Origin of the sequence: Blautia ammoniilytica (assembly GCF_025566965.1) — a bacterium.
Classification (GTDB): domain Bacteria; phylum Bacillota; class Clostridia; order Lachnospirales; family Lachnospiraceae; genus Blautia_A; species Blautia_A ammoniilytica.
The window spans coordinates 115,344-164,444 of the sequence record NZ_JAOQJL010000004.1; the positions used below are offsets into that span (position 1 = coordinate 115,344).

At 42.5% G+C, this 49,101-nt stretch carries 50 protein-coding genes and 1 tRNA gene (1 of these 51 cut by a window edge); 48 read left to right on the forward strand and 3 right to left on the reverse strand.

Annotated elements, in window-relative coordinates:
* The 14 genes from ispF to OCV61_RS03265 all read left to right on the forward strand — a co-directional run.
* Positions 1-140, forward strand: the final stretch of a protein-coding gene (ispF, locus tag OCV61_RS03200; protein WP_158420644.1) for a 2-C-methyl-D-erythritol 2,4-cyclodiphosphate synthase. Its footprint begins 352 nt before the window's first position; only the last 140 of its 492 coding nucleotides appear in the window; its start codon lies off the left edge, out of view; the stop codon is at positions 138-140.
* Positions 137-1,546, forward strand: coding sequence for a cysteine--tRNA ligase (gene cysS / locus OCV61_RS03205; RefSeq protein WP_158420645.1), 1,410 nt, complete (start codon positions 137-139; stop codon positions 1,544-1,546). The genes ispF and cysS overlap by 4 nt, the downstream gene beginning before the upstream one ends.
* On the forward strand, positions 1,531-1,953 hold the full coding sequence (locus OCV61_RS03210; protein WP_158420646.1) for a Mini-ribonuclease 3: 423 nt from the start codon (positions 1,531-1,533) through the stop codon (positions 1,951-1,953). Before cysS ends, OCV61_RS03210 begins: the two co-directional genes overlap by 16 nt.
* Positions 1,954-1,970: 17 nt before the next feature.
* Positions 1,971-2,702, forward strand: a complete 732-nt coding sequence (gene rlmB / locus OCV61_RS03215; RefSeq protein WP_158420647.1) for a 23S rRNA (guanosine(2251)-2'-O)-methyltransferase RlmB — start codon at positions 1,971-1,973, stop codon at positions 2,700-2,702.
* A gap of 26 nt (positions 2,703-2,728) precedes the next feature.
* Complete coding sequence (gene sigH, locus OCV61_RS03220) at positions 2,729-3,325, forward strand: RNA polymerase sporulation sigma factor SigH (protein WP_158420648.1); 597 nt, start codon at positions 2,729-2,731, stop codon at positions 3,323-3,325.
* A gap of 410 nt (positions 3,326-3,735) precedes the next feature.
* On the forward strand, positions 3,736-4,239 hold the full coding sequence (locus tag OCV61_RS03225) for a hypothetical protein (protein ID WP_262582643.1): 504 nt from the start codon (positions 3,736-3,738) through the stop codon (positions 4,237-4,239).
* Positions 4,236-4,931: a hypothetical protein gene (locus OCV61_RS03230; protein WP_158420650.1), complete on the forward strand. Its 696-nt coding sequence runs from the start codon at positions 4,236-4,238 to the stop codon at positions 4,929-4,931. Before OCV61_RS03225 ends, OCV61_RS03230 begins: the two co-directional genes overlap by 4 nt.
* 116 nt (positions 4,932-5,047) lie before the next feature.
* The gene (locus tag OCV61_RS03235; RefSeq protein WP_158420651.1) at positions 5,048-5,725 is read left to right on the forward strand and encodes a hypothetical protein; all 678 of its coding nucleotides are present in this window, start codon (positions 5,048-5,050) and stop codon (positions 5,723-5,725) included.
* Entirely contained in the window at positions 5,709-6,983 is a 1,275-nt protein-coding gene (locus OCV61_RS03240; protein WP_158420652.1) for a hypothetical protein, read from the forward strand. The genes OCV61_RS03235 and OCV61_RS03240 overlap by 17 nt, the downstream gene beginning before the upstream one ends.
* On the forward strand, positions 6,980-7,471 hold the full coding sequence (locus tag OCV61_RS03245; RefSeq protein WP_158420653.1) for a signal peptidase I: 492 nt from the start codon (positions 6,980-6,982) through the stop codon (positions 7,469-7,471). Before OCV61_RS03240 ends, OCV61_RS03245 begins: the two co-directional genes overlap by 4 nt.
* Entirely contained in the window at positions 7,465-8,109 is a 645-nt protein-coding gene (locus OCV61_RS03250; RefSeq protein WP_262582645.1) for a hypothetical protein, read from the forward strand. The genes OCV61_RS03245 and OCV61_RS03250 overlap by 7 nt, the downstream gene beginning before the upstream one ends.
* Complete coding sequence (locus OCV61_RS03255; RefSeq protein ID WP_158420655.1) at positions 8,102-11,167, forward strand: MSCRAMM family protein; 3,066 nt, start codon at positions 8,102-8,104, stop codon at positions 11,165-11,167. The genes OCV61_RS03250 and OCV61_RS03255 overlap by 8 nt, the downstream gene beginning before the upstream one ends.
* A gap of 153 nt (positions 11,168-11,320) precedes the next feature.
* Positions 11,321-11,393: transfer RNA gene (locus tag OCV61_RS03260), tRNA-Thr, on the forward strand.
* Between the two features lie 91 nt (positions 11,394-11,484).
* The gene (locus OCV61_RS03265; protein ID WP_158420656.1) at positions 11,485-13,152 is read left to right on the forward strand and encodes a glutamine--tRNA ligase/YqeY domain fusion protein; all 1,668 of its coding nucleotides are present in this window, start codon (positions 11,485-11,487) and stop codon (positions 13,150-13,152) included.
* Between the two features lie 55 nt (positions 13,153-13,207).
* Here the strand turns inward: OCV61_RS03265 and OCV61_RS03270 are convergent, their stop codons facing one another.
* Entirely contained in the window at positions 13,208-13,585 is a 378-nt protein-coding gene (locus OCV61_RS03270; protein ID WP_262582647.1) for a hypothetical protein, read from the reverse strand.
* A 185-nt stretch (positions 13,586-13,770) separates the two neighbouring features.
* Between OCV61_RS03270 and OCV61_RS03275 the strand changes: the two genes are divergently transcribed.
* From OCV61_RS03275 to OCV61_RS03305, 7 genes are all read left to right on the forward strand, one after another.
* Positions 13,771-14,361 carry a Maf family protein gene (locus OCV61_RS03275; RefSeq protein ID WP_158420695.1) on the forward strand — a complete coding sequence of 197 codons (591 nt, stop codon included), beginning with the start codon at positions 13,771-13,773 and terminating at the stop codon, positions 14,359-14,361.
* A 4-nt stretch (positions 14,362-14,365) separates the two neighbouring features.
* Positions 14,366-15,031 (forward strand): HAD family hydrolase, encoded by a 666-nt coding sequence (locus tag OCV61_RS03280; protein ID WP_158420657.1) that lies wholly within the window; start codon positions 14,366-14,368, stop codon positions 15,029-15,031.
* Positions 15,024-15,845 carry an HAD family hydrolase gene (locus OCV61_RS03285; protein WP_158420658.1) on the forward strand — a complete coding sequence of 274 codons (822 nt, stop codon included), beginning with the start codon at positions 15,024-15,026 and terminating at the stop codon, positions 15,843-15,845. Before OCV61_RS03280 ends, OCV61_RS03285 begins: the two co-directional genes overlap by 8 nt.
* Before the next feature lie 92 nt (positions 15,846-15,937).
* The gene (locus OCV61_RS03290) at positions 15,938-16,195 is read left to right on the forward strand and encodes a glyoxalase (protein ID WP_158420659.1); all 258 of its coding nucleotides are present in this window, start codon (positions 15,938-15,940) and stop codon (positions 16,193-16,195) included.
* 136 nt (positions 16,196-16,331) lie between these two features.
* Positions 16,332-19,253, forward strand: a complete 2,922-nt coding sequence (locus tag OCV61_RS03295) for a COG1470 family protein (protein WP_158420660.1) — start codon at positions 16,332-16,334, stop codon at positions 19,251-19,253.
* 192 nt (positions 19,254-19,445) lie between these two features.
* Entirely contained in the window at positions 19,446-21,515 is a 2,070-nt protein-coding gene (htpG, locus tag OCV61_RS03300; protein WP_158420661.1) for a molecular chaperone HtpG, read from the forward strand.
* 313 nt (positions 21,516-21,828) lie between these two features.
* Positions 21,829-22,152 carry a sporulation initiation factor Spo0A C-terminal domain-containing protein gene (locus OCV61_RS03305; RefSeq protein WP_158420662.1) on the forward strand — a complete coding sequence of 108 codons (324 nt, stop codon included), beginning with the start codon at positions 21,829-21,831 and terminating at the stop codon, positions 22,150-22,152.
* A 77-nt stretch (positions 22,153-22,229) separates the two neighbouring features.
* Here the strand turns inward: OCV61_RS03305 and OCV61_RS03310 are convergent, their stop codons facing one another.
* Positions 22,230-22,733 carry a DUF5721 family protein gene (locus OCV61_RS03310; RefSeq protein WP_158420663.1) on the reverse strand — a complete coding sequence of 168 codons (504 nt, stop codon included), beginning with the start codon at positions 22,731-22,733 and terminating at the stop codon, positions 22,230-22,232.
* A gap of 168 nt (positions 22,734-22,901) precedes the next feature.
* On the opposite strand from OCV61_RS03310, the gene OCV61_RS03315 reads away from it, so the two are divergent.
* Together OCV61_RS03315 and OCV61_RS03320 are read left to right on the forward strand one after the other, a co-directional pair.
* The gene (locus tag OCV61_RS03315) at positions 22,902-23,741 is read left to right on the forward strand and encodes a DegV family protein (RefSeq protein WP_158420664.1); all 840 of its coding nucleotides are present in this window, start codon (positions 22,902-22,904) and stop codon (positions 23,739-23,741) included.
* 84 nt (positions 23,742-23,825) lie between these two features.
* Positions 23,826-24,086, forward strand: coding sequence for a hypothetical protein (locus tag OCV61_RS03320; protein WP_158420665.1), 261 nt, complete (start codon positions 23,826-23,828; stop codon positions 24,084-24,086).
* A 296-nt stretch (positions 24,087-24,382) separates the two neighbouring features.
* Here OCV61_RS03320 and OCV61_RS03325 read toward each other — a convergent pair whose 3' ends face one another.
* Positions 24,383-24,583: a cold-shock protein gene (locus OCV61_RS03325; RefSeq protein WP_008705499.1), complete on the reverse strand. Its 201-nt coding sequence runs from the start codon at positions 24,581-24,583 to the stop codon at positions 24,383-24,385.
* 288 nt (positions 24,584-24,871) lie between these two features.
* On the opposite strand from OCV61_RS03325, the gene OCV61_RS03330 reads away from it, so the two are divergent.
* The 25 genes from OCV61_RS03330 (at position 24,872) to OCV61_RS03450 (ending at position 48,894) form a co-directional block, all read left to right on the forward strand.
* Entirely contained in the window at positions 24,872-26,167 is a 1,296-nt protein-coding gene (locus tag OCV61_RS03330) for a dihydroorotase (RefSeq protein ID WP_158420666.1), read from the forward strand.
* Positions 26,160-27,089 carry an orotidine-5'-phosphate decarboxylase gene (gene pyrF / locus OCV61_RS03335; protein WP_158420667.1) on the forward strand — a complete coding sequence of 310 codons (930 nt, stop codon included), beginning with the start codon at positions 26,160-26,162 and terminating at the stop codon, positions 27,087-27,089. Before OCV61_RS03330 ends, pyrF begins: the two co-directional genes overlap by 8 nt.
* 10 nt (positions 27,090-27,099) lie before the next feature.
* A complete protein-coding gene (locus OCV61_RS03340; protein WP_158420668.1) occupies positions 27,100-27,882 on the forward strand; it encodes a dihydroorotate dehydrogenase electron transfer subunit in 783 nt (260 codons plus the stop codon).
* A complete protein-coding gene (locus tag OCV61_RS03345; protein ID WP_158420669.1) occupies positions 27,879-28,784 on the forward strand; it encodes a dihydroorotate dehydrogenase in 906 nt (301 codons plus the stop codon). Before OCV61_RS03340 ends, OCV61_RS03345 begins: the two co-directional genes overlap by 4 nt.
* Positions 28,785-28,804: 20 nt before the next feature.
* Complete coding sequence (gene pyrE, locus OCV61_RS03350) at positions 28,805-29,479, forward strand: orotate phosphoribosyltransferase (RefSeq protein WP_158420670.1); 675 nt, start codon at positions 28,805-28,807, stop codon at positions 29,477-29,479.
* A gap of 15 nt (positions 29,480-29,494) precedes the next feature.
* Positions 29,495-29,647: a hypothetical protein gene (locus OCV61_RS03355; RefSeq protein ID WP_262582651.1), complete on the forward strand. Its 153-nt coding sequence runs from the start codon at positions 29,495-29,497 to the stop codon at positions 29,645-29,647.
* A 38-nt stretch (positions 29,648-29,685) separates the two neighbouring features.
* On the forward strand, positions 29,686-30,159 hold the full coding sequence (locus tag OCV61_RS03360; RefSeq protein ID WP_262582652.1) for a VanZ family protein: 474 nt from the start codon (positions 29,686-29,688) through the stop codon (positions 30,157-30,159).
* The gene (locus OCV61_RS03365) at positions 30,143-30,457 is read left to right on the forward strand and encodes a hypothetical protein (protein WP_158420672.1); all 315 of its coding nucleotides are present in this window, start codon (positions 30,143-30,145) and stop codon (positions 30,455-30,457) included. The genes OCV61_RS03360 and OCV61_RS03365 overlap by 17 nt, the downstream gene beginning before the upstream one ends.
* A complete protein-coding gene (locus tag OCV61_RS03370; RefSeq protein WP_158420673.1) occupies positions 30,457-31,062 on the forward strand; it encodes an HD domain-containing protein in 606 nt (201 codons plus the stop codon). Before OCV61_RS03365 ends, OCV61_RS03370 begins: the two co-directional genes overlap by 1 nt.
* Before the next feature lie 15 nt (positions 31,063-31,077).
* Positions 31,078-33,096: an aminopeptidase gene (locus OCV61_RS03375; protein WP_158420696.1), complete on the forward strand. Its 2,019-nt coding sequence runs from the start codon at positions 31,078-31,080 to the stop codon at positions 33,094-33,096.
* Positions 33,097-33,182: 86 nt separating this feature from the next.
* Positions 33,183-33,683: a 5-(carboxyamino)imidazole ribonucleotide mutase gene (purE, locus tag OCV61_RS03380; RefSeq protein ID WP_158420674.1), complete on the forward strand. Its 501-nt coding sequence runs from the start codon at positions 33,183-33,185 to the stop codon at positions 33,681-33,683.
* A gap of 18 nt (positions 33,684-33,701) precedes the next feature.
* Positions 33,702-34,727 carry a phosphoribosylformylglycinamidine cyclo-ligase gene (gene purM / locus OCV61_RS03385; protein WP_158420675.1) on the forward strand — a complete coding sequence of 342 codons (1,026 nt, stop codon included), beginning with the start codon at positions 33,702-33,704 and terminating at the stop codon, positions 34,725-34,727.
* Entirely contained in the window at positions 34,721-35,347 is a 627-nt protein-coding gene (gene purN, locus OCV61_RS03390; protein ID WP_158420676.1) for a phosphoribosylglycinamide formyltransferase, read from the forward strand. The genes purM and purN overlap by 7 nt, the downstream gene beginning before the upstream one ends.
* 48 nt (positions 35,348-35,395) lie before the next feature.
* Positions 35,396-36,670: a phosphoribosylamine--glycine ligase gene (gene purD, locus OCV61_RS03395; RefSeq protein WP_158420677.1), complete on the forward strand. Its 1,275-nt coding sequence runs from the start codon at positions 35,396-35,398 to the stop codon at positions 36,668-36,670.
* Positions 36,671-36,684: 14 nt separating this feature from the next.
* On the forward strand, positions 36,685-37,878 hold the full coding sequence (locus tag OCV61_RS03400) for an FprA family A-type flavoprotein (protein WP_158420678.1): 1,194 nt from the start codon (positions 36,685-36,687) through the stop codon (positions 37,876-37,878).
* A gap of 34 nt (positions 37,879-37,912) precedes the next feature.
* Positions 37,913-38,677: an SseB family protein gene (locus OCV61_RS03405; RefSeq protein WP_158420679.1), complete on the forward strand. Its 765-nt coding sequence runs from the start codon at positions 37,913-37,915 to the stop codon at positions 38,675-38,677.
* A 115-nt stretch (positions 38,678-38,792) separates the two neighbouring features.
* A complete protein-coding gene (locus OCV61_RS03410) occupies positions 38,793-39,161 on the forward strand; it encodes a GntR family transcriptional regulator (protein ID WP_158420680.1) in 369 nt (122 codons plus the stop codon).
* 16 nt (positions 39,162-39,177) lie between these two features.
* Entirely contained in the window at positions 39,178-41,640 is a 2,463-nt protein-coding gene (locus OCV61_RS03415; RefSeq protein WP_158420681.1) for an ATP-dependent Clp protease ATP-binding subunit, read from the forward strand.
* A gap of 118 nt (positions 41,641-41,758) precedes the next feature.
* On the forward strand, positions 41,759-42,172 hold the full coding sequence (locus OCV61_RS03420) for an endosialidase (RefSeq protein ID WP_158420682.1): 414 nt from the start codon (positions 41,759-41,761) through the stop codon (positions 42,170-42,172).
* A gap of 67 nt (positions 42,173-42,239) precedes the next feature.
* Complete coding sequence (gene radA, locus OCV61_RS03425) at positions 42,240-43,610, forward strand: DNA repair protein RadA (protein WP_158420683.1); 1,371 nt, start codon at positions 42,240-42,242, stop codon at positions 43,608-43,610.
* 240 nt (positions 43,611-43,850) lie between these two features.
* Positions 43,851-44,915 (forward strand): Gfo/Idh/MocA family protein, encoded by a 1,065-nt coding sequence (locus tag OCV61_RS03430; protein WP_158420684.1) that lies wholly within the window; start codon positions 43,851-43,853, stop codon positions 44,913-44,915.
* 27 nt (positions 44,916-44,942) lie between these two features.
* Positions 44,943-45,734: a ThuA domain-containing protein gene (locus OCV61_RS03435; protein WP_158420685.1), complete on the forward strand. Its 792-nt coding sequence runs from the start codon at positions 44,943-44,945 to the stop codon at positions 45,732-45,734.
* Between the two features lie 23 nt (positions 45,735-45,757).
* On the forward strand, positions 45,758-47,044 hold the full coding sequence (locus tag OCV61_RS03440) for an ABC transporter substrate-binding protein (RefSeq protein WP_262582654.1): 1,287 nt from the start codon (positions 45,758-45,760) through the stop codon (positions 47,042-47,044).
* 96 nt (positions 47,045-47,140) lie between these two features.
* Positions 47,141-48,037, forward strand: coding sequence for a carbohydrate ABC transporter permease (locus OCV61_RS03445; protein WP_262582655.1), 897 nt, complete (start codon positions 47,141-47,143; stop codon positions 48,035-48,037).
* Between the two features lie 2 nt (positions 48,038-48,039).
* Positions 48,040-48,894, forward strand: a complete 855-nt coding sequence (locus tag OCV61_RS03450) for a carbohydrate ABC transporter permease (protein WP_262582656.1) — start codon at positions 48,040-48,042, stop codon at positions 48,892-48,894.
* The last annotated feature ends 207 nt before the right edge of the window (positions 48,895-49,101 follow it).

A 49,101-nucleotide genomic window follows, 5' to 3' on the forward strand; every position in this document is an offset into this window, starting at 1 on the left:
AAACATTGGAAATACCTGTGTCCTGTGTGAATATTAAGGCTACGACAGAAGAAGGCCTTGGATTTACAGGAAGGGGAGAAGGAATCGCTGCCCAGGCAGTGTGCCTTCTGAATAATAAGATGGAGGAAAGAGAATCATGAAGCTTTATAATACACTGACCCGCAGGAAAGAGGAATTTGTTCCTCTGGAAGAGGGTAAAGTAAAAATGTATGTCTGCGGTCCTACCGTATATAATCTGATCCACATTGGAAATGCCAGACCTATGATTATTTTTGATACTGTCCGCAGATACTTTGAATATAGAGGGTATCAGGTAGAATATGTGTCAAACTTTACAGATGTGGATGATAAGATCATCAAAAAGGCACTGGAAGAAGGTGTAAGTGCACAGGAGATTTCCGAACGCTATATTGCAGAATGTAAAAAGGATATGGCAGGAATGAATGTAAAGCCTGCTACTGTTCATCCACAGGCTACTCAGGAAATCGACGGGATGATCAGTATGATCCAGACCTTAATGGATAAAGGCTATGCATATGCAGCAGACGATGGTACTGTATATTTCAGGGTAAAGAAATTTAAAGAGTACGGAAAGCTGTCCCATAAGAATCTGGATGACCTCCAATCTGGTTTCCGTGCACTTCAGGTATCTGGTGAAGACCAGAAAGAAGATCCCCTGGATTTTGTGCTTTGGAAACCAAAAAAAGAAGGCGAACCTTACTGGGAATCTCCATGGTGCAAAGGACGTCCGGGCTGGCATATAGAGTGCTCTGTAATGTCTAAGAAATATCTTGGTGAAGAGATCGACATTCATGCAGGTGGGGAAGATCTTATTTTCCCACATCATGAGAATGAGATTGCCCAGAGCGAGTGCTGCAATGACAAGATTTTTGCACGTTACTGGATGCATAATGCATTCCTTAATATTGATAACCGTAAAATGTCCAAATCATTGGGTAATTTCCGTACAGTCCGTGAGATCAGCCAGCAGTATGATCTTCAGGTACTGCGTTTCTTCATGCTGAATGCACACTACAGAAGTCCGCTGAATTTCAGCGCAGATCTGATGGAGGCATCAAAAAATGCCCTGGAGCGTATTGTGGAGGCAGCTGGAAAGCTTGCGGACCAGAAAGACCATGCAGCAGTCAGAGAAGCTTCTCAGGAAGAAAAAGAACTTATCAAAGAATCTGAAAGCTTTGTTACAAAATTTGAAGATGCCATGGATGATGATTTTAATACAGCAGATGCTCTGGCAGCAGTTTTTGAATTGGTTAAATTTTCCAATACAAATGTAACAGGAGAAAGCTCAGCAGAGTTTGCAGGGCAGTTGTTCACTACAATGAAGGATCTGTGTGAAGTTCTGGGACTGAACGTGGAGAAAAAAGACGAAATTCTTGATAAAGAGATTGAAGATCTGATCCAGGAGCGCCAGGAAGCAAGAAAGTCCAAGAACTTTGCAAGGGCTGATGAGATCAGAGATGAACTTCTTGCAAAGGGGATTCAGCTTAAAGATACACGCGAAGGTGTAAAATGGAAAAGAATTTAGATAATCTTAAACAGCAGTTTCAATTGGAGGATAGGGACCTTAGGACCTATTCTCCCTTAACACTGGCATATATTGGAGATGGTGTTTATGAACTGATCATACGGACCATTTTGGTTAAGCGTGGAAACTGTCCGGTGAACCAGCTTCACAAAAAAGCCAGCAGCCTTGTAAAGGCGTCTGCCCAATCTGCAATGATCGAGAAGATCGAGCCTGTACTTACAGAGGAAGAGCATGGGGTTTATAAAAGAGGCAGGAATGCCCATTCAGGTACAATGGCCAAGCATGCCACAATGTCTGATTACAGAAGGGCCACTGGGTTTGAAGCGCTTGTAGGGTATCTTTATTTAAAAGAGGATTTTTCAAGGATCCTTGAACTGGTAAAGCTGGGATTACCCCAGGAATATTAAGGTGAAAGAGGAATAATATGAGTGAGCAGATAGAGGGACGCAATGCAGTAATGGAAGCATTTCGTTCAGGACAGGTGATCGACAAGCTTTTTATTTTGGATGGGTGTCAGGATGGTCCGGTAAGAAGTATTGCTCGTGAAGCCAGAAAAAAAGACACGATTATCAATTACGTGCCAAAGGAGCGGCTGGATCAATTAAGCCAGACAGGCTCCCATCAGGGAGTGATCGCCCAGATTGCTGCCTATGAGTATTCTACCGTAGAGGATATACTGGAAAAAGCAAGAGAAAAGGGCGAGCCGCCATTTATTTTCCTGCTTGATAATATTGAGGATCCGCATAATCTGGGAGCAATCATCCGGACTGCAAATCTGGCAGGGGCGCATGGAGTGATCATTCCCAAAAGAAGGGCAGTGGGCCTTACAGCTACCGTTGCCAAAACATCTGCAGGTGCATTGAATTATACACCGGTGGCAAAAGTAACAAATCTTGGAAAGACAATTGATGAACTGAAAGAGGCCGGTATCTGGTTTGTATGTGCAGATATGGATGGTGATAGGATGTATGACCTGAACCTGAAAGGTCCTATCGGTATGGTGATCGGTAATGAAGGAGAAGGAGTCAGCCGTCTGATCAGAGAAAAATGTGACTTTACAGCAGCGATTCCTATGAAAGGGGATATTGATTCTCTGAATGCTTCAGTTGCTGCAGGTATACTTGCATACGAGATCGTTCGTCAGCGACTTTCCTGAAACGCCTGTAAAGGGCAGGAGGAATTATGGAACAGTACAGTAAATATAGTGATGAAGAGCTGATTCAAAGACTGCGTGCCGGTGAAACGGGAATTGCGGATTATCTGATCGAAAAATATAAATATCTTGTACGGCGGAAAGCCAGAGCAATGTTCCTTATAGGCGGTGATACAGATGACCTGATTCAGGAGGGGATGATTGGGCTTTTTAAAGCTGTCAGGGATTATCATCCGGGAAAGGAAGCTTCTTTTGTTACCTTTGCACAGATGTGTATTGATCGTCAGATTTACAGTGCTGTTCAAAGTTCCAACAGACAGAAACATATGCCATTAAATACCTATATTTCGCTAAGCCAGGAGGATGAAGAAAGCCCCCTGGCGCAAGCATGGGTTGAAACACCAGAAGAGATCATCATAGACAGGGAGAATACCCGTGCCTTGGAAGATGAAATCAAATCTGCTTTAAGCCCAATGGAAAATACAGTGTTAAATTATTATTTAGAAGGAAAAAGCTATGCAGATATCGGGATGCTGATGTACAAGAATCCTAAGTCTGTAGACAATGCTTTACGAAGGATCCGCACAAAGATCCGTAATTATCTGGAAAAGAAATATGTTCTGTAACATTGTTTTTTCAGGTGTGAAAAGTTTTAGGCTTTTTTTATAGATCTTTATAGTTCTTTCATTGACTTTTTTTCTCTATTTGGTAAGATATAGCCATCTTATAAATATTTCAGCGTTACATTTCATAAATCTAATTTCTTTTGATCTTAATCTGATCATTTTTTCATTTTTGTATCTTTTTAAATTGAAAATTTGTACTATTTATTTTTGCACATGCCGGAGCATGTACATGTCTTTTTTCATTTCTGGAGGTGATTCCCTTGTGCTGATTCAGTAATTCTATGATTACAGTGTCAAAAGGTTTGATCCCACCTGTGTTTGCATAAGGGTGGGAGAATGACTTTTACTTCTGAAAAAAATGAACTTGAAAGGAGCTAAATAAAATCTATCAGAAAATGAAAAGAAAAATCATGATCTTATTTGCATTGGGGTGTATGACAGTTCTGGGAGCCGGGGCAGTTACCTATACCTATCTGACTGATGATGATGTGAAACAAAATGAAATAAGGGCAGCAGAAAATAAAGTACACATAGAAGAAGAATTTAAGCCACCGGAGGATCCGCAACCAGGCGATGTGATCGTCAAAAAGCCCTGGGTAGTCAATGACAGTAAAATTCCTGTCTATGTACGGATCAGAGTGCATTTTTCGGATTCGCGTGGGGAGTTACAGTGTGAACCTTTGCAGATTCACAGAAAATGGAACCGGCAAGAGGATGGCTACTATTATTATGATAATGCATTGGCAGCAGGTGAAAAGACAGAGCCCTTATTTGAAAGAATTCAGTTAAAGCCGGATTTGATAAAAGAAGAAATCTGTCCATTCGATCTGATTGTTTATACTGAATCTGTCCAGGCTTACGGATTTACAAATGCAGAGACTGCATTTGCAGCGCTTGATGGAGGGAAAGAATGAGGAAAAATATAAAAGCTATAGGGCTGCTTCTGGCGATTGCCTGCATTTCAGGGGCACTTTATCAGGGAACAGGTGCTTATCTGACAGATGAAAGAAAGGTTGTGAATCATCTGGATTTTGCAGGAGCGAAAGGGATGCAGGCAGTTCTTACAGAGCCGGCATGGGAACCGGAAAAAGGCCTGTTGGTGATTCCGGGAATAAAGCTTTTAAAGGATCCACAGGTTACGAATACATCGTCTATTGATATGGATGAACTGGTAGCTTTGAAAGTGGAATTTGTTTATACCAGGGATTCTGATGAAAGAAAAAAAGGAGAACAGCTGACAAAGGAAGACATGAAGCTAGTTAGCCAGGTATTCGAGATTGATTACAATTCAGATGATCCAAAGAAGGCAGATTGGGTCCGGTTTAAAGGAGAAAGCAGGGAAGATGTCAGGCAGTGCTTTTATTATAAAAAAGTTCTTGAACGTCAGCTTCCGGAGAAGGGAGAAACAACGGTGCCATTATTTACACAGGTACAAGTAAGGAAAGAAGTAAACAATCTGATGGCTGAAAAGATCAGGCAGATAGGCGGTGTGGAAATCAGAGTTTCAGGAAGGGTGCTTCAGCAGATGGAAGGGGAAAGGTATTTTGGACTAAACAGTCCAGAAGAGGCTTATCAGGCAGGATTGTTCCAGGAACTGGAATTGTAGAATGAAATATGTGGAAGGATTGTTGCAGGATGAAGAAAAATAATTTTTTACTGAGGGCAGGGAAAATAGTGATTTGTATATGCCTGTGTACAGCTGCGTTATGGAAAGGTGACACAATGTCTTTTTTTACAGATAAAGATGAAAAGATCAACTGTTTTACCACAGGCAACCTGACGGTAGGATTGAAAGAACCGGAGTGGGACCCCAAAAAGGATAATGATGGTAAAAATCTATATCCGGGGTGTACCTTATATAAAAATCCTACAGTTAAGAATATTACAGATAGCAGTCATGGGGAAGAACCCTGTTATGTACGGATGAAGGTGGAAATCCTGGACAAACAGGGAGAACCGATTTCTGACATGGAAAAACTAAATCTGATTTATAAAACAATATATTATGATCCGGAATTTAAAGGAAGCTATACCAATACAGGAGAATCAATTAAGCTTGTACAGAACCGGAAACCAGGATATTCCCTGAAGGAGATGACTTCTTATTCTATGATAAACCCATTGTGGGAAAAGGATACATACAGATCCGGGAAAGCAAGTCTTGTTTTTAATTATAAGGGAAAAGACGGAACCGGAATTTTGAATAATGGAGAAGAGTCTATGCTTTTTACCACGATTGTGATACCAACTGATTGGGATAACCGTCAGATTCAATTGGTGGATGGCTACAGGCTGGATATTTCTGTACAGGCAGTTCAGGCACAGGGAATCACTGCACCAAAGGAGGCCTGGGCTGTTATGGATCAGTTAACAGGAGGTGCAGATGAAAAAGATATTTAAAAAAATAATGATTACAGCGTCTGGAGTTCTTTTGCTTACCTGTACGGCAGCAGGAGCGTGGAAAATCTCCGGAAGATCCAGAAATGTTCTTATCACAGCTTCTTTTTCCAATCGGATTATTGAGGAATATCAGATACCGGATCATGTGAATCCAGGCCAGAAGATTTCTAAAATCGTGAATGTGAAAAATACCGGAACACGGGATAGCTTTATAAGACTTCGCATTACCGGAGTTCTGGGGAAAAGGAATACAGAAGATCAGCTGGTACCGGATCCATCCTTAGATCCGGCTATGATACAAATGGAGTTTAATACGGAAAAATGGAAGAATCTGGGGGATGGTTACTGGTATTATACAGATATTCTGGAACCGGGAAAGACGACAAAGGAGCCGCTTTTAAAAGGCTTTTGGCTTCGTAAGGAAGCAGACAACCAGTATAAGGGGAAGGATGGGGAAATCCTTGTTGAATTAGAAAGCATACAGGCTTCAAGCACAGCACTGGAAGATCTGTGGAAGGTAAAGAAAGAAGTTCTGGGGGTATCAGAAAGCAAATGCAGAGCCTGCGATACGGTAACAAAGGTTACTGTGAAGAAAGATTCTAAGATTGTGATCAATGAAGGAGATGCAGATCTGTTTGCAAATTTTAAAAACCTTCTTCCAGGATGCGCAAGGACACAGAGCATAAAAATAAATAATCAAAGTGGAAACAGTATGGATCTGTATCTGAAAGCAGAGGATAATTCCGGGAAATCGCAGACAGGCGTGATGAAGAAAAAGATAGAGACCTTTCTTGGAAAATATGCATTTATACAGGTAAAGGAAGGAAATAAAGTGCTTTACCAGGGTGCTGTGAATGGAAAAACAAAAGGATCAGGACAACCTTTGACAAAAGGGATTTTGCTTGGGAGGTTTTTGGGAAAAACAAAAAAGGAACTGGTTGTGAAGCTTTGGGTGAATGCGGAAATGGGAAATGAATACCAGAATCTTACCGGAAAAGTAGACTGGGTTTTTTATGGTGAAGAAACTGATCCGAACAATAAAACAGCAGACGATGCAGGAAAGAATGATCAGGCAGCGAATCCTTCATCATATGGCAATGCTGGCACCAAAATGGGTATGTCAGCCAGGATCAGCCCTAAAACAGATGATAGTTCAAAAATATCAGCCAATTTATGTCTTCTGGTAATTGGAATCAGTATGATAGCAATATACAAAAAGAAAGCAGCTGAATTTAAGAAAGGAAATTCGGAAAAATGAAAGACATTCGATCCTGGTTGGTGAGAATGACGGAAGGGGTGTTCTGTCTAGGCATGTTTATGATGGCTGTTCCTGTGGTTTTAGGAATGCAATGTTATACGGTGATTTCCGAAAGTATGGAACCTGAAATTCCAAAAGGCGCTGTGATTTATGTGAGAAAAATATCCTTTTCCAGGATCAGACCAAAGGATGTGATCACATACCGGATAGGGCAGAAGGAAGGTACGGTCACCCACCGGGTGGTAAGGATTGACGAAAAAAGGAAGGTGCTGTTTACAAAAGGGGACAGAAATGAAATTCAGGATGCATGCCCGGTGAAAGAAGAGCAGATCCAGGGAATCGTCAAAGGGTGTATACCTGTAGTGGGATATGGAATTTTGTTTTTTAAGACAAAATGCGGGATGGTGACACTGATAATTCTTCTGGTATTGGCAGAAGGGATCTGTCTGTTTATGAAAAGAAAGGAGAAGCAGAAACATAAATGCTGAAGGTGAACAGAAAAAAATATAAGATTTTGGCAGCAGTGGGGATGGGAACCTGTCTTATCGCAGGAGGCACATCAGCAGCTTATTTAAAAGATGCGGTTGGAGAGGTGCAAAATGTGATCACTGTAGGAAACATAAAAGCTGTATTAGAGGAACCCCACTGGAATCCGGAAAAGAAAATGTATTTACATCCTGGTGAGAGTACCCAAAAGGATCCGGTTGTGAAAAATACAGGGTTAAATGAGGAATATGCGTTTTTGGAAGTCCGTATACCGAAAAGAGAGATAGCTGTTGTTAATGACGATACAAAGATGAAAATGAACAAGGAATCAAGAGCGGTATTTACCTTTGAAGCAGAAAAAGGCTGGGAACTGGTGAGGCAGGAAGAACAGGAAGATCAGCAGGTCTATGTTTATGGATATCCGGAAATCTTAAAACCAGGAGAAAAGACGGAGCCTTTATTTAGAAATATTCGTGCGGTGAATTATCTGGAAGGAGATCTGAAAGGAGATGAGCTGCTAAAGGTTCAGGTAAAAGCGCAGGTGATCCAGACAAATGTGGAGGGAAAAAGCCTGTCGTTGATTTATCAGGAATTTTTGAAACAGGAGCAGACAGACCAGAAAGGGGAATCGTATGTATAATAAGAAAAAGAAAGGCAGGATACGCCTGCTTGCAGGTATGGTGGCTGTCTTGCTTTTGGCAGGAAGTGGTCTTGGATATGTACAGGCGGAAAATACCGAAAGCCGGAATGGGCAAAGCAGCCAGGAACTGGAAGAAACTTATCAGAATTGGGAAATCAAGGATGTTGATGAAAGTCTGTCCGAGAATAGTGGGGATGATTTAGCATCTGATCTTGAAGCTGCTGCTGAAATATCTGAAATACCTGAAGAAATTGAAGACGTGGAAGAGGTTATGGAAGAAACGGATTTACTCAACCAACAGGAAGCAGATGAAGAGTTTTCTGATGAGAATGGAGAAATCCATGAGCATATAGAGGATGAACTTGCTGATCCGGATTTGAAAAATGAAATAACTGCAGTAACAGAAGGTAAAGCCATCATTTCATCCGGATCTGAATACAGGCTTGTAACTGCCGGCAGTGAAGTTTATAAGGGAAACTATAATCTTCTGGGAGACTCTAATAACAGAAAGAAATTCGTATTTGTTCCTTTTAACAATGCAGGAAATGATGTTGCATATCTGGAAGTGGGAGGTGTGATCTATTTTGTCCCCAGGAACATGAATGCGGCGGGAAAGTATGGATTTCTTGTGCAGAATGTAGGGTTTAACAGTGAAATGAACTGCGGATTGGATATGCGTTTTACAGTTACAGGATATAAGGATTATGTGCTGGATGATAATGGAAATGGAGTATCGGGAATATATCCTGCTTTTGGATTCTGGAAAAAATATGGTTTATGTTTTGCATTTGGCGGAGCTGATCAGAATATCCGGATAGAGATTCTGAAACATGGAACAAGCATACCGGTAAAGGGGGATTATAGTTTTCGCTGGCTGGATATTGATGCAGGCCAGAGATTCGGGATCCGTCTCCTGGATGGTACCTTGGCAGGACGATATGCAATGAAAAGCTGTTCTGCTTACTATCAGAATGATTTTCCCCGGTTTAATCAGACCTACCAGATGGTGAATGCTGCTCAGAATACAGATTATCACGGAAAAACAGGAAAATGGATGGATGGTACTGTATATTGGGAATTGAAGGATTGCTCAAAATTGAATCTGTTGATCGCAACAGCTGGTAACTCTAAACAGGGACGCAGACCGGCAGAATCCAGTAGGGAGAAATATGCACAATACAGCACCGGAAAATTTCCTGAGGATACAGGAGTAGATATGGGGCTGCTTGCCTGGGATGGGGAATCTTATGGCGCAAGAGAGAATCCTCAGAAGATTTACAAATATGTAAGCAATACGGAGGTAAGCCTGGCAGAACTGGCTGGAAAAACGGAAAATCTGGTTGGAGCAGCAGGCGATTCATTTTATTACTATTTGACAAACCATGTTCCCGTAGAGGCGCCTGCATACTATTATAACCAATATACTATTGCGGATATGCTTCCGGTGGGAGCTGCTTATGATGGATCAGTACAGGTAATCAAAGGAGAGACCGGGGAAGATGTTACCGGATGGTTCCAGATTTCTACAGAAGGTCAGGGCATCACCTTTCAGTCGGTACACTTATCCAATAGCGACTTTTATGGTTCCACATATATTTTTAAAATACGGGTCAGGATGGATACAAGTCAGCTTCAACCTACAGCAGAAGGTAATTATCTGGTTTACCGGATTTCCAATAGTGCATCAGTCACAAGTTGTCATAAAACAGATACACAGGCGAAGACAGCTGTTTCGCAGCCGGTGTACACTATATTAAAAGAACTGGGAAAAGGAAAAATCTGTATCCGTAAAACGGATGCCGCCGGGAAAGAACTTCCTGGAGCCCTGTTTGAGATCCGGTCTGCTGAAAATATTTATTCTCCGGCAGGAGCTTTACTTCTGGAGGAAGGGACGATAGTGCAGCAGCTTACTCTGACATCCGGGAAAGGGATTTCAGACCCATTATATGCCGGAAAATATACGGTGTCTGAGATAAACCCACCAGCAGGTTACTGTGCAGATCCGATTCCCCAGACTGTAGAAGTGAAAAGCACCGGATATGAAAATCAGCCGTCAGAAGCTGTATTTATTAATAGTCCGACCACAGTATATCTGAAAAAAATATCTGAGCGTCTGGATGGGGAAAATGAGTATACACCATTACAGGGCGTAGGTTTTATGGTCTGGAATAAAGATAGTGGAAAGGAAACAGGACAGAAACTTTTTACAGATTCACAGGGGCTTATACTTTTAAGTGGATATATTCCTGGCACCTATTGTTATCAGGAAACCAACATACCGGAAGGCTATGCCGGAGACCTGATATCCGGAGAATTTGTGATTGATGAAAAAGGGCTGTGCCAGGGGGAGAAGGAGCATGTGATCCTGGTAGAAAATTCCTGTATTAAAGCGGAATTCTTAAAAGTTGATAAAAGTACCGGACAGCCGATTTCAGGTGCAAAACTTCAACTGACAGACGACAAAGGAAAAGTAGTTGAAACATGGGTTTCCGGTGAAAAACCATACAGGATCTACCGGATACCGAAAGGCCTTTACACATTGACAGAATTGGAAGCACCCGCAGGGTATAAAAAAGGAAAACCAGTAACCTGTCAGATAGAAGCAAGTGATCAGCTTCAGTCCTTCAGGATTATGAATGTAAAGTATGTAACTATAAAACTGCAAAAGACCATTCATAGTGAGGAAATCGTAAAGGCGCATGGAACGCCATGTTTCTTTCTGGGAGTCGCAGGCCAGGATCTGGATGGAGAATCATATACTCTGTTCAAAGAAGTACGTTTTCCTGAGGTTGGGATCCAGGAGAAAAAAGAGTATTCTGTGATGATAAGTTTTCAGGTGCCAGCCGGGCAGTATCAGGCTTTTGAAGAAAAAACAGCCAGATATATGCTGGAAGAAATACGAAATGTGAAAAATGGAAGTATAACTGCAGATGGCTGTGTAGACTTTCAACTGTCTGGGAATCAGGACGGAGAAGCGGAATTTGTGAATAAAAAAGTAACGGATGAATACTTAAGTCACACGGATTTTGTAAGAAATGTGATCATTCCGGCCAAGTGAAAAAATAAGTGGTGCCAGACAAAAATTAATGTGCCAGGTAAAAATATGCGTGCCAGACAAAAAATATGTGTGTCAGGCAAAAATAAGTGTTGACAATTAACCGGTTCTCTGCTAATATAATTGACTGTGAGCGGCAAAAAGCTTGCAGTCAGTGCTGCTGTGGCTCAGTCGGTAGAGCGTCGCCTTGGTAAGGCGGAGGTCACGGGTCCGATTCCCGTCAGCAGCTTTAAAGTCCTTGATTTTCAAGGACTTTTTTTCTAAATAAAAATGCTTACAAGCGGGAAAAAGTAAGACCATTAGCAATAGGAGGGGAAAAGATGGAAAACGAAACCATTTCCAAGAATTTTATTGAGAATATTATTGATAAAGATCTGGCAGAGGGAGTTTATGACACTGTTCATACCCGTTTTCCGCCGGAGCCAAATGGTTATCTGCATATTGGCCATGCAAAGTCTATTCTTTTGAATTATGGTCTTGCTAAAGAATACAATGGTAAATTTAATATGCGTTTTGATGATACAAACCCGACCAAAGAAAAATCAGAGTTTGTAGATTCTATTAAAGAAGATATCCATTGGCTGGGAGCAGATTGGGAAGACAGACTGTTTTTTGCGTCTGATTATTTTCCACAGATGTATGAGGCTGCTGTAAAGCTGATCAAAAAAGGTAAAGCTTATGTTTGTGATCTGACTGCTGAACAGATCCGTGAGTATAGGGGAACCCTGACAGAGCCGGGAAAGGAAAGCCCTTACCGCAACCGTTCTGTAGAAGAAAACCTGAATTTATTTGAAGAGATGAAGGAAGGCAAATATGGTGATGGAGAGAAAGTACTGAGAGCCAAAATTGATATGGCATCTCCAAACATGAATATGCGTGATCCTGTTATTTACAGAGTTGCTCATCGTACCCATCACAGAACAGGAGACACCTGGTGTATTTATCCAATGTATGATTTCGCACACCCCATTGAGGATGCTATTGAAGGGATCACCCATTCTATCTGCACCTTGGAGTTTGAGGATCACAGACCGCTTTATAACTGGGTGGTAGAGGAACTAGAGTATCCCCATCCGCCAAAACAGATCGAGTTTGCAAAGCTGTATCTTACCAATGTGGTAACTGGTAAACGTTATATCAAAAAGCTTGTAGAAGATGGTATTGTAGATGGTTGGGATGATCCGCATCTTGTATCTATTGCAGGTCTTCGCAGGAGAGGATATACACCTGAATCTATTAAGAAATTTGTAGAGCTTTGCGGTGTTTCCAAGGCAGACAGTTCTGTCGATTATGCAGCACTGGAATACTGCATCAGAGAAGATCTTAAGTTAAAAAGACCGCGTATGATGGCTGTTCTGGATCCTATCAAACTGGTGATTGATAATTATCCGGAAGATCAGATTGAATATCTGGATGCTCCTAACAATATGGAGAATGAAGCTCTGGGCAATCGGAAGATACCATTTGGAAAAGAATTGTATATCGAAAGAGAAGATTTCATGATCGAACCTCCTAAGAAATACAAAAGACTTTTCCTAGGAACAGAGGTACGCCTGATGAATGCATACTTTGTCACATGCACCGGATTTGAAGCGGATGATGATGGTACTGTACGGGTAGTGCATTGTACCTATGATCCGGCTACCAAGGGAGGTAATGCACCGGATGGACGTAAAGTAAAAGGGACGATCCATTGGGTAGAAGCAACCCATGCAGGAAAAGTCCAGGTTCGTCTGTATGAGAACATTGTAGATGAGGAAAAGGGTGTATACAATAAAGAAGATGGTTCCCTGAACCTGAATCCGAATTCTCTGGTTAAAGCAGAGGCCTATGTGGAACCTGCACTGTTGGAAGCAAAGGGATATGACAGCTATCAGTTTGTGCGGAATGGTTTCTTCTGTGCGGATATTCATGATTCAAAAGAAGGGCAGCCTGTCTTTAACAGGATCGTATCATTGAAGAGCAGCTTTAAACTTCCAAAAGCATAAAGATAAATAGAAAGGGGATGCAGCCTGTATTAAAGGCCTGCATCCCCTGAATTATTTATTCCACAGGAATTTCGGTTGTAGTTTCATCAGCTGCATCTTCCTGGGGAGCATCAGTAGTCTTATCAGTTTCATTCTTTGCTTCCGGTTGGGAGTTGTCAGCAGTTGTGGTTTCGTCAGCTGTATCTTCCTGGGAAGCGGCTGTAACGTCATTTTCAGTTTCATCGTTTGGAGATGGTTCCCAGGACTGGAATGCTTCTTTAGATTCCTTTGCAGGCTTTTCTTCAGATTCGTCCTGATCAAAGTCTTCATCATCAAAATCAAAATCCTCAAGATCCGTGCGATTTTTCAAAAAAGCTGCAGCAATAGCACCAGCAGCAGCGGCTGTCAGAGCGCCAACAGCGACAAATCCCCAGTATTTATTAATTTTTGCCATGGTGATATACTCCTTTCATATTATGAGTAAAACCAAGTGATTAGATTACTCATTTCTAATGTGTCCATTGTAATACTTTTGCCTGAAAAAGAAAAGAAAAATATAAAAGAAGTTGCATGGCAGTAAGGGAGAGGGTATACTATAGCATGTTAAAAATCGAAGAAAAAGAATTTGCAGGAGGAATTATGGATAATATTATTCTGGCATCTGCATCTCCGCGCAGGAAAGAACTTCTGCAGCTGGCAGGAGTAAGTTTTACAGTACTTCCTGCAACAGGAGAAGAACAGATCAGTACAGATATCCCATGGGAAGCGGTGGAACAGTTATCCTTCCAGAAAGCACAGATGGTGGCTGAAAGCCATTTTTGGGAAGAGGGAACTCTGGTTATAGGAGCAGATACCATCGTTGTTTATCAGGAAAAGATACTTGGAAAGCCAAAAGATGCAAAAGACGCAGTACAAACACTGCTTTGCCTTCAAGGGAATACTCATCAGGTATACACAGGTGTGACAGTTTTCAAAAAACAGGCTGGCCAGTGGCTTACCAATACGTTCTGGGAATGTACAGATGTTACGTTCTACCCGGTGTCTTTGGAAGAAATCCAAGCATATGTAAAAACAGGCGAGCCAATGGATAAGGCTGGAAGCTATGGGATCCAGGGGGCTTTCGGGATTTATGTAAAAGAGATTAAGGGAGATTACAATAATGTGATCGGCCTTCCTGTTGGACGGCTTTTATACGAAACGAAAAAAATGGGGATAAATCTGAAAGGATGAGATTATGAGAAAAGCGTGTATTTTCGATCTGGATGGAACACTGGCATTTACACTGGATTCAATGGCGACTGTGGCTAATCAGGTGCTTACAGAATTGGGACTTAGAGAACTTCCTACTGAAAAATTTAAATATTATTGTGGGGACGGGGCAGATATGCTGGTTCGCAGATGTCTGGAAGATGCAGGAGATCCCCAGCTGGACCATTATGAAGAGGCAAGAAAAATGTACAGAGAAAGGTTTGACCAGGATCCACTTTATAAGGTTTCTGTATATCCGCATATGATGGAAGCTTTAAATGCGTTAAAAGAAACTGGGGTCAAAATTGCTGTTTGTTCTAACAAGCCCCATATTGCTTCTGTAAAAGTGGTAGAGGAACTGTTTGGGGATCTTTTTGATGTGGTGATCGGACAAAGCTCCCAGATTCGCAGGAAACCTGCACCGGATGAACCTTTAAAGGCAGCACAGATCATGAATGTAAAGCCAGAAGAATGTATGTATTTTGGAGATACTGGCACAGACATGCAGACAGGAAAAGCGGCTGGCATGCTGACTGTGGGTGTGCTTTGGGGATATCGCACAAAAGACGAATTGATTGCAAACGGTGCAGATCTTCTGCTTGAAACACCGAAAGATATATGGAAAATTTACAGGGAGAAAAAAGATGATTAAATTGATCGCAAGTGATCTGGACGGAACTTTGCTGCTAAACGGAGCGCAGGATCTGCCAGAGGAAATGTTTGATCTGATTCCAAGACTGAAAAAAGCGGGGATTCTTTTTGCTGCTGCCAGCGGAAGACAGTATGCGAATATGAGACGTCTGTTTGCCCCGGTAGTATCAGACATGGCATTTATATGTGAAAACGGTGCATTAGTGGTAAAAGACGATAAGATCCTATATCAGGAAATCTTTGACTCAGACCTGATGAAAGATATCATCCAGGCAGTAAATGAAAAGGAAGGTGCAGAATATTCTTGCTCTACAAAAGATTTTTACTATATTCAGCCGAAAACAGAGGAATATTACAATCTGCTCAAGAATGTGGTGAAATGTGACTGTAAGGTGATCAAAGGTGTGGAGGAGATCACGCTTCCTTGTTTGAAAATGGCAGTATATGAGCCGGCAGGAGTTACAGATGAATGTATAAAATACTGGCAGAACCGGTTCAGTGATCGTTGTAAGGTTGTGACGTCAGGAACGGTATGGATTGATTTTATACCTTTTCAGACAAATAAAGCCATTGGTCTGCGAACTTTACAGGATATGTATGGTATTGCAGCAGATGAGTGTATAGCCTTTGGGGATGAATACAATGATATTGAAATGCTTCAGGCAGTAAAATACAGCTTTGCCATGACACATTCCAAGCCGGGGGTACGTGCTTCGGCAGATTTTGAGGCAGAAAGAGAAGAGCCGGTGTTGGAGGCTATTCTTCAGTCGGAGGGAAATATAGAGAAAATTCCCCTTACTCCGGCGAGAAGATAATTCCATGCAAGCAGGAGACACCACTAAATAGAAAACACAACTAAATAGGAAACACAACTAAATAGGAAACTGAACAGCAGGAGGAAAATAATATGTATACAGAAGAATGCATTAACATATTTCTGAAAAAACAGGGACAGCTTTTTGATGAACCAGTAGCAGAGAATCCGGAAGAGGCAGAGGCTTTTCTGGAAGACTGCATGGCGGTTGTGGTAGATTCCATCAAGGATGTAAAAGTATATCTGTCCGGAATGGGCGCAGATGTAGATGGACTTTCAGATGAAGAACTGGAAGAAGAAAGTGAAGTTTTTCCTCTTCCTGATGGAACATATTTGATCGTAGAAGGGTGAAACTGTCAGGTAAATCCATTTTACATGAAGGAAAAAAAGTCTGCTATAATACATATAGAAAATAAAACAGCAGATATATCCGGATCAGAATTAGTGATATGATTTGCCGGACATAAAATGTAAAGGAGGATGGCATATGAAACCCAAAAAGATTTTATCTGTTCTAATGGCAATGCTTATGGCTCTTTCGTTACTTCCGTCACTTGTATTTGCATCGGAAGCACAGGCTGTGAAGCTTGATGGAAAGCTGAAGATCAAAGGAACAGCTTCTGTGGGAAGTGTGCTCAGAGCAGAGTATAAAAAGGTAATTCCTGAAGGGATTACAGACGAGGATGTTACATTCCAGTGGTCAAGAAAGACTGGAGATGAACTGACTGAGGTGGGTAAAGAGAAAACGTACACCCTGGTACAGGAAGATATGGGCAACAGGATCCAGCTTAAGATTACAGGAAATGAAGAACTTGGTTTTACAGGTGAATTAAAGGCACTTAGTGTGGAGGTTGTGGCAGAGGGTGAGACTCCTGCTCCGGATGAGGATAATGAAGATGACCTTACACAGCAGGATGTACAGATTCCGGAGGCTGCAGGCGAGGGTGCTTCAGACGCAGACGTAGATGTTCAGGGTGATACCCAGGATACAGACATTCCGGAGGCTGGGGATGATACCCAGGATACAAACATTCCGGAGGCTGGGGATGATACCCAGGATGCAAACATCCCGGAGGCTGGAGGAGATACCCAGGATACAAACATTCCAGAGGCTTCTGATGACGGCACTACGGGAGCTGCCCAGGATATTCCGGCAGATACAGACAACAGTGCGATCCAGATCAATAATGAAGAGACTCTTAATATTCCGGAGACTACAGATGCAGATGCTCCGGAACTGACATACAGTGCAGAAGTATCTATGGATAACAGCACTGGTGTACTTGATTTTGGCAGTGCAGAGGCAGGATATACACAGCTTCCTGGTGAGCAGTATGTGACTATTACTAACACAGGCACAGGCGATTTGAATTTCACCAGTGTTTCACCAGAGCACTTTATGGTACAGGATATTACAGAGCCTCTGAAAGCAGGGGAATCTGTAAATGTATGGGTTCAGCCAAGAGAGGGTATACCGGCTGGTATTTATAAGGACACGATCACCTATACTACCGAGGAAGGGGCACAGGCTTCCTTTGAAGCAGATTTTACAGTGAATGAAGCAGCTCAGGTAACAGATGGAAATGGTGAGGATACAAATGCACCGCAGGATCAGCAGAAAACTGATCCGGCACCTTCTGTGACACCAGACGTGGCTGCAGGAACAGCCCTTACATTTGATCCTGTTACAGCAGGATATACAGAACTTCCAGCAGGGAAGACTGTAAGCTTCAGCAATCAGGCAGGCACAGCAGAGGCACAGCTTAAGGCAGTGCTTGACGCAGGTGCACAGGCAGCTTTTACAGCAGCATTTTCAGCAGATACCTTAGCAGCAGGCGCAACGGAATCTTCAGTATTGACGGTTCAGCCAGTAGCTGGTCTTACAGCAGGTACTTATTCCGGTAATGTGACTGTACAGGTTAATGGAGTGGATTTTGCTACCTATCCTGTATCCCTTACAGTGAATGCACCGGCAGCAGCGAGTCTGGCAGCAGATCCGGCAAGCGGAAGTACTCTTGCATTTGATTCTGTAAAAGAAGGATATGCAGCAGCACCAGATGCAAAGTCTGTTACAGTAAGCAATTCAGGAAATGCAGCAGCGAATCTGACAGCTGTTCTTGATGAGGCAGGACAGAATGCATTTACTGCAGCTCTTTCACAGGCTTCTATAGCAGGTGGGGAGTCTGCTATTCTGGCAGTTCAGCCGAAGATGGGACTGAAAGCCGGTACTTATACAGGACAGGTATCTGTATTGAATGATGGAAATATTGTATTCACATATACATTTTCTTTGACTGTGGCACCGGCAGATGTATTTGGATTATCTGTAAATCCCAGCATAGTTGATTTTGGTACTGTGAAAGCCGGTTATACAGAAGCACCACAGGCTGGCACAGTTACTGTAAAGAATGAAGGTAATACAACCATCAATCTGAAGCAGCCAATCGGCGGTGATTTTGAGGTGGGCGCTCTTTCTGCAGTGACACTTGCACCAGGTGAGAGTGCAACCTTTACTGTAAGACCTAAGACAGGTCTTGCAGAAGGACTGTTTGATCAGGATATTGTAGTAGCAAGCGATAATTCCCAGACAAGTGTAAAGGCAATCCTTACAGTTGCAAAAGCAGAGGTTAAATTGACAGGGATCACCAAACCTTCTCAAATTACAGGGCTTGCCAATGGTACGAAGAAATCCGCAACGGCTCTGAAGCTTCCTGAGACTGTTGTCATCAGTACTACAAATGGAAAGATGAAAGCATCCGTTAAATGGGATGTAAATGGCAGCTCTTATGATCCAGACAGCACAGATGCACAGACATTTACCGTAAAGGGAACAGTGACATTACCTAGTGGTGTGACCAATCCTGATCAGATCAGCACTATTGTTTCTGCAAAAGTAAGTGTGAATGGACGTTCTGCAGTGGTTGCAGACCCATCCGGAAATACTATTGCAGGGATTGATCCTAACGCAGCTTATACTACAGCGACCAAGATCACCGTCACAGCAAATGGTGCAGGTATGAATAATACCGATCCTGGAACCGGAGATACCAGATATATTCCGGCAAGCTGGAAGGTTCTTGAAGAAAGAAAGTGGGAGCAGGCTCCTTATTCAGCTACATTCAGAATGGCTAAGGCAGGCAGCTATACTATGACAGTTGTATTCAATCAGCAGAAATACGATGGAAGTAACTGGGTAAATACAGGTGCACAGGATGCTAAGCAGGTCAACTTCAATGTTTCACAGGCAGATGGCCAGGATCTTACCCCGGTAGCGAACCGTACAGATGCTAACCAGAAAAATGCAGTACGTACCGGTGATAACACACCGATCATGACATTTGTGATTATTCTGGTGGTTGCAGTGATCTGCATCATTGGTGTAGTTGTTTACAGAAAAAAGAAAAAATGATTTCATAATATAGTGATGTTGTCAGCAGGCTTTTTAGGGAAGCTTATTATTCCCTAAAAAGCCTGCTGTTTTATGAAATAAAGCCAACTGTTAGCACTCAACTTACATGAGTGCTAAATTTTTCTTGACTTTTGAAAAGAAGAGTATTAGTATATATTGCATAAGAGTAAAAATCAAAGGAGAGTGATCTACATGGCTGAAAAGCATGGTAGTTTATCAATTAACAGTGACAATATTTTTCCAATTATAAAGAAATGGTTATATTCTGATCATGATATTTTTGTCAGGGAACTGGTTTCCAATGGTTGCGATGCAGTGACGAAGCTGAAGAAACTGGATGTAATGGGCGAGTATACATTGCCGGATGATTACAAGCCGGAGATCCATATTATTGTAGATCCGGAAAAGAAGACCCTGAAGTTTATTGATAATGGTCTTGGTATGACTGCAGATGAAGTAGAAGAGTATATTACACAGATAGCCTTTTCAGGCGCTACTCAGTTCCTGGAGCAGTATAAGGATAAGACTACAGATGATCAGATTATCGGTCATTTTGGACTGGGATTTTATTCTGCATTTATGGTTGCAGATGAGGTTCATATTGATACTCTTTCTTATAAAGAGGGCGCCACGGCTGTACATTGGACATGTGATGGCGGTACAGAGTATGATATGCAGGATGGGGATAAGACAACAGTTGGTACAGAGATCACACTGTTCCTGAATGAAGAGAGCGTAGAATTTGCCAATGAATATCGTATGCGTGAAGTACTTCAGAAATATTGTTCCTTCATGCCGGTAAATATTTATCTTGCTAAGGAAAATCAGGAGCAGGAGTACGAAACCATTGATGAGTCAGAGCTTCGTGAGGATGATGTAGTTGTTGAGCATATTCATGAAGATGCTAAGACTGAAGAGAAAGAAAATGATAAAGGAGAGAAAGAGGTTGTCGAAGTTTCTCCTGCAAAGAATAAGGTAAAGATTAACAAACGTCCAGTATCCTTAAGCAATCCCCATCCACTGTGGATGAAGCATCCAAATGAATGCACAGAGGAAGAATACAAAGAGTTTTATAGGACTGTATTTATGGACTACAAGGAGCCATTGTTCTGGATCCACCTGAATATGGATTATCCCTTTAACTTAAAAGGTATCCTGTATTTCCCGAAGATCAATACAGAGTATGATTCTATCGAAGGAACCATCAAGCTTTATAATAATCAGGTATTTATAGCTGATAATATTAAAGAAGTGATTCCAGAGTTCCTGCTTTTACTGAAAGGTGTGATCGATTGTCCGGATCTGCCTCTGAATGTATCCAGATCAGCACTTCAGAATGATGGATTTGTACAGAAAATTTCTGAATATATTACCAAAAAGGTTGCAGACAAATTGACCGGTATGTGTAAGACCGACAGAGAATCCTATGAGAAATACTGGGATGATATCAGTCCATTTATTAAATTTGGCTGCATTAAGGATAATAAATTTGCAGATAAAATGCATGATTACATTCTGTTCAAGAATATTGACGGAAAATATCTTACATTGAAGGACTGCATTGAAGAAAATAAAAAAGATCAGAGTGTAGAAGAGAAGGTTGAAGACACAAAAGAAGCAGAAGAGAAGAAAGAAGAATCCTCTGATGATAAGAAAGAGCCGGAAAAGACAACCATATTCTATGTGACAGATGAGATCCAGCAGAGCCAGTATATCAATATGTTCCGTGAAGCAGGCAAAGATGCTGTGATCATGAAACATAATATTGATGCTCCGTTTATTACTCATCTGGAGCAGAAAGATGAGCATGTACAGTTTAAGAGAATTGATGCAGACCTTTCTGAAGAAATGAAAGAAGATGCTGCCATTGACGAAGATACAGTAAAGAAGCTGACAGATATCTTCCGTACAAGCCTTAAGAAAGATAAATTGGAAGTAAAGGTTGAAAAGCTGAAAAATGCGGGTGTTGCAGCAATGGTTACTTTGTCTGAGGAAAGCCGCCGTATGCAGGATATGATGAAAATGTATAATATGTATGGCATGGATCCGTCCATGTTTGGCGGTCAGGAAACCCTAATCCTGAATGCAAACCATCCGCTGGTACAGTATGTGGCAGAGCATACAGATGGGGAGAATACATCCATGATCTGTGAACAACTGTATGATCTGGCAATGATGAGCCATAAACAGCTTTCACCAGAAGAAATGACAAAATTTGTTAAGAGAAGCAATGATATTCTGCTGAAACTGGCAGAAGCTTAATAAAGCCGGAAGAAGGTCGCTGTCTGGTACAAGATATATTATATCTGTACCAGAGACAGCGATTTTTTTTTATCTCAGTCGAGAAGACTCCCGCTTCTTTCAGGTGGTGAGTAACAGCAAGCTCGACTTGAAAAAAATCATAAAAAATATATATATTTTTCTGAAGTTGTTGTGTATAATATTAATGGGTTATTGTTGTAATTCAGATGATTCTTTCAGATAGAATCCAGAAAAGTGTAAGAAAAGCCGTATTGTATCACTGTGTGAACCAAGATAAGAAGTAAAGGAAACATTGTTTTACAGGAGGAGAGTTATGAGAAAGGTTTACGGCTTGATTAGAACACTTGGAGCTACTTCAAAGTATAAAGGTTATTATTTTGTTGCAGAAGCAGTGAAATTGTCAATGGGATTCGCAGAAAAGCCTGTACGGATCACGAAAGATGTATATCCCTGTCTGGCACGGAAATTTAAGTCCACACCTGTAAATGTGGAGCATGATATACGTACCGTTATTAATATATGTTGGGAGAACAACCGTGAAAAGATACAGGAAATTGCAGGTTACACTTTAGAGTATAAACCTACAAACAGTGAGTTTGTCGATATGTTGGCATATTATCTGAAAGAGCAGATCTGACAAAGCACATGTGAAAGATGACAAAGGATGAAGAAGAGCTGAAACAGGAGTCGGAATGGCGAAACTGACTCCGGAGATTACATCTCTTCAAATATGATTTGATGCTGGGAAAAAAAGTCCAGTACCATACCGTCCCATAACTGTTCCAGACGTTTGTCTGGAATAAATGTGTTGAAAGCTGTCCCTGTTGTACATAGCAGGATTTTGTTTTTGAACTGAAGATTCAGATAAAGTCCACTGATGGCAGAAGGGGCAGCAGAAAGGCTGGCCTGAGCCGCAAGAGCCTGTGTCTGAGTTTTAGACAGCTGAAGAACGATCTTGAAAGAAAGAGGCGTGCGTTTGCCACGGATCACGGACCAGCAGAAAGGTCTCGTTTCTTTCCAAAGGGAGTAGGTGCGCCCACTTTTCTGGAGTGTCTGAAGCTGGTCACTGTCCAGAAAATCTGTATGCAGTTTCCCATCAATAGAAAATGTATTATAAGTTGTAATCTCAGCCTGGTTCAACCAGAATGAATCAAATACTTCTCTTATAAATAGTTTGTTCGTAAAATCTCGAAGATCTGTTATTTTTAAAGCAATCATTGAAAATCCTCTGTTTCATAATATGTAAGATACCTATTCCCACATCATTATAAACGAAAATAAAAAAAAAGGATAGAGTTTTCTAAAAAGACTTTTCAAATACAATATGATATGCTAATATAGATGTGGTATTCAATACTACATATTATGGAAAAGAGGACGATATAATTGAGCTATAAGATTGTGATAGATAGTTGCGGAGAACTTTTAGATGAATGGAAGCAGGATACCAGATTTGAATCTGTCCCTCTTACTTTGACTGTTGGAAATGAGAATATCATAGATGATAGTACTTTTGACCAGGCGGATTTTCTGAAAAAGGTGGCTGATTGTCCGGAATGTCCAAAGTCAGCCTGCCCATCACCGGAACGATACAGGAAGGCTTTCGACTGTGATGCGGATCATGTGTATTGCGTTACTTTATCAGCTGAGCTGAGCGGATCCTATAACAGTGCAATGCTGGGAAGAAGTCTGGTGGAAGAAAAACATCCAGGCAAGAAGATTCATATATTTAATTCTTGTTCTGCATCGGTTGGAGAAACCCTGATCGCATTAAAGATCCAGGAATGTGAAGAAAAGGGGATGGACTATAAGCAAACGATCGATACGGTAGAACATTATATTTCACAGCAGAATACTTTTTTTGTACTTGAGAATCTTGAAACTCTTCGTAAGAACGGGCGTCTTAGCAGGGTGAAGGCATTGGTTGCATCAGCACTGAAGATCAAACCTGTGATGGGTGCTACTCAGGAAGGTACCATATGTCAGCTTGACCAGGCAAGAGGTATGAATAAGGCTCTTGTGAAGATGGTAGAACACATTCAGGAAGTAACCACAGACAGTGTAAATCGAACATTGGCTATTTCTCATTGCAACTGTGCACAGCGTGCCCAGATGCTGAAGGAGGCTCTTGAGGAAAAAATGAACCTTAAGAAGATCCTGGTTCTGGATACTGCGGGAGTCAGCAGTATGTATGCCAATGATGGCGGGATTATTGTTGTTGTATAAGGTTTGAGGCTTTTCTTTTCTTTAAGAATGTGCTATAATATGCAGAAATAATATTTTGCAGTGAGCATATAAAGGAGATAGATTATGAGCCAGAAAAAAGTGGATGCTTACAAAGCTGAAAAAGCGAACCGTGAAAAAATCATGAAAAAAGAAAAAAGGGTTCTTCGCCTTGAGAAGCTGATTGCCCTTGCGTTTTGTATAGTTGCAGTTGTATGGATCGGATTTTCTGTATACAGCAAGGTAAATGAAGGCAAAGAAGAAGTAGTGGTAAATACTGAGATGGATACTTCCGCTCTGGATGATTACCTTTCCGGGATCGCTACTGACGCTGCTGATGCAGAATGATAATTGCCTGCTGATCGGATAGCAGCAATACCAGCAGAGCTTTGATACAGGCTGTAATGCGAATAAAGTTTTAATTGTGAAAGTACTGAACAATTACGAAATTATAAAGGATAGTGGATATGACAGAGATTTCTGCCGATTCCACTATCCTTTTTGGCTTTTATGCAATATATTTTTTGTATCCCGGACAACAAAAAGTCTCCGGAAATCCGGAGACTTTTGCTGCTATCAGAAAATATTAAAATTCTCTTTCTGCTGTTGGTCAGTACTCAATAGTATACAGGGTACAAAATTAATTATAATTTTGTAACGTTAGCAGCCTGCATTCCACGAGCTCCCTCGGTAAGATCATAAGTTACAGCCTGACCCTCTTCAAGAGATTTGAAGCCTTCACCGTTGATTGCGGAAAAATGTACAAATACATCAGCACCGTCTTCACCTGTGATGAATCCGTAACCTTTTTCAGCGTTGAACCATTTTACAGTTCCCTTGTTCATCTTGTTACCTCCATAAAAATAAAAAGTTAAAAGCAGTTCTGGCGAAAAAAATCACCAGATTTTACAGACTATATCATGTAATCATATAATCTCTAAAAACTAGTGATGATTTTACATTAATAATCCCTGACATGGTTTGATTATATATCCGGTTTTTCTAAATGTCAAGGATTAATAAGAAAAAGGGCTTTATTAAATGGTATTTTTCGTGTATTATGTAACTTAGAGTATTTTGGAATAACTCTGTGAATGGAATGAAAACAGGCAACTCAGAAGGGAGAGATCTGAATGGGTGTTTTGATCCGTGGCGGTCGTGTGATCGACGCAGCGACAAATACCGATAAAGTGATGGATTTATACCTGGACGATGGTGTGATCCAGGAGATTGGCGAGAACTTGCAAAAAGCTGATGCAGGGGATCGGGTCATTGATGCGGATGGGCTGGTAGTAATGCCAGGCATAGTTGATCTTCATGTACATTTCCGGGATCCAGGCCAGGAGTATAAAGAAACGATTGAGACAGGATCCAGGGCTGCAGCCAGAGGCGGAGTGACTACTGTGGTGACAATGCCCAATACCACACCGGTGATCGATGAGCCGGATCGAGTAAGGTATGTACAAAATAAAGCTGCACAGCTTTCACAGATCCATGTGCTGCAGGCTGGAGCCATGACCAGAGGAGAACAGGGCAAAGAGCTTTCTGATATTAAAGGAATGGCAGATGCAGGAGTACCGGCTCTTTCCGAAGATGGTAAATCTGTAATGGATGCAAAGCTTTGCAAAGAAGCCATGACAATAGCAGCAAGATGTGACCTGCCGGTGCTGGATCACTGTGAAGATATTGACCTGCGTGGGAACGGGTGTATGAATGATGACGAGAATGCAAGAAGACTTCGGCTTCCAGGCATTAGCAATGCAGTAGAAGATGTGATCGCTGCAAGGGATATTATCTTGGCATGCGAGACAGGAGCCAGGCTGCATCTCTGCCACTGTTCCACCAAGGGGACAGCTTTTATGATGAAGGCACTGTCAGAGGCTGGGATCACCAATGTAACCGCAGAGGTGTGCCCTCATCATCTGATCCTGACATCTGATGATATTCCATCTGATGATTCTAATTATAAGATGAATCCACCCCTTCGCAAGAAGGAGGATGTGGAGGCTTTACGTGAAGGATTGAAGGAAGGATATATCCAGGCCATCAGTACAGATCATGCACCTCACAGCCAGGAGGATAAGAATGGATCTATGAGAAGTGCGGCATTTGGCATTGTAGGTTTGGAGACAAGTCTGCCACTGATTTATACACATCTTGTGGAAACAGGAGTGCTTACATTGGGCCAGCTTGTGGAAAAGATGTGCCTGAATCCGGCAAAAATCCTTGGTTTGGACTGTGGCACGATCCAGAAAGGACATCCTGCGGATGTGATCCTTGTGGATATAGAGCATCCTTATAAGATAGACAAGAATAAATTTGCTTCAAAAGGCAGGAATACACCTTTTGATGGATGGGAAGTAAAGGGCAGGGTTCTTTACACCCTGTGTGATGGAAAGATTATTTACCAGGAGGAAGATCATGATTGACAAGCTGATTACCAAAATCAAGAAAACAGGAGCACCAATTGTAGTAGGACTGGATCCTATGCTGAATTATATTCCGGAGCAGATCAAAAAAGATGCTTACCAGGAATTCGGAGAGACTTTGGAAGGGGCTGCAGAGGCAATCTGGCAGTATAATAAAGGAATCGTAGATGAGGTTTATGATCTGATCCCTGCAGTGAAGCCACAGATCGCTATGTATGAGCAGTTTGGTATTCCAGGACTTGTAGCATACAAAAGAACCATTGATTATTGCAAATCTAAAGGGCTTGTGGTGATTGGCGATATTAAAAGAGGAGATATCGGATCCACATCTACTGCCTATGCAGTAGGACATCTGGGCAAAGTACAGGTTGGAAGAAAGTCCTATGCAGGTTTTGATGAAGATTTTGCTACTGTAAATCCATATCTTGGAACAGATGGTGTAAAGCCTTTTGTGGATGTATGCAAGGAAGAGAAAAAAGGTATTTTTGTTCTTGTGAAAACATCCAATCCTTCCAGCGGAGAATTTCAGGACCGTCTCATTGATAAGCGCCCCTTGTACGAGTGGGTTGGCGAAAAGGTGGATCAGTGGGGCAAGGATGCTGTTGGTAAAGAGGGGTACAGCTATGTTGGAGCTGTCGTAGGAGCAACCTATCCGGAGATGGGCAAGGTTCTTAGGAAGCTGATGCCGAAAACCTTTATCCTGGTACCTGGATATGGTGCACAAGGCGGTAAAGGCAAGGATCTGGTTCACTTCTTTAACAAAGACGGACTTGGCGCTATTGTGAACTCTTCCAGAGGAATCATTGCTGCTTACAAGCAGGAGAAATATGCATCTTTTGGTGAAGAGGGATATGCACAAGCTTCCCGTCAGGCTGTGAAGGATATGATCCTGGATATTAGTACAGCACTTGAGGGAAGATAGGGGAAAGCATATGAGTAAAAAGACAAAAGAAATCTGTACAGTAGTCGACCAGGAATGCATAGGAACAGATATATACAGCTTGTGGATCCAGACAGAAGAGATTGCTTCGGAAGCAGTACCAGGGCAGTTTGTATCCCTGTATTGTAAAGATCAGAGTAAGCTTCTGCCAAGACCAATCAGTCTGTGTCAGATCGACAGGGAAAAGGGCAGGCTAAGACTTGTTTACAGAGTAACAGGACAAGGTACTGGTACAGAAGAGTTTTCCAGATTACAGCCAGGAGATACCATTCCTGTACTTGGGCCTCTTGGCAATGGTTTTCCCCTTGGGGAAGCAAAAGGGAAAAAAGTTCTGCTTATGGGCGGTGGTATCGGGATCCCACCTATGCTTCAGACTGCAAAAGAGACAGAGGCAGATGTGACAGCTGTACTGGGATACAGGGATCAGCTGTTTCTTGATAAAGAGTTTCAAGATTATGGAAAGGTTTACGTGGCTACAGAGGATGGCTCTGCCGGTACCAAAGGAAATGTTCTGGATACTGTCAGAGAAGAGCAGCTTGCAGCAGATGTGATCTTTGCTTGTGGACCAAAGCCTATGCTTCGAGCTATTAAAGCGTACGCGCTGGAGCATCAGATTCCCTGCTGGATTTCCATGGAAGAACGTATGGCCTGTGGTGTAGGAGCATGTCTTGGCTGTGTATGCCAGTCTACAGAAGTGGATGACCATTCCCATGTGCATAATAAGCGGGTATGCAAAGATGGACCTGTATTTCTCAGTACGGAGGTAGAATTATGATCAATACAAAAGTGACTCTGGCTGGGGTGGAACTTAAAAATCCTGTAATGACTGCCTCCGGAACATTCGGATCCGGCAGTGAATACAGTGAGTTTGTGGATCTGAACAAGCTTGGGGCAGTGGTGACCAAGGGAGTGGCAAATGTGCCCTGGCCAGGGAATCCGGTGCCGAGGGTAACAGAGACTTGTGGCGGCATGCTGAATGCCATAGGCCTTCAGAATCCAGGAATCGATGTTTTCTGTGAGCGGGATATCCCATTCCTTAAGAATTATGATACAAAGATTATTGTAAATGTATGTGGCAGGTCTGTGGAAGATTACTGCCAAGTAGTGGAACGGCTGGCCAGTGAGCCGGTGGATATGTTGGAAATCAATGTTTCCTGCCCCAATGTGAAGGAAGGCGGCATTGCTTTCGGGCAGGATCCAAAGGCTTTGGAAGCTATTACAAAAGAAGTGAAGAAATATGCTGCCCAGCCTGTGATCATGAAGCTGAGTCCTAACGTAACAGATATTACGGTAATGGCAAAAGCAGCAGAAGCAGGGGGCGCAGATGTAATATCCCTGATCAATACACTGACAGGCATGAAGATCGATATTAACCGGCGTACATTTGCCCTGGCTAATAAGACCGGCGGTATGTCTGGCCCTGCAGTAAAGCCTGTGGCTGTACGTATGGTATATCAGGCAGCCCATGCAGTAAAGATCCCAGTGATCGGTATGGGAGGGATCGCCACAGCAGAGGATGCCATTGAGTTTCTGATGGCAGGTGCAACTGCCGTATCGGTAGGTACTGCTAATTTCTTTAACCCTTATGCTACGATCCAGATCGCAGAAGGGATACAGGCATTTATGGAAAAACAGAAGATCCAGGATCTTGGTGAGATCATTGGATGTGTAGAATAATATGGAGGAATCAGATTGCTATGGAAAGATATAAACAGGAATTTATTGAATTTATGATTGATTGCAATGTGCTGAAATTCGGAGATTTTGTTACAAAATCAGGAAGAAAGACCCCTTTCTTTGTAAATACCGGATTTTATAGAACAGGTGCACAGCTTCGCAAGCTGGGAGAGTATTATGCAAAAGCCATCAATAACAAGTTCGGACTGGATTTTGATGTACTGTTCGGGCCTGCTTATAAGGGAATTCCCCTTACAGTAGCAGCTACTATGGCTATTAGCGAAGAATACGGGAAGGATATCCGTTATTGTTCAAACCGTAAAGAGGTAAAGGATCATGGAGATAAAGGAATCCTTCTTGGCAGTCCGATCCAGGATGGGGACAAGGTGGTGATCATTGAGGATGTTACTACTGCAGGCACATCTATCCAGGAAACACTTCCTATTATCAAGGCACAGGGCGATGTAAATCCCATCGGTCTGGTTGTATCTGTAGACCGCATGGAACGTGGTCAGGGAACAAAAAGTGCTTTAAAGGAGATCCAGGAGAAATATGGACTTGAAACAACTGCCATTGTTACTATGGCAGAGGTGGTAGAGCATCTGTACAATAAAGAATATAAAGGAAAAGTGATCATTGATGATACATTGAAAGCTTCCATTGACGCATATTATCAGCAGTATGGCGCAGAATAAAAGGAGGTTTTGACCATGAATGAAAAAATATATAAGACTATGTCTGCTACAGGGGTTTCCAGTCTGATTCTTGGTATTATTGCTGCAATAGCGGGGGTTGTTACCGGAGTTCTGATGATCATTAATGGCGCAAGGCTTCTGAAAAGAAAATCAGAAATCCTGCTGTAATACAAATTTCAGGCAGGACTTTTAGGCAGGGGATAATATTGAAAAATGAAACAAAGCGTATGATCAGACAAGGCGGGGTCATTCTATTTGGAATATATGTGATCCTGCTGATATACTTCCTGTTCTTTTCTGAGTCTTACGGCAGAGTTGCAGACGCAGAACGGATATACCGGTATAATCTTATACCGTTTGTGGAAATTCGCAGATTCTGGGTTTATCGCAGGCAGCTGGGTACTTTTGCATTGTTTACCAATATATTTGGAAATGTGATCGGTTTTATCCCTTATGGATTTATCCTTCCTGTGATCACAAACCGTATGAGAAGCGGTTTTCTTATTATTTTTTCGGGATTTTCCATAAGTCTGACAGTGGAACTGATCCAGCTGGTGACAAAAGTGGGCTGCTTTGATGTGGATGATCTTATTCTGAACACACTTGGATCAGCGGTAGGCTATGGGTGCTTCCTGATCTGCAATCATATCAGGAGAAAATACTATGGCAAGAAGATATAGATATTCATTTACAAAGAAAAAGGAAGCTGGAAAAGGGAAGGTCTCTGTTACTATGGCAGTGATCTCCCTGATCCTGTTTTGTGGGGCAGTGACTGCAGCTTTTCTTCTGGAAGGTCAGTATGGATTTGTAACTGGCGGAGTATGTTTATTTGCAGCACTTTTGTCTATTTATGGATTTATCATGGGACTACTCAGCTTTTCAGAGGCTGGCAAAGGCCATAAGACAAGCATTATCGGATCCATCACAAACGGGATTATTATGATTCTCTGGCTTGGAATTTATCTGACAGGAGTATAATGATCAGTATGGATGACAGATTAAAAGAACAGATAGATTTTATTCTTGAGATTGATAAAATGAAGGAGATCCTGCGGCAGAATTATCTGGCAGACGGATCAGCAAGAGAGAATGACGCCGATCATTCCTGGCATTTGGCTATGATGGCGCTTATCCTCAGTGAATACTCCAATGAAAAAGTGGATGTGACACGAGTGGTGCCTATGGTTCTGACCCATGATCTGGTAGAGATCGATGCAGGAGATACTTATGCATATGATGAGGCTGGGGCTCTTACCAAGGAAAAAAGAGAAAAAGCAGCAGCTGACCGGATCTTCGGTATTCTTCCTAAGGAACAGGGCACATGGATGCGAGGGCTGTGGGATGAATTTGAAGCCTGCAATACACCGGAATCCAAATTTGCCCATGTGCTGGATAACAGTCTGCCTTTATTTTTAAATCATGCAGCCGGTGGGATCAGCTGGAAGGAACATAAAGTAAAAAGAAGCCAGATCTATAAAAGAAACCGTATTACAGGAGATGGATCAGCAAAGATCTGGGAATATATGCAGGAACTGATCCAGGAGAATATTAATAAAGGAAATATCATAGACGATAGGAGTTAAAAGTTGGACGAGTGGATGATAGAAAGATATGAGTTGGCCAAAATGAGAGTTTCCCAGATACCGGGAGAACAGGCTGTGGCACAGCCATATCTGGATTTTTTTCAGAAGGCAGCAGATTTTCTTATAAAGACCATACAGATCATGGATGATAAAGGAGATGGCCTTTCTTTTGAAGCATTAAAAGAAAGAAACCGGATGCTATATCAGGATATTTCAGGTGATAATTACAATGTAAGCTATGGAAACCCGTCCTATGCAAAGAAAATGCTGGGAGAATATGGCAGGGATTTCACTTTTCTTTATGGAGAATTAAGAGGAGCTATTGTTTATGCCCATGAGAAGGATCTTTGGGAGATGACAGTGGCTTTGGAATTATTCCTGGAAGTATATTCCGCTTTTGACCAGGAAGAAATACCGGAAGAAAAAGTGGTTCGAAGGATTTTGTATTCCTATGTAAATGATTACTGCCAGGATATGATGGAGCACCATGTACGCAGTTCCCTGGATCCGGAAATGGATTTTGCAGTAAAGATCATCATGGAAGCAGACCTTTCAGATTTGTCTTATCTTTACAGATTCGGAGAATATATTTCCGAAAACGAGCTGGGCAGTGCCAGATTTTTGAATACCCTTCCTCAGGAAGAGATCGATGCAATGGCAAGAACTTATACAGAAGGATACAGGATCGGTTTTATTAATGGAAGAAAAGATATTACCAAAAAGAAAACCGTAAATATCCGGTACAATCTTGGATTTGAAAGAATGGTACGTTCTGCAATTTTACAGTTCCGCAAGATGGGGTTGGAGCCTGTGATCTATCGTCACACGCCTCATGTTGCCTGTAAAAGAGGCAGCAGCCGGATCGGATATACCGGCGGGGTCATTAATCCTCAGTATGATTATGATCACAGACAGGATTATGCACTGTTTCTTGATGGGGAGTACCTTCAGAAAAGGCTGCGGGCACTCCAGAATGCATATGAACAGTATAAGGATCTGGCAGCAGTGCACGGAGGTCCAGCAGTGATCGAGACCTTTGGAGAAGCACCTTTTTCACCGGAAAGCAAGCCGGAAGCATGGAGTCTTAGTGAGGCACAGCATAAGCTGGATCTGGAATTGACCAATGAGTCCGGGCAGATCGTAAACCGCTATATCCACGGAGACGAACGCAGCTTTACGATCATTGCCTATCCGGTACCAGAGATCGGTACTGATTATCCTGACATTTTCAGAGAGATTGTAAAGATCAATACTCTTGACTATCAGGCTTACCAGAAGGTGCAGCAGAAGATCATAGACACTCTGGATACCTGTGAGTGGGTGGAGATTAAGGGGAAGGGAGACAATGAGACAGATCTCCTGATCCATCTTCATAAACTTACAGATCCAAAAACACAGACCAACTTTGAAAATTGTGTGGCTGATGTGAATATTCCTGTAGGTGAAGTGTTTACTTCTCCTGTGCTTGCAGGAACCGGTGGGATCCTTCATGTGACTAAGGTTTATCTGAATGGACTGCAGTTCCGTGACCTGAAGCTGGTCTTTGATTGTGGCCAGGTGATCGATTATACCTGCAGTAATTTTGAGAATGAAGAAGACAACAGAAAATATATAGAGGACAACATCCTGTTTCATCATCCCAAGCTTGCTATGGGTGAGTTTGCTATTGGTACTAATACCACTGCTTACGTAGCTGCCAGAAAATACGGGATTGAGGACAAGCTTCCTATTCTGATCGCAGAGAAAATGGGACCTCATTTTGCAGTGGGGGATACCTGTTATAGCTGGGCAGAGGATACACCGGTGTATAATCCGGATGGAAAAGAGATTATAGCAAGGGATAATGAAATTTCAGAAATGCGTAAAGATGATGTATCACTGGCATATTATGGCTGTCACACAGATATTACCATCCCTTATGAGGAACTGGGCAGTATCCGGGTGATCCAGGATGATGGTGATATGGTTTCTATCATTGAAGACGGCCGTTTTGTTCTGGAAGGAACAGAAATGCTGAATGAGCCATTTCATTGACAAATACAAAGAATCCCTTTTCCTGGTTGACAGAAAAAGGGATTCTTAGTAGAATTTACGGTTAGAAAGGCTGAGAGGAGAAGATCATGTCAAAAGTAGGAATTGTAATGGGTAGTGATTCAGATATGTCTGTCATGAAAAAGGCAGCTGATATTCTGGAAAAACTGGGAATTGATTATGAGATGAGAATCATTTCCGCACACAGGGAACCGGATGTGTTTTTTGATTATGCAAAATCCGCAGAGGAAAAAGGATTTAAGGTCATTATTGCAGGAGCAGGAATGGCAGCCCATCTTCCGGGAATGTGTGCTGCCATATTCCCTATGCCGGTCATTGGTATTCCGATGCATACCACATCTCTTGGAGGCAGGGATTCCCTGTACTCTATCGTACAGATGCCTTCCGGCATTCCGGTAGCAACCGTTGCTATTAACGGCGGCGCAAATGCGGGCCTTCTGGCTGCGAAGATCCTTGCTACATCAGATCCACAGCTTTTAGATAAGCTGAAAGCATACAGTCAGGAGTTAAAGAGCCAGGTAGAAGCAAAGGACGCAAGACTTCAGGAAGTAGGATGTAAAGAATATTAATCTGGGAGGAAGAGAAAAATGGATTACAAGAACGCAGGAGTAGATATTGAGGCAGGGTACAAGTCTGTAGAGCTGATGAAACAGCATATTGCAAAGACAATGCGCCCGGAAGTGCTTGGAGGAATCGGCGGTTTTTCAGGTGCCTTTTCCATGAACGCTTTCAAGGATATGGAGGAGCCTACTCTGGTATCCGGTACAGACGGCGTAGGTACCAAGTTAAAACTGGCATTTATCATGGATCAGCATGATACCGTTGGCATTGACTGTGTTGCCATGTGTGTAAATGATATTGCCTGTGCAGGCGGGGAGCCACTGTTCTTCCTGGATTATATTGCCTGTGGCAAGAACTATCCGGAAAAGATCGCACAGATCGTGAAAGGTGTTGCAGATGGCTGTCAGCAGTCAAATGCTGCTCTTATCGGCGGTGAGACAGCAGAAATGCCTGGATTTTATCCTGTAGATGAATATGACCTTGCAGGTTTTGCTGTAGGTGTTGTAGATAAAAAAGATCTGATCACAGGAGAAGCATTAAATGCAGGAGATGTACTGATCGGTATGGCATCCTCAGGCGTTCACAGCAATGGTTTTTCTCTTGTGCGTAAAGTATTTGACATGACAAAAGAATCTCTGGATACCTATTATGATGAGCTTGGCACCACTCTTGGAAAGGCTTTGATCGCTCCTACCAAGATCTATGTAAAAGCATTAAAGAGTATTAAGAATGCTGGCGTTCGTGTACATGCATGCAGCCACATCACAGGCGGCGGTTTTTATGAGAATGTTCCCCGTATGCTGAAAGAGGGTACACGTGCAGTGATCAAAAAAGACAGCTATCCTGTACCGCCGATTTTCAGTCTTCTTGCACGTACAGGCGGTATTGAAGAGCAGATGATGTATAATACATATAATATGGGACTTGGCATGGTTGTGGCTGTAGCACCGGAAGATGTGGATAAGACGGTAGCAGCTATCAAAGAAGCGGGAGAACAGCCATATGTAGTAGGCCATATTGAAGCTGGCGAAAAAGGAGTAACATTATGCTGAAGGTAGGCGTTCTGGTATCCGGAGGCGGCACCAACCTTCAGGCGATCCTGGATGCTCAGGATGCAGGGAAGATCACCAATGCCCAGGTGGCACTGGTGGTCAGCAACAATGCAGGGGCATATGCATTGAAGCGTGCCAAGGATCACCAGATCCCTGCGGTATGCATTTCCCCAAAAGATTATGATACAAGAGAGGACTTTCACCAGGCACTTCTTAGAACGCTTCAGGAAGCTAAGATCGATCTTGTGGTTCTGGCAGGATTCCTTGTGGCCATTCCATCTTCTATTGTGGAAGCATTCCCTAACAGAATCATTAACATCCATCCATCTTTGATCCCTTCTTTCTGTGGTGTTGGCTATTACGGCCTTCATGTGCATGAAGAAGCTTTGAAAAGAGGGGTAAAGGTTACCGGCGCTACAGTTCATTTTGTAGATACAGGTACCGATACCGGCCCTATCATCCTGCAGAAAGCAGTGGATATTGAACCGGACGATACACCGAAGACACTTCAGCGAAGAGTTATGGAGCGGGCTGAATGGAAGCTTCTTCCAAAGGCCATCCAGCTGATCGCAAATGGCAGGGTCACAGTGGAGAACGGAATTGTAACCATCAGTGAATAATAAGCAGACAGAAGAAACAGTGTCCCAAAGGGACAACAGGAGGATGCAATGAAGGTATTAATCGTTGGAAGCGGCGGAAGAGAGCATGCCATTGCCAGTAGCGTGGCAAAAAGTCCAAAGGTAGATAAGATTTACTGTGCGCCAGGAAATGCAGGGATCGCAGAACTGGCAGAGTGTGTTTCCATTGGAGCTATGGAGTTTGAAAAACTGGCTGATTTCGCACAGGAGAATCAGATCGGTCTGACTATTGTTGGAATGGATGATCCGCTGGTTGGCGGTATCGTGGATGTTTTTGAAAAAAGAGGACTGGCAGTGTTCGGACCAAGGAAGAATGCTGCAATCCTGGAAGGCTCCAAGGCTTTTTCAAAGGATCTGATGAAGAAATATCATATTCCTACAGCTGCATATGAGAATTTTGATGATCCGAAGAAAGCATTGGATTATTTGAAAACGCAGGCAAAATTCCCTATTGTACTGAAAGCAGACGGACTGGCACTTGGAAAGGGTGTACTGATCTGCCAGGATCTGACAGAAGCTGAGGCCGGTGTGCGTGAGATCATGGAAGATAAGAAATTTGGCAATGCAGGCAATACCATGGTGATCGAAGAGTTTATGACAGGCCGTGAGGTATCTGTTTTGTCCTTTGTAGATGGCAAGACTATTAAGACTATGACTTCTGCACAGGATCACAAGAGAGCCTGTGACGGGGATCAGGGACTGAATACAGGCGGCATGGGCACTTTTTCACCAAGTCCGTTTTACACAGATGAAGTAGATGCATTCTGCAGAAAATATATTTATCAGGCAACTGTAGATGCTATGGCAAAAGAAGGCCGGGAATTTAAAGGCATTATTTTCTTTGGTCTTATGCTTACAGAGGATGGGCCAAAGGTACTGGAATATAATGCCAGATTCGGAGATCCGGAAGCCCAGGTGGTACTGCCCAGAATGAAAAATGATATCATTGAGGTGATGGAAGCCTGCATTAATGGTACTCTTGATCAGGTAGATCTGCAGTTTGAAGACAATGCAGCAGTATGTGTGGTTCTGGCAAGTGAGGGCTATCCTGTAAAATATGAAAAAGGAATTCCAATCCAGGGCTTTGAGAATTTTAAGGACAAAGACGGATACTATTGTTTCCATGCAGGTACAGCCTTTAAAGATGGACAGATCGTAACCAACGGAGGCCGTGTGCTGGGCATTACAGCAAAAGGAAAAGACCTGAAGGAAGCCAGAAAGAATGCTTATGAAGCGACAGAATGGATTCAGTTTGCCAACAAGTATATGCGTCATGACATTGGAAAGGCCATTGACGAGGCATAAAGGAGCGAATGGGGATGTATTGTACTAAGAAAGTTACAGAAGATTTATACTGGGTAGGTGCCAGCGACAGAAGACTGGCCTTGTTTGAAAATATGTATCCGATCCCAAGAGGGGTTTCTTATAATTCTTATGTGCTTCTGGATGAGAAAACTGTACTTCTGGATACAGTGGACAGATCTGTAAGCGGACAGTTCCTGGAGAATCTGGAGCATGTGCTGGCAGGGCGCAGCCTGGACTATCTGATTGTGAATCATATGGAACCAGATCACTGTGCACTGATCGCTGATATTGTACTTCGTTATCCGGAAGTGAAGATCGTAGGAAATACAAAGACCTTTGGTATGATCCGCCAGTTCTTTGATCTTAATGTAGACAGCCGTGCTGTTATGATCAAAGAGGGAGATACCTTAATCACAGGAAAGCATACCTTGTTTTTTGCTATGATCCCTATGGTTCACTGGCCGGAGGCAATGGTTACATATGACGCATACGACAAAGTACTGTTCAGTGCAGATGCATTTGGTACTTTCGGAGCTTTAAATGGTAATATTTTTGCTGATGAGGTAGACTTTGAAAACCAGTGGCTGGAGGATGCAAGACGATATCTGACTAATATTGTGGGAAAATACGGTGCACAGGTGCAGGCTGCATTAAAGAAAGCTCTTACCCTGGATATCCAGATGCTCTGTCCGCTTCATGGCCCGGTCTGGAGAGAAAATCTTGGCTGGTTTATTGACAAATACCAGAAGTGGAGCACATATACACCAGAGGATCATAATGTGCTGGTTCTTTATGGCTCTATCTACGGAAATACAGAGAATGCAGCTGCTGTCCTTGCCGGTAAGCTGGCTGATGCAGGGGAGAAGAATATTGCAATGTATGATGTTTCTGTTACAGATCCTTCTTATCTGCTGTCTGAAGCATTTCGTTGTGACAGGATCATATTTGCATGCCCTACCTACAATGGAGGTATATTCCCTAAGATGGAAACACTTCTTCATGAACTGAAAGCTCACAATTTCCAGAATCGTAAGGTGGCTGTGTTTGATAATGGTACATGGGCTGCCACAGCCGGGAAGCAGATTCGTGAGATGCTGTCCCAGATGAAGAATATGGAGATCATGGAGCCATGTCTCTCTGTGAAGTCTGCATTAAAAGCAGACCAGCTGGAAGAGATGGATAAGATTGTAGAATTTATGGTAAGATAAGCAGTGTGCAAAACACTGCCGGAAAGGATAAGAAATGGGAAACAAAGCAGATGCAGTGAAACAACTGCAGAATAGGGACGTTGTATTTGTAGCTTATTCACAGGCTACAAAGCTTCCATATGTTACCTGTGATGAGGAAAGCTTTAATGACCAGGCATGGGTATTTTCCACAGAAGAAGGCATTAAAGAATTTGGAAAGAAAAAACTGGAAGATAAAATCCTTCTGATGGGAATGAAGTACGAAAAAAAGGATTTCCCCAGATTTTACGGAACATTGTATGCCATAGGTGTTAATACTGTAATCTGGGCAGATGGGGAGGACCGTACAGAGGTAGACCTGACGGATATTGCAAAACAGGCAGATTTAAGCAAGCTGGAGCCTGCCAAAAGGCCTTTGTTTAATTCTACCCTTCAGTTGTCAGGAATTTATTTTATGCAGGAGCTTCGCCGTCCTGTGAAAAAGGAAGAACGGAAGAATATGCGCGAACTGGAAGAAGAGTTGATCGCAAACCTTCTGAAATCTGACTTCCTGATCGCTATGGATAAGGATCCGGAGGATTCTCATAAGGTAAATATCCCATTCCTGAAGAATAAAGAAGGGGATGTGCTTCAGCCTGCATTCTCTGATATTATGGAGTTTGAGAAATTTGCCAAGGGCAAAAAGCTGCGTGCAGCCAGAGTGCCCTTTGCAAAGCTGCCGGATGTGCTGATTCCACAGGCAAAGGCAATGGTAGTAAATCCAATGGGAATTAACCTGATCCTTGATAAGGAACAGCTGAATAAGATCCTGAAACGGTAAAGAAAGCTTACCTGTGAAAAGGGGTGCTGCCAAATGCAGCATCTCTTTTTTAGTCTTTTCAAATGCCGGGATTTGTGCTAGTATAGATATAACAGTAACACAGGAGGCAGAAGCAGTGATCATAGAGATTAATTTTAACAGTGATGAAGCTATATATATGCAGCTGACTAATCAGATCATTATGGGGATTGCTACATCAAGACTGAAGGATGGAGATGCACTTCCATCTGTGCGGCAGCTTGCAGATACCATCGGGATCAATATGCATACAGTGAACAAAGCATATGCATTGCTGCGCCAGGAAGGCTTTGTATCCATTGACAGGAGAAGAGGGGCAGTGATCTGTGTAGATGCAGATAAAGTGAAAGCACTGGAAGAAATGAAAGAAAAGCTTACCGTTGCACTGGCCAGGGGAAGCTGCAAAAATGTAACAAGACAAGAAGTGCATCAGCTGATTGATGAGATTTTTGACGAATATATATAAGTTCAGGAGGACATTTATGGATAACAGATTTACCAGACAGGCAGAAAATGCCCTCGCACTGGCGGAGGATGTGGTTAAGGATCTTAATCACGGATATATAGGGACAGAGCATATCCTGGTAGGGCTTTTGGCAGAGAAGGAAGGTGCTGCAGGGAAAGTTCTGGAGGAATTCCATGTAGAGCCAAAGAAGCTGCTGGATCTGATACAGAAGTTGATTGCACCTCCTGCTGAAAGCAGAAATGTGCAGATTAGGGAAAAGCATTACAGCCCACGTGCAGAAAGAGTGATCCAGGAGGCACTGGATCTGGCAGAGGAGATGCAGGGAGGACCGGCAGGTACTGAGCACCTTCTACTTGCACTGCTCAGGGAGACGGACTGTGTGGCCACCAGACTTCTTTATACCCTTGGGATCAACATCCAGAAGCTGTACAGTGCAGTGCTTACAGCCATGGGATATGAAGGAGATCTTCAAAATGACAATTTGGGATCAGGCAAGGCCGGTTCCATTGGTAATGGATCAGCCACACCTGTCCTTGACAAGTACAGCAGGGATCTGACAGAGCTTGCGGCAGCAGGCAGGCTGGATCCTGTGATTGGACGGGATAAGGAGATCGGCCGTCTGATCCAGATCTTAAGCAGAAGGACTAAGAATAATCCATGTCTGGTAGGTGAACCAGGAGTAGGTAAGACCGCCATTGCAGAGGGGCTTGCACAAAGGATCGTTCTGGGGATGGTGCCGGATACAGTGAAGGACAAACGGGTGGTTGTACTGGATCTTTCCGGCATGGTTGCAGGAAGCAAATACAGAGGTGAGTTTGAAGAAAGAATCCGGGGTGTTGTAGATGAGGTACGGGAGCACCAGGGAATCCTGTTGTTTATTGACGAGCTTCATACCATTATCGGAGCAGGGGGAGCAGAAGGTGCCCTGGACGCATCCAATATCCTAAAGCCTTCTCTTTCAAGAGGAGAGATCCAGATCATCGGAGCAACAACTCTGGAAGAATATAGAAAATATATTGAGAAGGATGCGGCTCTTGAAAGAAGATTCCAGCCAGTGACTGTAGAAGAGCCTACAGAAGAAGAAACTTTTGAGATCTTAAAAGGCCTGAGACCTTATTATGAACGCCACCATAAGGTGAAGATACAGGATGATGCACTTAAGGCAGCAGTTGAAATGTCCATCCGGTATATATCGGATCGTTTTCTGCCGGACAAAGCCATTGATGTGATCGATGAAGCAGCTTCAAAGGTTCAGCTGCAGGGGTTTCAGACTGCTCCTGAGCTGGAAGAAATGCAAAGGCAGATACAGGAATTGATCCAGGAGAAGGAAGATGCAGTAAAGGCCGGCGATCTTGGGAAGGCGGGAGAGATCCAGAAACAGCAGAAGGAGCTGGAAGCTTCTTTTGAAAAACGAAAGGAAAAAGCACAAAAGGCAGCCAGAAGAAAACAACTGTTGGTTGATGAAAAGACGGTGGCGGATATTGTATCCCAGTGGACGAAGATTCCTGTGCAGAAGCTGACAGAAGGGGAAAGCAAACGTCTTGCACGCCTGGAAAAGGAACTCCATAAGAGGGTGATTGGACAGGAGGAAGCTGTGGCGGCAGTATCCCAGGCAGTAAAAAGAGGACGTGTAGGACTGAAAGATCCTAATCGCCCCATTGGTTCTTTTCTGTTCCTTGGGCCTACCGGGGTTGGTAAGACAGAACTGTCCAAAGCACTGGCTGAGGCGGTATTTGGCAGTGAGCAGGCCATGATCCGGGTAGATATGTCTGAATATATGGAGAAGCACAGCGTATCTAAATTGATCGGCTCCCCGCCAGGATATGTAGGATATGAAGAGGGTGGACAGCTTTCCGAAAAGGTTCGGAGGAATCCATACAGTGTGCTCTTGTTTGACGAGATTGAGAAGGCACATCCGGATGTATTCAACATTCTTCTTCAGGTGTTGGATGACGGACATATTACAGATGCCCATGGCAGGCGTGTGGACTTTAAACAGACGATTATTATTATGACTTCCAATGCAGGTGCACAGGCTATTGTTGAACCAAAGCGATTAGGCTTTATCTCAGACGAGGATGGAAAAAAGGATTATGAACGGATGAAAGCCGGAGTTATGGAAGAGGTACGTAAGATCTTTAAACCGGAGTTTCTTAACAGGATCGATGAGATCATGGTATTCCATACTCTGAAGAAGGAAGATATTCAGAAGATCGTTTCCATTCTTCTGAAAAAACTGGAAAAAAGGTGCCAGGAGCAGATGAATATTACCCTTCGGGTAGCTGCTTCTGTAAAAGACTATCTTGCAGAATCAGGATTTGACAGTAAGTATGGGGCAAGACCTCTTCGCCGGGCAATCCAGACAAAGATTGAGGATCCGCTGGCCAATGAGGTGCTGGAAGGCAGGATTCATCAGGGGGATCTGATTTCCGTACAGATGAAAAACAAACAGGTTCATTTTACAGTGAAAAAAGGATAATATTTCACTTAAGAGACTGGTCAAAAAAGAGGATTTATTATATAATCAGAGCATCGCCGGAGAAGTATTTTTATCACCGGCTGGATCAACAAAAGAGTCTTAGGGAGGACATAAAGTCATGGCAGTAGTAAAAGAACTGATCCGCACAGAGGACAATGGCACTATCAGTTTTGGAGATTATGAACTGAGCCAGAAGTCAAAATTATCAGATTATCAGCATCAGGGCGACATGTATAAAGTAAAGACATTTAAAGAGATCACAAAGCTTGAGAGAAATGGCATGTTTGTTTATGAGTCAGTACCAGGCACAGCAGTGTTTGACCTGAAGCAGGATGGCAGTATCATGAGTTTTACTGTAGAAGGTGCAGAAGACGCACAGATCACAGTAGAGATGGAAGCTGAGACCAGATATGAGGTTTTTATTAATGATGCCAGTACAGGTGTTGTTGAGACCAATCTTGGCGGCAAGCTTTCTTTCAGCGTAGAGCTTGGTAATGCAACAAAAGTAGCTGTAAAGATTGTAAAGAGATAATCAGAGACAGGTTCAGATCAGATAAGCGGATCGATAACCGGATGAATGAGTAAGTTGAATTAAAAGAATGAAGAATAAAAAGATTGTATTTTTTTGTCAGGAATGCGGATATGAGTCTGCAAAATGGATGGGGCAGTGTCCTGGATGTAAGGCCTGGAACACCTTTGTAGAGGAGCCGGTATCCACAGTCAAGAAAAGCACCGGAGCAGCAGCCAGGCTGACAGACAGAGCAGAGCCAATGCTCCTGAAGGATATCCGACTGGACGAAGACGAAAGAAAAACAACCGAAATAGGGGAATTGGACAGAGTGCTTGGCGGTGGTATTGTGCCAGGCTCTCTGGTTCTTGTGGGTGGAGATCCGGGTATCGGAAAGTCCACCCTTCTTTTACAGGTGTGCAGGAATCTTTCTCAGGATGGTAATTCTGTCCTGTATATATCAGGAGAAGAGTCCTTAGGACAGATTCGTCTGAGAGCCAATCGGATCGGTATCTTTAATGACAAAATGCAGCTTCTGTGTGAGACGAATCTGGATACCGTCCGTCAGGTGATGGAAAGGCTGAAGCCTGAGGTGGCCATCATTGACTCGATACAGACCATGTTTTCGGAGGAGGTTGGCTCTGCCCCAGGCAGTGTTTCCCAGGTAAGAGAGTCTACCAATGTGCTGATGCAGATCGCTAAGGGGCTTGGGATCACGATTTTTATTGTAGGTCATGTAACAAAAGAAGGAAATGTGGCAGGTCCCCGTGTGCTGGAGCATATGGTAGATACAGTCCTTTATTTTGAAGGGGACAGACATGCTTCTTATCGTATCCTTCGGGCAGTGAAGAACAGATTCGGTTCTACCAATGAAATCGGTGTTTTTGAAATGAAAGAATCAGGTCTTCAGGAAGTGGCCAATCCATCAGAATATCTTCTGGATGGCCGGCCTGAGAATGCTTCCGGGTGTGTAGTGGCCTGCTCCATGGAAGGGACAAGACCGATTCTTGTAGAGATCCAGGCACTTGTATGCCAAAGCAATTTCGGGATTCCCAGAAGGACTGCAGTAGGGACGGATTTTAACAGGGTAAACCTTTTAATGGCAGTTCTTGAGAAGAAGGTTGGCCTGCATCTGGCTTCCAGTGATGCCTATGTGAATATTGCAGGCGGAATGAAGATGACAGAACCGGCCATTGACCTGGGGATCTGCCTTGCCATTGTTTCCAGCGTGAAGGATATTGTAATTCCTGACGGTCTGATGGCTTTTGGAGAGATCGGGCTTTCTGGAGAGGTACGTGCAGTGAGTATGGCAGGCCAAAGGGTAAAAGAAGCGAAAAAGCTGGGGTTTGACACAGTGATCCTGCCGGAAGTGTGCAAAACCTCTGTGGAGAAGCCAGAAGGGATTCAACTGGTGTTTGTAAAAAGGATCCAGGACGCCATCACTTATATTATGAAAAAATAAAAGAAATCAAGGGAATATTGAAAATTTAGGGAATCCATCTGAAGAGCAGTATCTTTGGATGGATTTTTTTTGTATATGGCTATTTACAATAAAAAAATTGGTTATTTTTCATGTGTTATCTTTTAGGTAAAAATAATAATATAAACAAGTAATAAAATTAATATTAATAATTTACATTATTTGTTACTATTACACAGTAAACAAAAACCTATTTCAACGAAATGATATGGAGGAAGATGAGTGGAAAAGATAGGCATTGGTATAGTGGGATTGGGTATGATCGCAACTGGTGTTCATTTACCTGGTATTCAGAAATGCCCGGATTTAGAATTAAAGGCCATTTGTGATACCGATCCAGAGGCAGTGAAAGCTGCACAGGCATTGTATGGAATTGATGACGCACATTGCTTTACTGATTTTAAAGATTTGATCAACTGTCCGGAGGTAGATGCAGTAGATATCTGTACACCGAATTATCTGCACTTTCCTGTTGCAAAATATGCAATAGAAGCAGGAAAACCATATAATCTGGAAAAACCTGTGGGACTGAATGCAGAAGAGGCAAATACACTGGCTGAGATGACAAAGGAAAAAGGACTGGCTCATATGGTTTGCTTTTCTTATCGATTCAAAGCAGCTGCACGTTATGCCAGAGATTTGGTACAGTCTGGACAGCTTGGAGATATTTATCATGCACATATGCAGTATTCTCAGGCATGGGGCATGCCTTATCAGAATGAACACATGTATTGGCATCATGAAAAAAAATATGCGGGCTCCGGTGTGCTTGGCGATTTAGGAAGTCATGGAATTGATCTGGTCAGATTCATAACCGGAAAAGATTATACAAAGGTAATCGGCAATCAAGGCACATATGTAAAAGAACGCTGCAGAGTAGAAGGTGGCATGGGAACCGTGGATGTGGATGATTTTACACACATTCTTGCTGAATTAGATGGCGACATTTCCGCATCCCTGTTATTTACCCGGTTTGGGTATGGAAGAGGAAATTACCAGAGACTGGAACTGTCAGGCAGCAAGGGAGCTTTAATTTATAAACTGGATGAAACACCTGGAGTGGACGAATTGGAAGTGTGTATCGGTGAACCATATGCATCAGCCGCTACGTTTACAAAGCTGCCAATTCCAAGTAAGTATTATGCAGACCAGATGCAGTCATTTGCAGATATCTGCCTGAAAAAAGGCGATGGCTTATCAGCGAATATTTATGACGGTCTGAAAGATCAGAAAGTGATAGATGCAGTAATAGAATCTGCAAAATCAGGAAACTGGCAAGAAGTTTAATATACATAATTCAGAAGGGAGAAAAAAATGAAAACAGATAAAATCCGTGTAACGGTGTGGAATGAAAATATACATGAAGTAGAGTTTGAGGAAATCCGTAAGGTGTATCCAAAGGGAATCCATGGCTGCATTGCAGAATTTCTGGAGAAAGCCGGAATGGATGTGAAAACAGCTATCCTGAGGGAGCCGGAACATGGACTGACAGAAGAAGTGCTGAATGAGACTGATGTGCTGATCTGGTGGAGCCATATTGCCCCGGGAGAAGTAAGTGATGAAGTTGTAGAGCGCGTATATAATAGAATCGTTATGGAAGGTATGGGCCTGATTGTATTACATTCTGCACATGACTCAAAAATCTTCCATAAGTTAATGGGTACAGACACCGGTTGGCTTAAATGGAGAGAGGATGGGGAAAAAGAAATTATGTGGATCGTAGATCCTTCTCATCCGATTGCAGAAGGATTACCTGAAAAAATCGTGCTGCCTAATGAGGAAATGTATGGCGAACACTTTTTGATCCCGCAGCCTGACGAGCAGGTATTTATCAGCTGGTTTGAAGGCGGAGAAGTATTCCGGTCCGGCTGCTGCTGGCACAGAGGTATGGGAAAAGTATTCTATTTACGGTGTGGCCATGAGGCATTTCCAACTTATGAAATTCCGGAAATCCAGCAGATTATTATTAATGCTGTGAAATGGGCAAGGCCGCTTAACTTCCCCAAAATCGCACGTCAATGGGATCAGACAATTCCTACCATTGAGTTTAAAAAAGCGGAAGATTTTTCAGAGATCGATGGATTACATGAACATCAGTCAAATTGATAAGTATGGGGAGGTTTTACACTATGAAGATGAAGAAAATAACAGCAATTGCACTGGCACTTTTAAGCGCAGGTATGCTTACTGCATGTGGATCTAGTCAGGAAAGCACTCAGAAAGAAGAGACATCATCCAAAGAGTCAACTGAGACAGCAAGCTCTAAGAAGGATGATGTAACACATATTGAGTTTTTCCAGATGAAAAAAGAAGCGGTTGACACAGTAGATTATTTGATTGCTGAGTTTGAAAAACAGCATCCGGATATTGATGTGGAGCAGGTTACTGTTCCAGATGGAGAATCTGTACTGATGACAAGAGCGGCTGCAGATGATTTACCGGATGTATTTACACATTATCCAATATATGCAGACTTTACAAACTTTGTTAAAGAAGGAAAAGTTCTTGATATAACAGGAAAGCCATGTACAGAAACAATTAATCCGGACTATCTGAAATCAGCAGAGATTGACGGAAAGAATTATATTGCACCAATTTCCTTATCATATCTGGGTATTTATTACGAGGAAAACCGCTTCAAAGAAAAAGGCTACGAAGTACCGGAGACATGGGATGACCTGGTTGCTTTAGTAGATAAGATGCAAGAAAACGGAGATACTCCTTTTATTCTTTCCAATAAAGAAGGATGGACCATTTCTGACCTGTGGACAGGTATTATGACAAAAGAGATTGGTACATACCAAGGTTTTTATGAAGATATGCTGGCTGGCAAAGACAGTTATTCCCAGAATCCAGTAGCAAAAGACAGCTTGGAAAAAGCAAAATGGGTAATCGACAACGCACAGACAGACAGCATTTCTGTTAGCTATGACCAGGCAATCACAGATTTTGTTAATGGAAAAGGCATGATGATGCCGTCCGGTTCTTTTGCACTGCCTTCTCTTAAGACCAGTAATCCGGATGCTAGCTTTAAAGTATTCCCATGGCCGGCATACAACGATGATCCAAAAGAAATGTTAAATGTTGACTGGGCAATTGCAGCAGGAAATAATAAAAATGATAACAAAGAGGCTGTTGATACCTTTATGCAGTATCTGACCAGCACAGAAGCAGCACAGATCTTTGCAGACAGAGATCATACGCCGTCTGCTATTAAAGGTGTTGTGGCAGATATTCCAGAGGCTCCGATGATGATGGAGTCCATTGAGAAAAACGGTGTCCTTGATGCCATGGCTCCACCGGCAGGATTTGAGCAGGAGAAGCGTGCAGAGCTTCAGGAAATGGTTATGGATGGAGATATAACCAAATGTCTGAACAAATTGGATGAGATCTGGAAAGAACTGACAGCTGAGTAAGAGACAACTCATACATAAGATGCTCCTGCCTCACAACCGGATAAAGATTGTGGGGCAGGGCTGCTATGCACGACAACATAAAGGGAGGAGATTACTATGTCACAAGAAGGTGTTGTTCCTCATAAGAAAAAAAACAGCTGGGGGATGATTGGGTTTACGCTCCCCATCGTATTTCTGTATTCTTTTTTATTTCTGATTCCCATTGCAATAGGTTTTTATTACAGTTTGACAAACTGGAATGGATTAAGCAGCGATTATAAGATTGTAGGTCTTTCTAATTATCTGAAAATTTTCAAGGATACACGTTTCCTGAATGCAATCAAATTTAATGTTGTATATATGGTACTGCTTGTTGTTTTTACATTGGTGATTTCTATGGCAGTGGCACTGATGATCAATCGTATAAAAAGGTTTTCTACTTTTTTCCGATCCATATATTTTATACCAGCAGTACTTAGTTTGATCACCGTTGGATTGATCTGGAATGAATTATTTTTCCGTGTCATTCCGGTAATCGGACAAAAACTTGGTATCGAGTGGCTGAGTACCAGTATGCTGGGAAATCCAAAGCTGGCGATGGTTGCAATTTTGATTGTAAGTTTATGGCAGGGCTGTGCAGTACCAGTTATGCTGTTGATTGCCGGACTTCAGAGTGTACCGGCTGAACTGTATGAAGCAGCCACAATTGATGGAGCAGGTGCTTTTCAAAGGTTTAAAAACATTACGGTTCCGTTTTTAATTCCAATTATCAATATGATCATTATTATGCAGACCAAAGAAGGTCTTACTATTTTTGACTATATTAAAGCAATGACAGATGGAGGCCCTGGACGAGCTACAGAGGCAGTCGGTTTGCTGATTTATAAATATGCGTTGCTGGAAAGCAAGTACAGCCAGTCAGTAACAATTTCTATGGTATTGACTGTTGTGATCGGCCTAATATCTTTCTTCACAATGAGAGTGACCAGCAGTAAACAGGTAGGGGAGGAATGATTATGGAAGCAGCAAAAAAACATATCTCAATGAAATCAGTGCTGTTTAAAGTGCTTGTATATGGTCTATTGCTGGCAGGATTATTGCTGATCCTATATCCTCTGTATATTACAGTGATCACAGCTTTTAAGTCTCCGGCTGAATCAACACAAAACTTTTTCGCCTTTCCAAAGAGCTTATATCTGGAAAACTTTAAGTCAGTATTCAAAAAAGCAAATTATCTCAGATATTTCATGAACTCTATTTTTGTCACAGTTGTGTCTGTTGCAGTGATCATGCTGCTAACACCGATGTGTGCTTATGCGATTTCGAGAAATATGAAAAAAAAGTATTTTAAGTTTGTTTATCTGTATATTCTGGCAGGACTTTTTGTTCCGTTTCAGGCACTTATGGTTCCGCTTGTTAATTATACAGCTGCTTTGAATCTGAATAATCAATTTGGTTTGATTCTGTTACATGTTACGTTTGCTGCACCACAAGCAGTTTTCTTATTGGTGAACTACATACGTTCTGTGCCTCAGGATCTGGAATCTGCTGCACTGATTGACGGATGTACAACATTTGGAGCGTATTGGCGTATTGTACTTCCACTGATCAGTCCCATGCTTGTTACTGTGCTTGTGTTAAATGCAATGTGGATCTGGAATGACTTCCAGCTGTCCTTAATGATTTTAAACAAATCTCCTGACTCCTGGACACTGCCATTGTTCCAGTACAATTTCAAATCACAGTACACATTTGATTATAATATGGCATTTGCTTCTTATCTGGTGGCGATTGTTCCTATTATTCTGGTTTATATTTTTGCGCAACGCTACATTGTGGATGGGTTGACACAAGGCGCTGTAAAGAGCTGATTGAGCATTGCATGAAATTAATGGAAGTGGTAACATGTTTGTAAGAGAGTAATGAAATAATTCATTGTGAATATGAAAGGATATGTGGTGGTGAGAAAGTGGTTTTGCAGACGTTTGCAAATTCTGCTCGAACGGTACGCCTATTCTGAAATCAGCGGTACATTCATTCTGATTTAGCGGTACGCGTTTTCTGCTCAAAACGGTACG

Bases quoted from the DNA above. Each gene is read 5' to 3' on its own strand.
- OCV61_RS03280 (WP_158420657.1), top strand. From the start codon at position 14,366: ATGAGAAAAGCGTGTATTTTCGATCTGGATGGAACACTGGCATTTACA.
- OCV61_RS03345 (WP_158420669.1), top strand. From the start codon at position 27,879: ATGATCAATACAAAAGTGACTCTGGCTGGGGTGGAACTTAAAAATCCT.
- OCV61_RS03290 (WP_158420659.1), top strand. From the start codon at position 15,938: ATGTATACAGAAGAATGCATTAACATATTTCTGAAAAAACAGGGACAG.
- OCV61_RS03450 (WP_262582656.1), top strand. From the start codon at position 48,040: ATGGAAGCAGCAAAAAAACATATCTCAATGAAATCAGTGCTGTTTAAA.
- pyrE (WP_158420670.1), top strand. From the start codon at position 28,805: ATGGAAAGATATAAACAGGAATTTATTGAATTTATGATTGATTGCAAT.
- purN (WP_158420676.1), top strand. From the start codon at position 34,721: ATGCTGAAGGTAGGCGTTCTGGTATCCGGAGGCGGCACCAACCTTCAG.
- cysS (WP_158420645.1), top strand. From the start codon at position 137: ATGAAGCTTTATAATACACTGACCCGCAGGAAAGAGGAATTTGTTCCT.
- radA (WP_158420683.1), top strand. From the start codon at position 42,240: ATGAAGAATAAAAAGATTGTATTTTTTTGTCAGGAATGCGGATATGAG.
- pyrF (WP_158420667.1), top strand. From the start codon at position 26,160: ATGATTGACAAGCTGATTACCAAAATCAAGAAAACAGGAGCACCAATT.
- OCV61_RS03365 (WP_158420672.1), top strand. From the start codon at position 30,143: ATGGCAAGAAGATATAGATATTCATTTACAAAGAAAAAGGAAGCTGGA.
- purM (WP_158420675.1), top strand. From the start codon at position 33,702: ATGGATTACAAGAACGCAGGAGTAGATATTGAGGCAGGGTACAAGTCT.
- OCV61_RS03355 (WP_262582651.1), top strand. From the start codon at position 29,495: ATGAATGAAAAAATATATAAGACTATGTCTGCTACAGGGGTTTCCAGT.
- rlmB (WP_158420647.1), top strand. From the start codon at position 1,971: ATGAGTGAGCAGATAGAGGGACGCAATGCAGTAATGGAAGCATTTCGT.
- OCV61_RS03400 (WP_158420678.1), top strand. From the start codon at position 36,685: ATGTATTGTACTAAGAAAGTTACAGAAGATTTATACTGGGTAGGTGCC.
- OCV61_RS03305 (WP_158420662.1), top strand. From the start codon at position 21,829: ATGAGAAAGGTTTACGGCTTGATTAGAACACTTGGAGCTACTTCAAAG.
- OCV61_RS03265 (WP_158420656.1), top strand. From the start codon at position 11,485: ATGGAAAACGAAACCATTTCCAAGAATTTTATTGAGAATATTATTGAT.
- OCV61_RS03420 (WP_158420682.1), top strand. From the start codon at position 41,759: ATGGCAGTAGTAAAAGAACTGATCCGCACAGAGGACAATGGCACTATC.
- purE (WP_158420674.1), top strand. From the start codon at position 33,183: ATGTCAAAAGTAGGAATTGTAATGGGTAGTGATTCAGATATGTCTGTC.
- OCV61_RS03240 (WP_158420652.1), top strand. From the start codon at position 5,709: ATGAAAAAGATATTTAAAAAAATAATGATTACAGCGTCTGGAGTTCTT.
- OCV61_RS03340 (WP_158420668.1), top strand. From the start codon at position 27,100: ATGAGTAAAAAGACAAAAGAAATCTGTACAGTAGTCGACCAGGAATGC.
- OCV61_RS03435 (WP_158420685.1), top strand. From the start codon at position 44,943: ATGAAAACAGATAAAATCCGTGTAACGGTGTGGAATGAAAATATACAT.
- OCV61_RS03415 (WP_158420681.1), top strand. From the start codon at position 39,178: ATGGATAACAGATTTACCAGACAGGCAGAAAATGCCCTCGCACTGGCG.
- OCV61_RS03255 (WP_158420655.1), top strand. From the start codon at position 8,102: ATGTATAATAAGAAAAAGAAAGGCAGGATACGCCTGCTTGCAGGTATG.
- OCV61_RS03285 (WP_158420658.1), top strand. From the start codon at position 15,024: ATGATTAAATTGATCGCAAGTGATCTGGACGGAACTTTGCTGCTAAAC.
- OCV61_RS03295 (WP_158420660.1), top strand. From the start codon at position 16,332: ATGAAACCCAAAAAGATTTTATCTGTTCTAATGGCAATGCTTATGGCT.
- OCV61_RS03375 (WP_158420696.1), top strand. From the start codon at position 31,078: ATGATAGAAAGATATGAGTTGGCCAAAATGAGAGTTTCCCAGATACCG.
- OCV61_RS03445 (WP_262582655.1), top strand. From the start codon at position 47,141: ATGTCACAAGAAGGTGTTGTTCCTCATAAGAAAAAAAACAGCTGGGGG.
- purD (WP_158420677.1), top strand. From the start codon at position 35,396: ATGAAGGTATTAATCGTTGGAAGCGGCGGAAGAGAGCATGCCATTGCC.
- OCV61_RS03370 (WP_158420673.1), top strand. From the start codon at position 30,457: ATGATCAGTATGGATGACAGATTAAAAGAACAGATAGATTTTATTCTT.
- OCV61_RS03440 (WP_262582654.1), top strand. From the start codon at position 45,758: ATGAAGATGAAGAAAATAACAGCAATTGCACTGGCACTTTTAAGCGCA.
- sigH (WP_158420648.1), top strand. From the start codon at position 2,729: ATGGAACAGTACAGTAAATATAGTGATGAAGAGCTGATTCAAAGACTG.
- OCV61_RS03210 (WP_158420646.1), top strand. From the start codon at position 1,531: ATGGAAAAGAATTTAGATAATCTTAAACAGCAGTTTCAATTGGAGGAT.
- OCV61_RS03230 (WP_158420650.1), top strand. From the start codon at position 4,236: ATGAGGAAAAATATAAAAGCTATAGGGCTGCTTCTGGCGATTGCCTGC.
- OCV61_RS03310 (WP_158420663.1), bottom strand. From the start codon at position 22,733: ATGATTGCTTTAAAAATAACAGATCTTCGAGATTTTACGAACAAACTA.
- OCV61_RS03270 (WP_262582647.1), bottom strand. From the start codon at position 13,585: ATGGCAAAAATTAATAAATACTGGGGATTTGTCGCTGTTGGCGCTCTG.
- OCV61_RS03405 (WP_158420679.1), top strand. From the start codon at position 37,913: ATGGGAAACAAAGCAGATGCAGTGAAACAACTGCAGAATAGGGACGTT.
- OCV61_RS03245 (WP_158420653.1), top strand. From the start codon at position 6,980: ATGAAAGACATTCGATCCTGGTTGGTGAGAATGACGGAAGGGGTGTTC.
- OCV61_RS03330 (WP_158420666.1), top strand. From the start codon at position 24,872: ATGGGTGTTTTGATCCGTGGCGGTCGTGTGATCGACGCAGCGACAAAT.
- OCV61_RS03225 (WP_262582643.1), top strand. From the start codon at position 3,736: ATGATCTTATTTGCATTGGGGTGTATGACAGTTCTGGGAGCCGGGGCA.
- OCV61_RS03250 (WP_262582645.1), top strand. From the start codon at position 7,465: ATGCTGAAGGTGAACAGAAAAAAATATAAGATTTTGGCAGCAGTGGGG.
- htpG (WP_158420661.1), top strand. From the start codon at position 19,446: ATGGCTGAAAAGCATGGTAGTTTATCAATTAACAGTGACAATATTTTT.
- OCV61_RS03325 (WP_008705499.1), bottom strand. From the start codon at position 24,583: ATGAACAAGGGAACTGTAAAATGGTTCAACGCTGAAAAAGGTTACGGA.
- OCV61_RS03235 (WP_158420651.1), top strand. From the start codon at position 5,048: ATGTCTTTTTTTACAGATAAAGATGAAAAGATCAACTGTTTTACCACA.
- OCV61_RS03275 (WP_158420695.1), top strand. From the start codon at position 13,771: ATGGATAATATTATTCTGGCATCTGCATCTCCGCGCAGGAAAGAACTT.
- OCV61_RS03320 (WP_158420665.1), top strand. From the start codon at position 23,826: ATGAGCCAGAAAAAAGTGGATGCTTACAAAGCTGAAAAAGCGAACCGT.